Genomic DNA, 56629 nt, shown 5'->3' with positions numbered 1-56629 from the left:
TTCTCCGGCAGGCTTGAGATCTTCAGGACGGTCGGATCACCCCACACGGCCGGGTCCTGCTTGCGCGCCTGGGCTTCCGGTGACAGCAGGAAGTTCGCCAGGACCTTGGCGCCTTCCTTGGCCGAGCTGTTGAAGGGAATGGCGACGAAATGGGTGTTGCCGATGGTTCCGCCGGTAAGAACGAAGCTGCGCACCGTATCGGGAAGTTCGCCGTTGGCGATGGCGCTGGAGGCATCGCCCGGGTTGAAGGTGAAGGCGATATCCAGTTCGCCGTCCGCAAGCAGCCGGCGCATCTCCGCCGCATTGGCCGGGAAGGCCTCCGCCTTGCGCCAGAGGTCGGGATGGATCTTGTCGAGATAGGCAAACAGCGGTGCGACATCTTGCTGGAACCGGTCCGGATCGACCGGCTTTTCCAGCTTGCTGCGGTCGTCGATCTTCGAAATCAGGATCTGCTTCAGGAAGGTCGAGCCGTAGAAGTTCGGTGGCTGCGGATAGGTCACCCGGCCCGGATGCTCGGCGGCGTAGGCTGCCAGCGCGTCAAGGCTGCGCGGCGGTTCGGCAAGCCTTGCGCTGTCATACATGAAGACCAGCTTCGCCATGCCCCAGGGGCTTTCCTGACCATCGGTCGGAACGGTGAAATCGGAAAGAACCGTCGGCTTTCCCTCAACGTCCACATATTTCCAGTTCGGCAGTGTCTGCGCCCAGCCCGGATCGGCAAGCAGGCCTTGGGATTTCAGCGTGTTGAAATTCTCGCCGTTGATCCAGACCAGGTCGACCGCACCGCCCGTCGTCCGGCCGGCGGTCTTTTCCGCCACGATCTGGGTCACCGTGCCGGCCGTGTCGGCGACCTTCACATGCTTGACCGTGACGCCGTAGCGGTCTTTGACCTCGCCGGCCGCCCAGTCGATATAGGCGTTGATCCGCGGTTCCCCGCCCCAGGCGTGGAAGTAGACCGTCTGCCCGCGCGCCGCCGCGGTGATGTCGTCCCAGGATGCATCCCTGGCGGACTGGGCCTGCGCCATGGAGGCCGTCAGGGCCAGAGCTGCGGCAATCGGCATGAGACGTTTCAAGGACATCGGCTAACCCCCTGTTTCTTCTTATGCCTTCTGTCGCCCATTGGGCACGGCGCGGTCAAGACAAGGCTTTGTGAGTTTTGCGCGATATCGGTCCTCCGGCTCAGATCGGCAGCACGTGGGTTTCCTTGATTTCCTCCATCACCGCGTAGGTATGGGTCTCGCGGACGCCGGGCAGAGCCAGAACCACATCGGACAGGAACTGCCGGTAGTGTTCCATGTCGGCCACCCGGCTCTTGATGAGATAGTCGAATCCACCAGCGACCATGTGGCACTCCAGGATGTCCGGCGCGCGCTCCACCGCGATCCTGAAGGCATCGAAGATTTCCGGCAGCGTTCGCTCCAGCTTGACCTCGACAAAGACCAGCAGCCCGCGGCCGACCTTGTTCGGCGCCAGATGGGCGGAAAAATGGTCGATATAGCCGTCCCGCATGAGCCGCTTCATCCGTTCCGCCGTCGCGGTCGGCGACAGGTGGACCCGGTCCGCAAGCTCGGTATTCGTGATCCTGCCGTCGGTCTGCAGCACCTTGAGGATTTTGCGGTCAGTCCTGTCCAGGCCTGTGATTTTCTCCATAAAAAGCCCCTTGAGAAAATGAAAACGCCAGAAAATAGGAAAAAATTAGCGAGAAAGAAAAGAAAAATGCGCATATTATTGAGAATATAAGGCGCATGGCTGTCTGCGCCGGATTTTTCAAGGGAGATGTGGCCGTGCCAGTACAAGCAAGCGCCCCCGCATTGGTTTTGGAATCCATGGATTTGCCGCCCTTCCGTGCCGCCTATGCGCCGGACGATGAAAAGCTGGTCCGCGGCCTTCTCGCCGAGACCGCGTTTTCGCCCGAGCTGGAAGCCCGTATCGACGAACGGACCACGACCTATATTCAGGACATCCGTTCCACGCCGGTCGGCCTCGGCGGCGTGGAAGACTTCATGCGCGAATTCGGCCTGACGACGCGCGAAGGTCTGGCCATGATGGTGCTGGCCGAAGCCCTGCTCAGGGTGCCGGACGCGGCCACCGCCGACAAGCTGATCGAGGACAAGCTCGCCGCCGCCCGGTTCGACGATCCGAGTGTCGCGAAATCCGACACCTGGCTCATTTCGGCGTCTTCCTGGGCGCTGGGCATCACCTCCCGCCTGCTGCATCCGGGCGATACGCCGCAGACGATCCTGTCGGCCCTCGTCAAACGCCTCGGCATGCCCGCGGTGCGCACCGCAACCCGAAAGGCGATGCGCCTGCTTGGCCACCAGTTCGTCCTGGGTGAGACCATTCACAAGGCGCTCGACCGGGCAAAGGCGCAGGAAGCCAAGGGCTACCGCTATTCCTATGACATGCTCGGCGAAGGCGCGCGCACCATGGCGGATGCGGACCGCTACTTCCGCTCCTATGCGGATGCCATCGAGGCCATCGGCAAATCGGCCGGCTCGAAAAAGCTGCCCGACCGTCCGGGCATATCCGTCAAGCTGTCGGCACTCCACCCCCGCTACGAGGCGGTCAAGGGCGAGCGCACCCGCGACGAACTGGTGCCACGCCTGCTGGACCTTGTTCGTCTCGCCCGTAAATACGAGCTCAACCTGACCGTGGATGCCGAAGAGGCGGACCGTCTGGAAATCTCGCTCGACGTGATCGCGGCGGTTCTGGCCGATTCGGTGACGGACGGCTGGGACGGGTTCGGCCTTGCGGTGCAGGCCTACCAGAAGCGGGCGATCCACGTTATCGACTGGCTGGTCTCTGCCGCGCGTGCGCGCAACCGCAAGCTCATGGTGCGCCTGGTCAAGGGCGCCTATTGGGATACCGAAATCAAGCGCGCCCAGGAGCGCGGCCTGAAGGGTTATCCGGTCTTCACCCGCAAGGCGGCCTCCGATCTTTCCTATCTGGCCTGCGCCAAGCGGATGCTCGAGGCCCGGGACGTGCTCTACCCGCAGTTCGCCACCCACAACGCCCTGTCGGTCGCCCAGATCGCCGAACTTGCCGGCGACAGCGAAGGTTACGAGTTCCAGCGCCTCCACGGCATGGGCGAAAGCCTGTTCAGGTCCGTAACCGAGCGCGACGGTTATCCGTGCCGGATCTATGCGCCGGTCGGCGGTCACAAGGACCTGCTTGCCTATCTGGTGCGCCGGCTTCTGGAAAACGGCGCCAACTCGTCCTTCGTCACCATTGTCGGCGACAGCTCCGTTTCCGTGGCCAGGCTCCTGAAGCGGCCGGCCGAAATCCTGGAAAGCGGGGCGCACGCCGTCAACCACTCCATTCCGATGCCGGACGGCCTTTACGGCGACAGCCGGAAGAATTCCGCCGGTCTGGAATTCGGCTACGGCGAAGAGCGCCTGAAGCTCACCGAAGGCCTGTCGCAAACGGCCTTTCCGGCGGTCCAGGCCCGGCCGCTCATTCCGGGCATCAAACCGTCGGGGGCTGCCGAAAATGTCGTCTCGCCTGTCGATGGCAGGACCGTTGCCGGAACCGTTGTCCAGGCGGATGCCGAAATGGTGAAGGCGGCGATGAAGGCTGCTGCAAAGGGCTTCGAAAGCTGGTCGCGCCGGCCGGTGGAAGACCGCGCCGCCGCGCTCGACAAAATGGCGGATCTCCTGGAAGAAAACCGTGACCGGCTCATGGCCATCCTGTGCGTGGAAGGGGGCAAGACCCTGCCGGACGGCCTGGCTGAAATCCGCGAGGCGGTCGACTTCTGCCGCTATTACGCCGCCGAGGCGCGGACCCTGTTCGGTGCCGGCCAGCTGATGCCCGGACCGACCGGTGAGGAAAACCGCTACCGTTATCGCGGCCGCGGGGTCTTCGTCTGCATCTCGCCCTGGAACTTCCCGCTGGCGATCTTCTTAGGACAGGTGACCGCCGCGCTTGTCGCCGGTAACGCGGTGGTGGCAAAGCCCGCCGAACAGACGCCGCTGATTGCATTCGAGGCGGCAAAGCTGCTGCATGAAGCGGGCGTGCCGGATGATGCCTTCCTGCTGGTGCCGGGAGACGGCGCGGTGGGGGCGGCCCTGACGTCGGATCCGCTCGTCGGTGGTGTCGCCTTTACCGGCTCCACCGAAACCGCCTGGGCGATTAACCGGACATTGGCGGAAAAACGGGGGCCCATCGTTCCCCTGATTGCGGAAACCGGCGGTATCAATGCCATGCTGGTCGATGCGACGGCATTGCCCGAACAGGTGTGCGACGACGTCATGATGTCGGCCTTCCGCTCTGCCGGTCAGCGCTGCTCTGCGCTGCGGCTGCTCTACGTCCAGTCCGATGTCGCCGACGGCCTTCTGGAGATGCTGGAGGGCGCGGCGAAGGAACTGACCCTCGGCGATCCGAAGCTGCCGTCCACCGACATCGGTCCGGTCATCGACGCGGAAGCCCGCGACGGGATCCTCGACCATGTCGACGACATGAAGATCACGCAGAAACTGCGTTATGCCGGCCCGGCAGCCCCCGAAGGGCTGGGGTCGGGAACCTGGGTGGCGCCGCATATCATCGAACTGGACCGGGCGGAGGCCCTGACCCGCGAGGTCTTCGGTCCCGTGCTCCACGTGGTGCGCTACAGCGCGAAGGATCTCGACAAGGTGCTCGATTCCATCGCCGCGACCGGCTACGGCCTGACGCTCGGCGTTCACAGCCGCATCGACGCCATGGTCAAGAAGGTCGTCGACCGGCTGTCCGTCGGCAACGTCTACGTCAACCGCAATACCATCGGCGCGGTCGTCGGCACGCAACCCTTCGGCGGCTCGGGCCTTTCCGGCACCGGCCCCAAGGCAGGCGGCCCGGGCTACCTCCATCGCTACGCGCTGGAGCAGGTCGTCTCGATCAACACGGCGGCTGCCGGCGGCAACGCAAGCCTGGTCGCGGCGTCGGACGAGTAGGGGATATTTATGCCCCCGGTTGTCATCCCGGCCGGAGCGTAAGCGGAGAGCCGGGATCCAGTAATCCGTGAGGCCGGCTGATTGAACTCAGAGGACACGGCGTACTGGGTCCCCGGTCGCGCTCCGCTTGCCGGGGATGACAATCGTGGGTGGGGCGTTGCTCCAAGATATCGTCTATCGTACTCCGGGCAATTCTCCACGACGGAAGAGCATCAATGCAGTCAGATATGATTGCGTAACGTTGCTGGTGCGCTCGACCCCGAATGCCCCCTCATGTGCCCCTCGGCTTGGCCCTGCGGGTCGCCTCGGCCGAGGTCGGATCGTCCGGCCAGGGGTGCTTCGGATAGCGGCCCTTCATCTCCGCCTTCACATCGGCCCAGGATCCGGCCCAGAAGCCGGGGAGGTCCCGCGTGATCTGGATCGGGCGCTGGGCGGGGGACAGAAGCTCCAGCGTCAGCGGAATCCGGCCGTTGCAGACTGAAGGGTGGCGGTCGAGGCCGAAGAGTTCCTGCACACGGATGGATATCGCGGGTCCGGTTTCGCCGCCATAGTCGATCGGCACCTTGCTGCCCGTCGGCGCGGTGAAATGGGACGGCGCCAGCCGGTCGAGCCGGGAGGCGGCATCGAACGGAAGCAGGGCCGCCAGCGCATCGCCGAGACAGGCGGCATCAATGGCCGAAACGCTGGTCTTGCCGGCGAGAAACGGACCGAGCCAGTCGTCGAGCGTATTTGCCAGCGCGTCGTCAGACAGATCCGGCAGATCACTCTCGCCGTTGGCGCGCAGGTAGCCGATACGGGCGCGCAGGCGCAGCTGGTCCTTGGTCCAGGGCAGGCGGCTAACCCCGCGCCGGAGTACCTCACCGAGCAGGGCACGGGTAACCGCTTCCGGGTCGGGGGTGCTGATCTGCCTGGTCTCGAGCTCGACGGCCCCGTAGCGACGCACGCGCCGGGCCCTCAGAGCGCCTTCCTTCTCGATGCGGACCTCGTCTTCCTCGACGATGTCCTCGGTAAACAGCTCTTCGATCTCTGCCTTCGTGATCGGCGCGCACAGCATGATCCGGCCGCTGGCGGCCTTCCCCTGGATATCGGCGATAGTCAGGAACGGTTCGCCCGCCAGCGGATGCTCTTCCGGCAGTTCCGCTCCGCGGCCGTTTGCAAGCCGGAACCGGCCGCGCTGGCCGCGCGCCTGGGCGACCCGGTCGGGATAGGCGTTGGCAAGCAGAACGCCGGCGTCCTCCGGTTCTATTCGTTTGTCCGATCCGCCGGCCAGCTTGTGCCAGCGTTCCGCCAGCAGACGGGTATCCCGCGCACGCGGGCTTTTGTCGTCCCTGAGGCGCCGCAGCCGGACCCTGAGATCTGGATCCGGTCCGCCAAGTCCGGGCTCGGAGAGGAGTGCTGCAATCATTGCCGCGGTCAGGCCCTCGCCCCGGGATGCGGCGCGGTCGAGCATATGGGCCAGCCGCGGCTGCAGGGGCAGCCGGGCGAGCGCCTTGCCCTGGTCGGTCAGGTGCCCGTTGTCGTCGAGTGCATGGAGCGCCTTGAGCAGTTGCGTAGCCTCGGACCAGGCTGCGGCCGGAGGCGGATCGAGGAATTTAAGCTGCCCCGGATCCATCGTTCCCCAGGCTGCCAGATCGAGCGCAAGGCCCGACAGATCGGCCTCGAGGATTTCCGGTGCTTCCGATGCGGCAAGGGAGACGGTCTGCGCCTCGTCCCAGAGCCGGTAACAGACGCCGGGTTCGGTTCGTCCGGCACGGCCGCGCCGCTGGTCGGCGGAAGCACGCGACACACGCACGGTCTCCAGCCTCGTCAGCCCGGTCTGGGGCTCGTATCTGGGCACTCGGGACAGGCCGCTGTCGATGACGACACGCACGCCCTCGATGGTGAGAGATGTCTGGGCGATGGCGCTGGCCAACACGATCTTGCGCGTGCCGGCCGGGGCAGGGCGGATCGCCAGATCCTGCGCCTTTGCATCGAGCGCGCCGTAAAGCGGCGCCAACAGGCAGCCTGCGGGCAGCTTGTCGCCGAGCATCTCCGCGGTGCGGCGGATCTCTCCCTGGCCGGGCAGGAACACCAGGATCGAACCGGTCTCCTCGCCGAGGGCCTGGCGCACGGCGCGGGCGACCTGCGGTTCGATCCGCTCTTCCGCCTTGCGGCCGAGATAGCGGGTTTCTACCGGAAAACTCCGGCCCTTGCTTTCGATGACCGGGGCATCGCCCAGAAGGCCTGCGACGGCCGCCGCATCGAGGGTTGCCGACATGGGCAGCAGCCTCAGGTGCTCGCGCAGCGCGCCTTGCACATCGAGCGCCAGCGCCAGCCCCAGGTAGCCATCAAGAGACCGTTCGTGGAATTCGTCGAAAAGAACTGCGGCAACGCCGGACAGTTCCGGGTCATCGAGGATCAGGCGGGTGAACACCCCTTCGGTGATGACCTCGATCCGTGTCCTGGCGCTGACCTTCGTTTCCATGCGCACCCGGTAGCCGACGGTTTCGCCGACCGACTCTCCGAGTTCCGAAGCCATCCGCCGGGCGGCCGCGCGCGCGGCAAGCCGGCGCGGCTCCAGCACAAGGATCTTGCCGTCACCCCGCCACGGGGCATCGAGAAGGGCAAGCGGAACGCGCGTTGTCTTGCCGGCGCCGGGTTCGGCGACGAGGACGGCATTCGGACTTTCCTCCAATGCGTCGAGCAATTGCGGCAGGACGCCGTCGACGGGCAGGGGCGTGGCGAAGGATCTGGTTTTAGCCATCGGTGAGTGTCAGGCGGAGGCCTGCGCTTTTGCACGCCAGCGCCGCCCGCCCATGTCGACGGCGAAGCGATGCGGCGTGCGGGCAAAGGCGGCCAGCCCTTCGAGCGCCGGATTGGCATGACGGACGATGAAGGTCGGGATCGATCCGACCAGAGCCTCATGCGGCGCCTTGGCTTCGAATGACGTCCTGAAGGCGCCGCTGGTGAGAAACCGCGCGATATAGGGCGTGACGCCGCCGGTAATATAGACACCGCCCCGGGCCAGCAGCGACAGGGCAAAGTCGCCGGCCACGCGGCCGAGGCCGCTTGCAAAGACTTCCAGCGTCTTCACTGCGACAGTGTCTCCGGCATCGGCGGCTTCGGTGATATCGGCGGCTGAGGCGAAGTCCCGTTCCATGGACATGGACGCGGCGACCGCCCTGGCCAGCCGGGGCAGGCCGGTACCGCTCAGGGCCTGCTCGGCGCCGATCCGCCCGCCAAGGCGCTCGATATGGGGCCAGATCAGGTAGTCTTCGGCACTCACCGGGCCCAGTTCCACATGTCCGCCCTCGCCGGGGACCGGGATCCAGGTGTCGGCGGCATGAATCATGGCGGCCGCCCCCAGACCGGTACCCGGTCCGAGCACGAATTTCGTGGTGTTCGGCCGCGCCGTGCCGCTGCCGATCTGTTCCAGGGCATCGTCTGTCAGTCCCGGCAGGGCGAGCGCCTGCGCCTCGAAATCATTCAGGATGATGACATCGTCGAGCCCAAGCTCGGCAATCATCTTCAGCGGTTCGATGACCCAGTCCGCGTTCGTCAGCGGGATCCGGTTGCCGGTCACCGGACCTGCGACCGCAACGATGGCTGTCCGCGGCGCCGCCTTGGAGGTCTTTGAAAGCGCGGCCTTGATCGCCGAAGCGATATCGGGATGGTCCGCGGTGGCCGCCGATGCGAGCAGGTCCGTTTCCGCTTGCGCGTGGTCGACCAGGGCAAAGCGCGCATTCGTGCCGCCGATATCGGCGACGAGAACGGGAAAGGCAAAGGACGTGGCGGACGGCAGGGACATTTTCATGAACGGAAAAGATCGATCTCGGGCGTTGTTGAGGTTGTTTTTAGACCGGTCAGGCGGGCGGAACGAAGCAGAATTTCCGCCGTCGACAAATTGAGCGCCATGGGCAAGTCGTAGACAAGCGCAAGCCGCATCAGCGCCTTGACATCCACGTCGTGGGGCATGGGCGTCAGCGGGTCGACGAAAAAGATCAGGCCGTGAAGGTTGCCGTCGGCAATCATTGCCCCGATCTGCTGGTCGCCTCCGAGCGGCCCGCTCTTGAACGGGGTAATGTCGAGTTCCGGGCAGGCTTCGGCGATCCGGCCGCCGGTGGTGCCGGTCGCCACGAGGCGGAAGTCGGCCAGCTTGTCCCGATTGCGTCTGGCGAATTCCACCATCGCATCCTTCTTGGCGTCATGGGCCACGAGAGCCAGGATGGGTCGATTAGCCATGATTACGTCTCCGGACATCGGCGTTTTGAATGCAACAGATGTACCGTTATGGCGGGAGGAGCGCAAAGGAAGCAGGAAAAGACCTGTTGGAAGGTCTGAGGATGGGCTGCAGGAAACGGCTTCCGCACCACGCTGCAGGTCGTGGCGGACAGGGAATTTGCGACGATGACCTGCGGATGCCTGGCAGAGGCACAAGCCATCGCATTCGCTTGTCAGCGCAAGGAACCTTCCAGCGAGGTTCGTTCGGCCGAGGGCGCGTGCCCTGACCTTTCAGGCGAAACCCTTTAGTCGAACAGGCCGCAGCGGATCGGTTCGCGCCCGGCAACCCGTTTCACAAGCGGATCTCCGAACGTGGCCCCGGCAACTTCCATCACCAGCTTCATACGGATGGCGTCCGCGAAGCCTTCCTTGGAACGTACCGGAATGGCGAAGGAACCCGGGCCGCCGATCACGCAGTCTTCGTAATAGTGATCGAGCTGAAGCATGGCCTGCCAGGAATTCTGGTTCGCCTTCATCATCAACGGCAGGCCGTTGATTGTGACACCCGTTGCCACTGTCTGATCGCGCACTTCCGTAACTGAACCGCCCTGGTTGTTCGGTCCGTCACCGGAAATGTCGATCACCTGACGCAGACCTGAATACGCATTGGTCTGAACCATTTCGACGGACTTGTGCAATGCCGAGGCAATGGATGTCCGTTGAACCTGGCGCAGGGGGGCTTCGGCGATCATGGTGGCAAAGGCTGCTGCGCTTTGCTGATCCTGGATAACCGTCCAGTCGGCTACGACAAAGTGCTCGTCAACGCCGCCCCATTCCAGATAGGTGACCGCGATCCGCCCGATGGGGCCGATCTTGATCGCTTCCAGAAAATCGGCGGACGTCAGCGCGGCGACATAGCCTGCCCGCTGGACCTCCTGCTCGTCAGTGTCCATGGATTGAGAAATATCGACGGCCAGGACCAGTTCGACATCGACTTCCTTGTTAGGGTCGTACGCCTCGAACTGAAAAGCGCCTTTTGGCGCATTTGCGGTGCCTGCAATCGCGCAGGTGGCCGTCATGAATGCCGCCAGGAAGAAACTTCCGGCAGACGCGATGGGGTTTTTGCACATTCTGAGAGGCATAGATTTTCTCCTTTTTACCTCACGCTGTTTCCAATGGATCTCCCTAGTCGGTTCAATGGATTTGTTTTTCGTGCGTCGATCATCGTGAAAATCGCGGATATCCGCGAGAATCACTTAGCTGTCGAACCAGATAAACGGTGCAATAGCTGTGCCAAGGCTGCCGGATTCTGATTTAACTGGCAAAATTAAAAGTGCACAAAGTGCGCATTACCCACAGGTAAGCATCATTTGCCTACAAACAAGGAAAAAATTGCCGGGTTTGGCTTCGCCGCTGCGTAAGGTGGGCAAAAATTGCCTATCTTGGAACAATTGCCTTCCGACTAGATTTTGTGATGAAAAAAACGGCATTTGCTCAAAATATTTACGATTTCTTAGCTTGACGCAGGCGCGTTCCACAGGCAGTCTTGAAGAAATTCGCATTGAGTGAATAATTTTTCACTCGGCCTTTTTGAGGCAGGCGGCAATCCGGTTCCTTTCGGGCTGCCTGATGACGCGAGGGGGCCTGATTGCGAGATAGGGCCTGATTACCAGATAGGGACAGGGGGGCGATCTTCAAATGCAGGCGCGCGAGGACGATTGGACGGACTACCTGGCGATCCGGGCAGCCTGGTTGTCCTTTGTCGGCGGCCGCACGCAGGGGGAAATCGCCAAGCAGCTGGGCATGTCCCCGGCGAAGGTGCACCGCCTGATCGCCCATGCCCAGAAGGCCGGGTTCGTGAAGTTCCAGATCGAAGGCCGTCCGCTCGAATGCCTTGAACTGGAAGAACGCATTGCAGGCGAATTCAATCTGAACAGCTGCACCATTGCGCCCGATCTCGGCAGCGGTGACATGGAAGGCGCGATCCGCGCGGTTGCGGTTTCAGCGGCCCATGTGCTGTCCGATGTCGTCTCGTCGAATACGGTCCGCCGCATCGGTGTCGGCATGGGCCGGACCATAAAGGCGGCCGTGGAGGCCATGCCCAAGGTCAACCGGCCCGACCTCGAGATTATCTCCATCTCCGGCTCCCTGACCCGCACGCTTGCGGCCAACCCGTTCGACGTGGTCCAGCGCATGCAGGAGCGTACCGGCGGCGAAGGCTACTACCTGCCGGTTCCCTATTTTGCCGAAAGCCGCGACGAGAAGGACATGTTCCTCGGCCAGCGCAGTGTCCAGAACCTGATGGACCGTGCGCGCGGGTCCGACGTCTTCATCGTCGGCATCGGATCGGTCGAGAACGAAGGTCATCTGATCCAGCGCGGCATGATTTCGAAGGAAGAACAGGCCGATCTCATGGACAGCGGCGCCGTCAGCGATCTGATGGGCCGGTTCCTGACGATCGATGGAAAGATTGCTCCCGTCTCTCTCGGCGACTGCGCGGTCGGTCTCCATTTCAACGAGGTGAAGGGGGCGCGGCTTATTGCGCTGGCAGGCGGCGAGAGCAAGGTGGATGCGGCCCTTGCGGCCCTGCGTGCCGGTGTGATTACCGATCTGGTTGCCGACGAGACCCTGGCAAGGGCCTTGAGCGACAAGATCGGACTGCAGCTGGCCCGCTCCGCATGACGCGGTCCGGGCCGAGAGGGGAAGTCAACGAAGGGTCCGCCGAAGGGGCGGTCCGGAATGTCGGAGGACATGTAAAGTGAAAAAGCTCCTGACGATTACAGCCGCACTGGCTGGTATGGCGTTTTCATCCGCTGTCATGGCGGCGGATATCAAGCCGGCCGTCCTGTACGACCTCGGCGGAAAGTTCGACAAGTCGTTCAACGAAGGCGCCTTCAACGGCGCCGAGAAGTTCAAGGCGGACACGGGCGTCGAATACCGCGATTTCGAAATCCAGAACGATGCCCAGCGTGAGCAGGCGCTGCGGAATTTCGCAAAGCGCGGCCAGAGCCCGATCGTCGCGATCGGCTTCTCGCAGGCCAACGCCATCGAAAAGGTCGCCAAGGAATTCCCGGACACACAGTTTGCCATCGTCGACATGGTCGTCGATCTGCCGAACGTGCGCTCCATCGTGTTCAAGGAGCAGGAAGGTTCCTACATCGTCGGCATGCTGGCGGCCGAAGCCTCCAAGACCGGCAAGGTCGGCTTCGTCGGCGGCATGGACATTCCGCTGATCCGCAGGTTTGCCTGCGGCTACAAGCAGGGTGTGCTCGCTGCCAATCCGGACGCGGAAGTCTTTGAAAACATGACCGGCACCACCGGCGCGGCCTGGAACGACCCGGTCAAGGGCGGCGAACTCGCCAAGTCCCAGTTCGACCGCGGCGCCGACGTCGTCTATCACGCCGCCGGCGGCACCGGGATCGGTGTCCTTCAGGCAGCCGCAGACGCCGGCAAGCTCGGCATCGGTGTGGACAGCAACCAGAACGGCCTGCATCCGGGCTCCGTGCTGACCTCCATGCTGAAGCGCGTCGACGTGGCCGTCTACAAGGCCTTCGAAGACGCCAAGAACGACGCCTGGACCTCCGGCGTCCAGGTGCTGGGTCTTGCCGAAGGCGGCATCGGCTGGGCGCTCGACGAAAACAACGAGAAGCTTATCACCCCGGAAATGAAGGCATCGGTCGACAAGGCCACCGCCGATATCATCGCCGGCACGATCCAGGTCCATGATTACATGGCCGACCAGAACTGCCCGTTCTGATCCCCGCATTTCCGCCGCATCCGAATTGACCCGGATGCGGCGGTCATCGTTTATTGAAAATATCAACAATCGATGCGCCGGGAGCGGGAGCTTTTTCATGAAAAATCTGTTTGCGAAGACACTGGCCGGTTTCGGCGCCCTGATCCTTGCCGGCACTGCCGCCGTCGCGGATCCGGCGATCGTCTATTCGGTCGGCGGAAAATTCGACGGATCTTTCAACGAAAGCGCCTATGCGGGCGTTCAGCGGTTCGAGAACGACTTCAAGACCAAGGTCCGCGAGTTCGAGCTGGAACGGGATGCGCAAAGTCTCCAGGCTCTGCGCAATTTCGCCAGCCGCGGCAATGAGCCGGTCGTGGCCATCGGTTTCAACCAGGCCTCGTCCGTCACCCAGGCCGCGAAGGAATTTCCCGACACGTCCTTTGCCATCGTCGACATGGTCGTCGATGCGCCGAACGTGGCCTCCTACGTCTTCAAGGAAAACGAGGGCGCCTATATCGCCGGCCTTCTGGCGGCGATGGCCAGCAAGACAGGCACGGTCGGCTTTGTCGGCGGCATGGATATCCCGATCATCCGCCGTTTCCTGTGCGGCTATCAGCTCGGCGCGCACTCGGTCGATCCGGACATCAAGGTTCTCTACAACATGGCCGGCACGACGCCGGCGGCCTTTGCCGATCCGGCCCGGGGCGCGGAACTGGCCCGCAGCCAGATCGGCCGCGGAGCCGACGTCATCATCCAGGCGGCGGGCGGCACCGGCATCGGGGTTCTGCAGGCCGTGGCGGATGCAGGCGTGCTGGGGATCGGCACCGACTCCAACCAGAACGGCCTGCACCCGGGCCATGTGCTGACCTCGATCCGCAAGCGGGTCGACAATGCCGTCTACGACAGTTTCAAGACCGCCCGTGACGGCGACTTCAAGCCCGGTGTCCGTGTCCTCGGCTTGGCCGACGGCGGCATGGACTGGGTTCTGGACGACAACAACAAGAGCCTGGTGACGCAGGAAATGATCGCCGCCGCCGATGCCGCGGTTACCGGGATTTCGACGGGCAAGATCAAGGTGCACGACATTCTGACAGACGGGGCATGCCCGCAGCCGTAAGGCTGCCAAACCGGATTGGGCGAAATGACAAGAACACGAGCTATAAAGCGCTGCCGGAGCCGGGCATGAGCGACACGCCCGCAATCGAACTTCGCAACATCAACAAGAGCTTCGGCCCTGTCCATGCGAACCGGGACATCGACCTTGTCGTCAAGAAAGGCTCGATCCACGGCATCGTCGGCGAAAACGGCGCCGGCAAGTCGACGCTCATGTCGATCCTCTACGGCTTCTACCAGGCCGACAAGGGCGACGTTCTGGTCGACGGCAGGAAAGCCCATATCGGCGATTCCAAGACCGCGATTTCGTTAGGGATCGGCATGGTCCACCAGCACTTCATGCTGGTCGACAATTTCACCGTTCTGGAAAACGTGATCCTTGGAGCCGAAGGCGGCCCGCTGCTTGCCGGCGGTGTGTCCAAGGCGCGCCAGGAGCTGAAGCGCCTGGAAGACGATTACGGCCTCAAGGTCGGGGTGGACGAGCTGATCGAGGATCTTCCGGTCGGTCTGCAGCAGCGGGTGGAAATCCTGAAGGCCCTGTTCCGCGGCGCCGAAATCCTCATTCTCGACGAGCCGACCGGGGTGCTGACACCGGCGGAGGCCGATCACCTGTTCAGGATCCTGCAGGTGCTCAAAGACGAGGGCAAGACCGTCCTCCTGATCACCCACAAGCTCAGGGAAATCATGGCGGTCACTGACACGGTCTCCGTCATGCGCAGGGGCGAGATGGTGGCGACGCGCAAGACGTCGGAGACTTCCATGGCGGAACTGGCCGAACTCATGGTCGGCCGCAGCGTGCTGCTCAGGGTCGACAAGAAGCCGGCCCACCCGAAGGAAACGGTTCTGGACGTTTCTCATCTGACCGTCACCGACAGCCGCGGCGTACAGGTCGTCAAGGACGTCTCCTTCAACGTCCGCGCCGGCGAGATCGTCGGCATTGCCGGGGTCTCCGGCAACGGCCAGTCGGAACTCCTGGAAACGCTGGCCGGGATCCGCAAGGCGACCTCGGGCAAGGTCACGATCGAAGGCGCGACGATCGATCTCGCCGAAACCCACGTCGATCCGGCCATGATGCGCGACTGGAACCTCGGCCATGTGCCGGAGGACCGGCACCGCATGGGTCTGGTGACCGGTTTTGCCGAATATGAAAACGCCATCCTCGGCTACCACAACGACCCGACTTATTCGAAAGGCTTCCTGCTCGACATCCCGAAGATCCGGGATGCGGCCCGCGAGGAGATCGAGAAATACGACATCCGCCCGCCGGACTGTCTTCTGAAGACCGCCAATTTCTCCGGCGGCAATCAGCAGAAGATCGTGCTTGCACGCGAGATGGAGCGCGATCCGACCGTGCTTCTGGTCGGCCAGCCGACCCGCGGTGTCGATATCGGCGCCATCGAGTTCATTCACAAGCGCCTGATCGAGATGCGCGATGCGGGCAAGGGCGTCCTGCTGGTGTCGGTGGAACTCGACGAGATCCGCGGTCTTGCCGACCGGGTGCTGGTCATGTTCGACGGTAAGATCGTCGGCGAACGCTCTCCCGAAACGGATGAAAGCGAGCTTGGCCTCCTGATGGCCGGCGCACACGGAGAAAACGCATGAGCTCGGGACAGTTGCCACGCTGGGTCGACTTCGGCCTGATCCCGGTCCTGAACCTGATCGCCGCCTTCCTGGTGTCGGGGCTGGTGGTGCTGCTGATCGGCGAAAACCCGCTCGAAGCCGTCAGGATCCTGCTCTGGGGCTCGCTCGGCTTCGGTGAGGGGGTCGGCTTCACCCTTTTTTACGCTACCAATTTCATCTTCACCGGCCTTGCCGTGGCCGTGGCCTTTCATGCCGGCCTGTTCAATATCGGCGGCGAGGGACAGGCCTATATCGGCGGGCTGGGCGTCGCCTGGGCCTGCCTGGCGCTGGACCATTACGTGCCCTGGTGGGTGACCATGCCCTTTGCCCTTGCAGGTGCTGCAATCATGGGCGCGGCCTGGGCCTTCATTCCGGCCTGGCTGCAGGCGAAACGCGGCAGCCATGTGGTCATCACCACGATCATGTTCAATTTCATCGCCGCCGCGCTGATGAACTATCTGCTGGTCAACATCATGGTGAAGCCCGGCTCCATGCAGCCGGAAACGCGCACCTTCGAGGCGGGCGGCAAGCTGCCCTTCCTGAAGGAATTCGTGCCCGGCATCGATTTCGGCACCGCGCCCGTGAACCTCGCCCTGATCATTGCACTGCTGGCATCGGTCGCCGTCTGGCTGATCGTCTGGCGCACGCGCCTTGGCTACGAGATCCGCGCCTTCGGGGCAAATGCGACCGCCGCTGTCTATGCGGGGATTTCGCCGGTCCGGGTCATCGTCATTACCATGCTGATTTCCGGCGGCCTGGCCGGAATGATGGCCATCAACGAGATCATGGGATCGCAGCACCGGCTGCTCCTGGAATTCGTCACCGGCTACGGTTTCGTCGGTATTGCCGTCGCGCTGATGGGTCGGGCCCATCCGGTCGGCATCGTGCTCGCCGCCATCCTGTTCGGCATGCTCTATCAGGGCGGCGCGGAGCTCTCGTTTGAAAAACCGGCGATCACCCGCGACATGATCATCGTGATCCAGGGGCTGGTGATCCTGTTCGCCGGCGCCCTGGAGCACATGTTCCGCCCGGCGCTGATCCAGTTCTTCACCTACAGCCGGTCTCCGGCAGAGCAGGCAGGGTAGGAGACCACCATGTTCGACGCCCTGATCCTCATTCTGGACTCCACCGTCCGCCTGTCCACGCCGCTACTGCTGGCCTGTCTGGCAGGGCTTTATTCGGAGCGCTCCGGCGTGGTCGACATCGGTCTGGAAGGCAAGATGCTCGGCGCGGCCTTCGGCGCCGGCGCGGTCGGCTATGTGACCGGCAACGCCTGGCTCGGGTTGCTGGCCGGGATCGCGGTCGCCATCGCCCTGGCACTGGTGCACGGCTTTGCCTCCATCACAAACCGGGGCAACCAGATCGTTTCCGGCGTGGCCATCAACTTCCTGGCCGCCGGCCTGACGGCCCTTCTCGGCCAGACCTGGTTCCGCCAGGGCGGACGCACACCGCCGCTGCCGCAAGGCGGCCGGTTCGGCGATATCACGCTGCCTTACGCCGAACAGGCCCGGGACATTCCGGTGGTGGGCGAGATCTACTACGAGCTTCTGTCCGGCCACAACATTCTGGTCTATGTCGCCTTCCTCGCCGTTCCCGTGACCTGGTGGATCCTGTTCCGCACCCGCTTCGGCCTGCGTCTGAGAGCCGTTGGCGAAAATCCGGCGGCGGTCGACACGGCAGGTATATCGGTCGTCTGGCTGCGCTACCGGGCGGTGATCGCCTGCGGTATCCTGACCGGTATCGCCGGCAGCTACCTGTCGATCGCCCAGTCTTCCGGCTTCATCAAGGACATGACCGCGGGCAAGGGCTTCATTGCGCTCGCGGCCCTGATCTTTGCCAAGTGGCGTCCGGCAAACGCCATGTTCGCCTGCCTGCTGTTCGGCTTCCTCGACGCGGTGGCGATCCGTCTGCAGGGGCAGAAGATTCCCGGGATCGGTGAAGTTCCGGTCCAGTTCTTCCAGGCTCTGCCCTATATCCTGACCGTGATCCTGCTTGCGGGCTTCATCGGCAAGGCGATCCCGCCGAAGGCGTCGGGCATTCCCTATCTGAAGGAGCGCACATGAGCGGGCTCGAAGACTTGTTCGAAGCGGCGAAGGCGGCCCGCGAGAACGCCTATGCGCCTTATTCGAATTTCAAGGTGGGCGCCGCGATCCGAGCGGCACGCGGCCGGGTCTTTACCGGCTGCAACGTGGAAAACGCCGCCTATCCGGAAGGAACCTGTGCCGAGGCCGGCGCCATCGCCGCCATGGTTCTGGCAGGCGAGACGCGCATCGGCGAAGTGGTGGTGATCGGCGACGCGGCCCTTTGCACGCCCTGCGGCGGGTGCCGTCAGAAGCTGAAGGAATTTTCCGCTCCGGATGTGAGCGTTCACATCGCCGGGCTCGACGGCATTAAGCAGAGTTTTACCGTGGCGGAGTTACTGCCGGCCGGTTTCGAGCTCCACGGCAATCGCGATTGAACTTGCAGAAAGGGATTGATCCGTCATGAGCGGATTTGGTCATGAATGCGCGGAGATCGTCCGCGCCGCCCGTCCGGGCTCCTATCGCATCGGCATGATCCTCGGCTCGGGCCTGGGCTCGCTTGCCGAAGAGGTGGAGGATGCCGTTCGCATTCCCTATTCCCACCTGACCGAGTTTCCGGTGTCGACCGTCACGTCCCATTCCAGCGAACTGGTGGCCGGCACCCTGTCCGGCGTTCCGGTCGTGATCCTGTCCGGTCGCGCCCATTACTATGAAAGCGGCGATCCGACGGTGATGCGCACGCCGGTGGAAACGCTCAAGGACCTCGGCTGCGACATTCTGCTGGCGACCAATGCGGCCGGGTCCCTGCGCGAGGACGTGGCGCCCGGAAACCCGATGCTGATTTCCGATCACATCAACTGGTCGGGCAAGAACCCGCTGATTGGCGAAGAGGACGAGAAACGGTTCCTCGACATGAGTACGGCCTACGATCCGGAGCTGCGCGGCGTCATGAAAAAGGTGGCACAGGAAACCGGCGCTCCGCTGGCGGAAGGCGTCTACATGTGGTTCTCCGGTCCGTCCTTCGAGACGCCCGCCGAAATCCGCATGGCGAAGATGCTGGGCGCGGACGCAGTGGGCATGTCCACCGTTCCGGAAGTGATCCTGGCCCGATTTCTGGGGATGCGGGTTGCCGCCCTGTCGATCATCACCAACTACGGTGCAGGCCTTCAGGCGCAGGCGCTGTCCCACGACCAGACGAAGAGTGTCGCGCAGACGGGCATGGCGCGTATGAAGGAACTCGTCAGAGCTTTTGTGAAGGAGATTGGACATGGCTGACCTTTCGGCCACTGATAATGCAAGACGGGCCCTGGGCCTTCTCGATCTGACGAACCTGAATGACGATTGCACGGCAGCCGACATTTTCGCGCTCACCCAGCGCGCCGTGACGGAATACGGCTCGGTCGCAGCGGTCTGCATCTGGCCGAAATTCGTTGCCCAGGCCGTTGGCGAACTGAAAGGCACCGGCGTCAAGGTCGCCACCGTCGTCAACTTCCCGGAAGGCGGGACCGACACCGAGGCCGTCGTCGCGGAAACGGAAAAGGCCATTGCCGACGGCGCAGACGAGATCGATATGGTCATACCGTACCGCTCGTTCATGGACGGCCGCAAGGGCTTTACCGAAGAGCAGATTATCCGCGTCCGCGCCGCCGTGCCCGAGCCCGCGCTCCTGAAGGTCATCCTGGAAACCGGCGAGCTTGCCGATCCCCTGCTGATCCACCTGGCATCGGAAATCGCCATCGGCGCCGGGGCCGATTTCATCAAGACATCGACGGGCAAGGTGCCGGTCAATGCCACCCTGGAAGCAGCCGAGGTCATGCTGACGGCGATCGAGGAGGCCCGGCGCGACCACGAAAGGACCGTCGGCTTCAAGGCCGCGGGCGGGATCCGCAGCCTGGAGGACGCCGTCGGATATCTGGCGCTGGCCGACCGGATCATGGGCCCGAACTGGGTCTCGGCCTCCACCTTCCGCTTCGGTGCAAGCGGTCTTCTGGACGCCCTGATCGCCACCCTCGAGGGCGGCGAGATCGAGGCGAACGACGGGTACTGATCATGCTGGCGCAGGAACTGATCCGAAAGAAGCGCGATGGCGGCACACTGGACGATGCGGAAATCCGGTTCTTCGTCGAAGGCCTTGCCGATGGCTCCGTCACCGAGGGCCAGGTCGCGTCGCTTGCCATGGCGGTGTTCTTCAAGGGCCTGGCGGTCAATGAACGGATCGCGCTGACGCTCGCCATGCGCGACAGCGGCAATGTGCTGGACTGGTCGGAGATCGATAAGCCGATCCTGGACAAGCATTCCACCGGCGGCGTCGGCGACAATGTCTCGCTGATGCTCGCACCCGCCCTTGCCGCCTGCGGCGCAGCCGTACCGATGATCTCCGGCCGGGGCCTTGGCCACACCGGCGGAACGCTGGACAAGTTCGACGCCATTCCCGGTTACAAGACCCAACCGGACAACGCCCTGTTCAAGAAGGTGGTCCGCGAGGTCGGCTGTGCCGTCATCGGCCAGACCGGCAATCTGGCGCCCGCCGACAAGCGCTTTTACGCGATCCGAGATGTGACCGCGACGGTGGAAAGCCTCGACCTGATTACCGCCTCGATCCTGTCGAAGAAGCTTGCCGCCGGTCTGCAGGGCCTGGTGCTCGACGTCAAATGGGGAACCGGCGCCTTCATGGCGGGCCTCGATGACGCGCGTGCGCTGGCCGAGAGCCTGGTTCTGGTCGCCAACGGCGCCGGGCTGAAGACGACCGCCCTGATCACCGATATGAACGAGCCGCTGGCGTCCGCCGCCGGCAATGCGGTCGAAGTCCAGAACGCCGTCGATTTTCTCAAGGGCGATGCCATCGACAATCGTCTCTGGGACGTCACCGTGGCCCAGGGCGGGGAACTTCTGGCGACCGGCGGACTGGCTGCCAGCGCGGAAGCCGGTGCCGACAGGATGCGCCACGCGTTTGAAAGCGGTCAGGCTGCGGAAGTCTTCGGCAAAATGGTCAGCGCCCTTGGCGGCCCGGCCGATTTCATGGAAAAGCCGGAACTCTATCTGGCCAGGGCGCCGGTGGAAGCGCCGGTCTATGCCGAGCATGAGGGAGTTGTGACTGCGATCGATGCCCGCGCCGTCGGCATCGCCGTCGTCGAACTGGGCGGCGGGCGGCGGACGGCTGCCGATGTCATCGATCCGTCCGTCGGACTGACGAGCCTTGCCGGGATCGGCAACCGGGTCGACGCGGATGCGCCGATCGCCATTGTCCATGCGAAGAGCGAGGCCGACGCCGAACGGGCGGCGATTGCCTTGCGCCGCGCCTACCGGATCGGTGAAGCGCTCGATGTGGAAGACCGGCCGACCGTGGTGGAGCGCATCGCGCCGTAACGAATTGCGAAACGGCCGGGAACAGGCCGCCGCGAAGAACCGGCAGTCGATGCCGGCAATAACAAAGGAAACGAAAATGCCTCGTGCAATTCTGTGCGTTCTGGACAGTTTCGGAATTGGCGGTGCGGAGGACGCCGAACGTTTCGGCGATGCGGGCTCCGATACGCTCGGTCACATCGCCGAGGCCTGCGCGGTCGGCAAGGGCGACAGGAAAGGTCTGCGCTCCGGCCTGTTGAAGCTGCCGAATATGGACCGTCTGGGTCTCGGGGCCGCGTCGCTGCTCTCCAACGGTACTGCGGCGCCGGGACTGGATTTTTCAGGCGACCCGGAAGGCCTGTGGGGCTACGCAGCGGAAACCTCCAACGGCAAGGACACGCCCTCCGGCCACTGGGAAATCGCCGGCGTGCCGGTGCGTTTCGACTGGGGCTATTTTCCCGATACGGTGCCGAGCTTCCCGGACGAGCTGATTGCAGCCGTGCTGGAGCAATCCGACATTCCCGGCATTCTCGGCAATAGCCATGCTTCGGGCACGGTGATCATCGAGGAACTGGGCGAGGAGCATATCCGCACCGGCAAGCCGATCTTCTACACATCGGCCGATTCCGTCATCCAGATAGCAGCCCATGAGACCCATTTCGGCCTGGACCGTCTCTACCGGCTGTGCGAGATCACCCGAGGGATTGCCGACGCCTACAACATCGGCCGGGTTATCGCCCGGCCCTTCATTGGCGAAAGCGCGGCCGATTTCACACGCACCGCCAATCGGCGCGATTATTCCGTCCTGCCTCCCGAGCCGACCCTGTTAGACCGGCTGAGCAAGGAGGGGCGGACGGTGTTCGGAATCGGCAAGATCTCCGATATTTTCGCCCATCAGGGGGTTTCGAAAGTCCTGAAAGGGGCGGGCAACGACGAGCTTTTCGACAGGACGCTCGAGGCCATGGATCTGGCCGCCGACGGCGATCTCGTCTTTGCCAATTTCATCGACTTCGATTCCCTTTACGGCCACCGCCGGGATGTTCCGGGCTATGCCGCGGCGCTGGAAAGTTTCGACAAGAGGCTGCCGGAAATGGTAAGGCGCATGCGTGACGGCGACCTTTTGATCCTGACGGCCGATCACGGCTGCGACCCCACCTGGCGGGGGACGGATCATACGCGCGAACATATACCCGTCATCGGGACCGGTCCGGGCATTGCCGGGCGGGGTATCGGCGGACGCCGGACCTATGCGGATATCGGCGAAACGCTCGCAAAACATTTGCACATAGCGCCGGGGAAACACGGCACCAGTTTTATTTGAAGCGGTTTTTTCGAAACTATTGGAGGACATCATGCAGGCACGCAGCTTCGAGGCAACCGAAGACGGTCACCTGACGCAGGAAATGAAGGAGGCCTACGCACAGGACGGCTTTCTGATCCTGCGTGGCTACAAGACCGCGGGCGAATGCGATGCCCTGAGGGAGCGCATGACCGCACTCATCGACGCCTTCGATCCGGAGGACATTGCGTCGGTGTTCGAGACCGGGGCGCAGAGCCATGCCCGGGATTCCTACTTTCGCGAAAGCGGCGACAAGGTCCGCTTCTTCTTCGAACAGGAAGCCTTCGATGCGGACGGCAAGCTTGTCAGGGACAAGCACGAGGCGCTGAACAAGGTCGGTCACGCGCTGCATGACGAGGACCCGGTCTTCGAAGCCTTCACCCGCGATGAAAAGATGGAACGGACCGCCAGGGATCTGGGGCTGGCGTCACCGCTGCTGGCCCAGTCCATGTATATCTTCAAGCCGCCCCATATCGGCGGCGAGGTGAACTGCCATCAGGACAGCACCTTCCTCCATACCGAGCCCCTGACCTGCACCGGCTTCTGGTTCGCGCTCGAGGATGCGGACGAAACCAACGGGGGGCTATACGGCGTCCCCGGCGGGCATCTCGGCCCGCTGCGCTCGCGCTTCCATTATGACGGCGACGGCCTTGTCATGGAAAAGCTGGACGACACCCCGTTCGAGGACGAGGACCGCCATGCGCCCCTGATCGCGCCCAAGGGAACCCTGGTGATCCTGCACGGCAAGGTCCCGCATAAATCCGCCCCCAACCGCTCGCCGCGCTCGCGTCACGCCTACGCGGTGCACATGGTGGATGGCGAAGCCGTGTGGTCGGCGGACAACTGGCTGATGCGCGCGCCGGACAAACCGATGCGGGGTTTCTGATCCCGCTTGTCGAAGCCGGTCACACTCCTGTAAGACCCTTGGTAGATTCACCGGAAGCAAAACCCGAGATGGCCGGCTACAGCGCATGACATCCTATCAGACCGTGCCGAAGGCCGAACTTCACTGCCACATCGAGGGGGCCGCAACGCCGTCTCTGGTGCGCCGACTGGCGGAGCAGAAGGGCATCGACGTTTCGCCGATCATCGACCAGAACGGCAAATACATCTGGTCCGACTTCACGACCTTTCTGAAGGCCTATGATCTGGCGAGCTCGGTGTTCAAGACGCCCGCCGACTACAGCCTTTTGACCGAGACTTACTTTCGTATGCTCGCCGCCGAGGGCGCCATCTACGGCGAGGTTTTCATTTCGCCCGATCATGCCCAGGCCGCTGGTCTCTCCTACCGCTCCTATGTCGAGGGCCTTGCAGCCGGCATCGAGCGGGCGAAGGCCGACACCGGCATCGAGGGCCGCATGATCGCCATCGGCGTCCGTCATTTCGGCTCCGCCTCGGTCGAGAGGGTGGTCCGCGAGGTCATCGGAAATCCGCATCCGCTCGTCACCGGGTTCGGGCTGGCGGGCGACGAGCGCGAGGGCCATCCGGCGAATTTCGCCAAGGCGTTCCGAATGGCTGCCGAAGCCGGTCTCGGGATCACCGCCCATGCAGGCGAATTCGGCGGTCCGGACAGCGTGATTGCCGCCCTGGAATTCCTGCGGGTCAAGCGGATCGGCCACGGGGTACGGGCGATCGAGGACGAGAACCTGGTCAGGCGTCTCGCCGATGAGCGGGTGGTCCTGGAAGTCTGTCCCGGATCGAACATGGCCCTCGGGGTCTATTCCGTCCTGCGCTTCCACCCGGTCAATCTGCTGCGCCGGGCAGGGGTCCGCCTGACGCTCAATTCCGACGATCCGCCGTTTTTCAACACCACGCTCGGCAAGGAATATACCTCCGTCGCCAAGACCTTCGGCTGGAGCCTCGAGGATCAGCTCGACATCACCCGCACGGCCATCGAGGCGGCGTTTTGCGACGACGGCACGCGCCAGCGCCTGCTCGTCCGCCTGGAAAGCGCCAAACACGCATAACCGGCGGTTCGGTTAGTCGTCAGTCTTGTCCAGCGGTGAGACGTCTTCCTCCTCGAATTCCTCCGGCTCCGCGCGCGGGTCGAGGGCGACCGATTCCGGCGTGCTGTAACGCCCGGTCGCGATCACAGGTACGAATTCGGTCTTGTCCTCCGTATCCATCGGCGCGCGCTGCCAGATGCGCCAGATGGCGAACAGGACCATGAGCAGGTGCGCGCTGGCGGTGACCTGGAACAGGGCACCAGGATGGGTCGCACTCATGAGAGCCGCGGCAAGCAATGGACCGGCCATGGTCCCGGTGCCGAAAATCAGCAAGAGCCCGCCGCTAGTTTTCAGGAAATCGCCCGGGTCCGCATGGTCGCTCGCATGAGCGACGATCACCGGATACATGGAATAGACCGTGCCGCCGAACAGGGTGATAAGGGCGATCGTCAGGACAGGGTTGCCCCCGCCGAAAAAGGACAGGCTGGTGCCGAAACCCATGGCCATGATCGCCATGGCAACGAGCACCTTGCGCCGGTCCATGCGGTCTGATGCATAACCGACCGGGATCTGAATGAGCGCGCCGGCAAGAAGCGCCAGGGACATCATGACCGCGATATTGGACACCTCCATGCCGATCCGACGGCCGTAGACCGCGCCGAGCGTGCCGAAGGCGCCGTTGGAAATCCCGACCAGAAAAACCGCGACCACGGCGATCGGCGAATTCCGCCACAGCAGTTTCGGGTCCAGCTTCGCCTGGGTCAGCGGCGTCGGGCTTGCCGCGGTTGAAAGCGCCGTCGGCAGGAGGGCGAGCGAATAGATGATCGAGCCGACGACGAAGAAGACGAAGCCGTTCGGGTTGCCAAGGGTGAGCAGCATCTGCCCGGCGGTGGTCGCCCCCAGGTTGATCATCGTGTAGATGCCGAAGATCCGGCCCCGGGTCTCGTTCGAGGCCCGTTCGTTGAGCCAGCTTTCCACGATCATGGCCGCGCCCGCGAAGCAGAAACCGGAAATGGCGCGCAGGACGATCCAGGTGATCGGCTCCATGAACAGGAGGTTCAGAAGCATCGTGATAGCGCCGAGCGAGGACAGCGCGCCGAAGGTGCGGATGTGGCCGACCCGTTTCACGATGACCGGAACGGTGATGCAGCCGGCCATGTAGCCGAGCGCCCATCCGGCGCCGAGCATACCGAGATCGCCGTCGGTAAATCCTTCCGCCAGCCCCCGGACGGGAAGCAGCAGACCGTGAAGCCCGCCGGCCAGAAGCAACAGGGCGGAGCCGGCGAGAAGGGCGGCGATTGAGATGACCGTTGACATGGTTTCCTTTGCCGGATGCGGAGGCCTGTGAAATAAGGTCGATCAGAACTGTCAAATTACAAACAGATGTGGCGCAATCTGCAACCGCCTGCGTGCCCATCAACCACCGTTTTCCCGCCTCAGTTCGAGATCCGGCGGCGCATTGTATCGGAGCGAACGTGACCGCATCTTCAAACTCTTCCAAGGCTGACAGGCTCCTGACAGCGCGCGCGGTGCGGGAGCGGGCGGAAGCTGTTTTCGAAGCCGCGCAGGCCGGAAGCCTTGCCCATGTCGCTGTCGATCTTGGGAAACTGCCCGAGGTGGTCGCGCGGACGGTTGCCGCCATCGAGACCGGCTATCCCGATTTCCAGATCCCGCCCTTCGGCTGCTGGCGCGCGTTCGAAGCCGGCGGTCATGACCGCTGGTCGGCGCTTGCCGGCGCGCGCGGCTTCGACACGCCGGAAGCGTTTCTGCGTGCGGCCGCCGATCTGGCGATCCTCAGCCATGTCCTGTCCGTTCCCGTCCGTGACGGCTGGGCGCTGAACGATGCCATGACTGGTGAAACGTTTTCAGGCCGTGAGGGGCTGGCAGTCGGTGTCCTGTCCATGTTCGCGGCCGGCTCCTTTTCCGCCGATCCGGCCGATCCGTTGCGGGCCGATGCCCATGCCCTGATCCGTCTGGAAGAAGACGAGATCGCCTGGGGCCTGCAACTGGACAGGAACCGGGACGGCGAGATGATCCTTTCGGTAACGGAGCTCTTGAGACGGCTGGGGGAGGCGACAGGTCTCAGGCCGGACCTGTTCGAGGTCGATGGGGCAACCCGCCCGGGGTATGTCGTCGACCGGTTCTTTGCCGACAGCGCAAACGCGCCTGTCGAACTGACCGCGCTGCTGGAGGCCCTCCTCGACGGACTGTCTCCCATGTGGCAGGGCGGCGCCCAGTTGGATGACGTCACCCTCGGCGATGCCTGGCATCATTCGACCCTTCTGCAGGATCTGGATGCCCCCGGCATCGTTCCCTTCCACTTGCCGGCCCAGGAAATGGCCTATGCGCTGGTGGAGCCTTTCGCCTGGGTCGGCGTCGAGGTCGCCGGGCTCGACGGCCTCACGGGCCTGGCAAATCTGGAGCACGCGGCCCTGTTTCTGGACACCGGCGTCCTGACGTTCAAGGGCGCGCCGGATGCGGAGCCGGACGGACCCGCAGCCCTCGACCTGGCCATTGAACTCAGGGCCCTGACCATTGCTCTCATCGACCGGCTGGCCACGACCTTGCGTCAGGAACTCGATGCGCCTGAGGGCGCGCTACCGCTGACCTGTATCATGGAGGGCGGAACCATCCCTGCAGGGCGGGAAGTCCTGCTTAAAAACGGGGAATTCTACCGAAAAATCGCCCGAATCCTGGCCGCCGGGGGTGTCAATTGGCTGCCATTCGGTGCATAGCTCGAATGAATTCTGAAAACGAGATTTCCCGGTTTCCGGGTCGAAAAAGAAAGAGACCGATATGTCCAAAGCCCATGTCGTCGATCACCCGCTGGTCCAGCACAAACTCTCCATCATGCGCGACAAGGGCACATCGACACAGGGCTTCCGCAGGCTGTTGCGGGAAATCTCGGTCCTGCTCTGCTACGAGGTGACGCGCGACCTGCCGCTGGTCATGCAGACCATCGAGACGCCGCTTGCCGAAATGCAGGCGCCCACACTTGCCGGCAAGAAACTCGTCTTCGCCTCCATCCTGCGCGCCGGCAACGGCCTGCTGGAAGGCATGCTGGAACTGGTGCCGTCCGCACGCGTCGCCCACATCGGCCTCTACCGCGATCCCGAAACCCTCAAGCCTGTCGAATATTATTTCAAGGCGCCGGAAGATCTCGACGCCCGCCTCGTGATCGTCGTCGACCCGATGCTGGCGACCGCCAATTCGGCGATAGCCGCGGTTCAGCGGCTGAAGGACCGGGGCGCCAACAACCTGCGCTTCGTCTGTCTGCTGGCGGCTCCGGAAGGGGTCGCGAAATTCATCGAGGCGCATCCGGATGTGCCGATCTATACGGCGGCCATCGACGAGCGCCTGAACAGCCACGGCTATATCGTGCCGGGTCTGGGTGACGCCGGCGACCGGATGTACGGCACCAAATAGGCCGAGATGCTTCGGTGATCACGTCCTTCGGCTCCATCAACCTCGATTTCGTCGTCGCCCTGCCGCGGCTGCCGCGGCCGGGGGAAACGGTCAGCGGGCCGGATCACCAGACCTTTCCCGGCGGCAAGGGCGCCAACCAGGCGCTTGCCGCCCGCCGGGCCGGCGCGGAGGTGCGGATGATCGGCGCCGTCGGCCGCGATCCCTTCGCAGACCTGGCGCTTGCCAATCTTCGCGCCGCGGGTGTCGACCTGAGCGGTGTGCGGGCGCTCGACGGAACCACAGGCCTTGCCTTCATCGGCGTGGATCCGTCGGGCCAGAACCAGATCATGGTGGCAAGCGGCACCAACAAGCGGGTGAGCGCCTCGTGGCTTAAGGACGCGCTTCATCCGGGCGAAATCCTGATGATGCAGGGCGAGGTTCCCGGACCCGAAGTCACGATAGCGATCGAAGCCGCGCACGCCGCGGGCGCACGTATCTTCTTGAACCCGGCCCCGATCCCGGACAAGGCCTATGCCGGACTTGCGCGCGAGGTCGACGTGCTGGTTGTCAATGAAGGCGAGGCGGAGGCCATCGGCGCCTTTCTGGATTTGCCCGGCGAACCGGCCGGTTTCGTGGAGGCCCTGGCAACGGGTGACCGCCTTGTTGCAGTAACGCTGGGTTCGGACGGCGTGCTCGCCGGACGGGGAGACGAACTTTTCCGGATCCGGCCGCCGAAGGTCGAGGTGAGGGACACCACCGGCGCGGGCGATGCCTTTTGCGGTGCGCTGGCCGCGGCGCTCGACCGGAACGCGCCCCTGGGACGCGCACTCTGCGAGGCGATTGCCGCGGGAAGCCTTGCCTGCGCGGCGACCGGCGCCCAGTCGAGCGCGCCCGAAGCCCGGGAAATTGCGATGCTTGCCGATACGCTGAAAGCTCAATAGAGCCCTTCACCGGATGATAAGAACAATTCGCTAGGATCTCCGCCGCCGGATGAAACCGGCTCCGGAAACCTGGTGAGATCCCATGTGGCGTTACGTCTTGTTCGTTCTGTTTTTGCTGGCCGTCGTCCCGCTGGCGCCGAAGCTCATGGAAAACTGGCGCGCCGGACAGTCCGAGCCGGAACAGGTAGCGGAAGTAGCCCTTGGCGAAGATGCCGACACCGGATCGAGGACATTCGAAATTCCCATGGCCCGCAACGGTCAGTATGTCACCGAGGCACGTCTGAACGGCCGGGATGTCACCATGCTGGTCGATACCGGCGCCTCCGCCATTGCCCTGCCTGAAGGCATTGCCCGGGACATTGGCATATTTCTGCAACCTTCCGATTATAAGAAGCCGGTGAAAACCGCGAACGGGATTGCCAAGGCGGCGGCCGCAACCCTACGCGAACTGCGCCTCGGTCCGATCCGGTTGAAGGATGTCGACGTGATGGTTCTTGAAGACGGACTGCTTACAACGCCCTTGCTGGGAATGTCGGCTTTAGGCAGACTGGAGCGGTTTCATATTTCCAATGATACCCTTATCCTTGAGCAGTAGGGTAGGGAGCCTAACCTGCTGAATCCGGACACATTCATTTTCTATCCAACCATTGCACAGCCGATTGCCCACCGAGACAATTGCCCCTGAGAGAGGTTCATTCCATGTTGCCCAAGCCCGTGGCTTTGCTGAAGCCGAATACGTACGAGTATGAATCCCGCCCGATGGTGAAGCCGACCGGTTTCCGCGAATACGATGCCCGCTGGTTGTTCGAGAAGGAAATCAACCTGATGGGCATGCAGGCGCTCGGCATGGGCATCGGCACCCTGATGCATGAGCGCGGCGTCCGGCCGGACATCGTCGTCGGCCATGACTTCCGCAGCTATTCCGCATCCATCAAGATGGCCGTCATCAACGGTCTGCTGGCCGCCGGCATCAATGTGCATGACATCGGCCTCGCCCTGTCGCCGATGGCCTATTTCGCCCAGTTCGCGCTCGACGTGCCGGCCGTTGCCATGATCACCGCCTCGCACAACGACAACGGCTGGACCGGCGTCAAGATGGGCATCAACCGCCCGCTGACCTTCGGTCCGGACGAAATGGGCCGGTTGAAGGAGATCGTGCTCGAGGCCGCCTTCGACCTGAAGGGCGGCGGCAGCTACCGCTTCGTGGAAAATTTCCCGGAGGTCTATTTCAACGACCTGACCGACCGGCCGAAACTGAAACGCCCGATCAAGGTCGTGGCCGCCTGCGGCAACGGCACCGCCGGCGCCTTCGCGCCGCGCATCCTGGAAGCGCTCGGCGCCGATGTGATCCCGCTCGATACGGAACTCGACTTCACCTTCCCGCGCTACAATCCGAACCCGGAGGACATGAAGATGCTTCATGCCCTGCGCGACAAGGTTCTGGAAACCGGTGCGGAAGTCGGCCTCGGCTTCGACGGCGACGGCGACCGCTGCGGCGTCGTCGACAACGAGGGCGAGGAGATCTTCGCCGACAAGGTCGGCGTCATGCTCGCCCGGGATATTTCGGCCCTTCATCCGAACAGCAAGTTCGTCGTCGACGTCAAGTCGACCGGGCTGTTCAACACCGATCCGGTGCTCAAGGCCAACGGTGCGACGACCGACTACTTCAAGACCGGGCATTCCTACATCAAGCGCCGGGTCACCGAACTGGGCGCCATCGTCGGCTTCGAGAAATCCGGCCACTATTTCTTCAACGCGCCGATCGGCCGGGGCTATGACGACGGTCTCGTCTCGGCAATCGCGATCCTCGACATGCTCGACCGCAACCCGGACAAGACCATGGCGGACCTGCGCCGCGACCTGCCCAAGACCTGGGGCTCTCCCACCATGTCGCCCCATTGCGACGACGAGATCAAATACGACGTCGTCGACCGCGTCGTCGCCCGGTTCAAGGACATGAAGGAAAAAGGCGAAACCATCGCCGGCCGTCCGATCACCGACCTGATCACCGTCAACGGCGTGCGCGTCGTCACCGACGACGGCACCTGGGGCCTGGTGCGCGCCTCGTCCAACAAGCCGGAACTGGTGGTCGTGATCGAAAGTCCGGCGTCGGAAGAACGCCTGCACGCCATGTTCAAGGCGGTCGACACTGTCCTGCGCGAAAACCCGGAAGTCGGCGAATACAATCAGACGCTTTGAGGTTTCGAACTCTGAATTGAAAAAAGGGGCACGAGAAACTCTTGTGCCCCTGAGCATGATGACAAACCCCGATTTCGTCATCCCGGGCGAACGTTAGTGAGACCCGGGACCGGAGAGCCGGGGTCTTCGTCATGTCTGGTTCGCTGAATTTGATAGGTTTCTGCCTCGCCGGCCCCGGCTCGCGCTGACGCTTGGCCGGGGTGACTATCGAGGGTAAAGGCTATGTCAGAACTCTTGTGCCCCTTTCTTTTTAATTTCACACCGGTTCCTCCAATGTCCGAACAAAGAAGGTCGAACGCATGATCCGCGAATTCGGGACCCTGGCCGACGGTACGGTTGTTCAGGAAATCACGCTGAAGAAAGGCCCGCTCGAGGCCGCCGTGCTGACCTATGGCGCCATCATCCGGGACCTGAAATTCAACGGCCGCTCCGTCGTGCTCGGCTTCGACGATCTTGAAAGCTATGTCGCCCATTCGCCCTATTTCGGCGCCGTGCCCGGCCGCTGCGCCAACCGGATTTCCAATGCGGCCGTGACCATCGACGGCACGAAGTACCAGCTTGGCGCCAACGAAAACGGTAACCAGCTTCATGGCGGCAAGTCCGGCTTCGCCAACCGGGTCTGGAGCCTTGAGCAGCACGACAAGGGCAGCGTGCTTCTGAAATACGTGTCGGAAGACGGCGAGGAAGGCTATCCGGGCCGCGTCGAGGCGCTGGTGCGCTATACCCTGACCGGGACCGGAGCCTTGCGGGTGAAGTTTTCGGCTACCACCGACAAGCCGACCATCGTCAACCTGACCCAGCACAGCTATTTCAATCTCGACGGCAGCCCGGACATTCTCGACCATTCCGTTGAGATCGTCGCCGACAGCTACCTGCCCGTCGACGATCAGGCATTGCCGACCGGCGAGATCCGCCAGGTCGCGTGGACGCCCTATGACTTCCGCGAAGGCCGCAAGCTGCACCGCAAGCCCGGCGAGGAAGGCGTGATCTTCGATCACAATTTCTGCCTTGCCGATGCGCCGCGCGACGAAGTGGAATTCGCCGCCGCCGTGGAAGATGCCTCGGGCAATTGCCGCATGGAGCTGTGGACGACGGAACCCGGCCTGCAGCTTTATGACGGCTACAAGGTCGATGTCCCGTTTCCCGGGCTGGAGGGCCGGACCTACGGACCCAATGCGGGTCTGTGCCTGGAGCCGCAGCGCTGGCCGGACAGCGCCAACCACGACAATTTCACGAATGTCTTGTTGCGGCCGGGAGAAACCTATACGCACGTATCGGAATTCAGATTTACGTCAGAGGCCTGACATCGGTCCCTATTGAAGAGGGCCGTGTGAACGGCGCGCGGCAGGGGTGTTTGCTTGAAAACCGTCTTTTCTTCCCTTCAGCTTGATCATGACCCCAAACAGGAAATTTCCGACGGCGAGCTGAAGCCGGCGGTCGAGATCCCGGAACGTGCCAGGATCGTCCTGCGAACCGTTGAGGATCGCGGGCTTGGTGAGATCGTCGCGCCTGAGGATTTCGGCTTGCGGCCGCTGCAGCGGGTCCATGCTCCAGACTATCTGGACTTCATGGAAAGTTTCTGGAGCCGCTGGACGGCCGCCGGCCGCAGCAGGGAAGCCTTTCCCTTCGTCTGGCCGGTGCGCACGTTGAGAGCGGATGTCGCACCAGATCATATCGACGGGCTGCTCGGCCGTTATTCCATGGATGCCGGCACGCCGCTCGGCGAACAGACATTCGCCGCGGCGAAGGCATCCGCGAACACGGCCCTGACGGCGGCGAAGCTGGTGAAGGAAGGCGAGAAAGCCGCCTTCGGCCTGTGCCGCCCGCCCGGTCACCACAGCGGCCGTGACTTCTTCGGCGGCTACTGCTTCCTGAACAACGCCGCTATCGCCGCCCAGTGGCTGCGCGACAATGGCACCGATCGGGTCGCCATCCTCGATGTGGACTACCATCACGGCAACGGGACGCAGTCGATCTTCTACGACCGTTCCGATGTCCTGTTCCTGTCGATCCATGCGGACCCGATGCAGGAATATCCCTATTTCCTCGGCCATGCGGATGAGACAGGAGAGAATGCCGGAAGCGGGTTTACTCAGAACTGGCCACTGCCGCTCGGCACGGATTGGGAGGGATATGCGCCCGCGCTCGAGGACGCCTGCCGCTGGCTACAGGTGTTCAAGCCGAATATCCTGATCGTGTCGCTCGGGATGGACTGTTACGAGAACGACCCGATCTCCGGGTTCAAGTTCAAGAGCGACGACTTCACCAGGCTTGGCCAGCGCCTGTCAGCGCTCGATATTCCGACCGCCTTCCTGATGGAAGGCGGCTACGCGGTCGATGCGCTTGGAACGAACTGCGTCAACGTCCTCAAAGGGTTTGAAGCCGGCTGACCGCCGGGACAAAGTGGAGACGCAAAGCAGTCCCGCCCACTCCCGTCTCCCCCCTTGGGGAGATGTCGGCGTGCCGACAAAGGGGGTGAGACGGTGCCGCACATTCTGAAATGCCGAATTTTCCGAGAGGCTTATACCCCCCTCTGTCTCCTGACGGAGACATCTCCCCCTCAAGGGGGGAGACGAAAACAAGAAGATAATCCGGGGTTTCGACGCAGTCGGCGTTAAACCGGACACCAGTGAATTCAGATCTCGAAGCCGAGACTTTCCAGATCGGCGCGCAGCTGATCCGCTCCGGTGAAATGGATCGCCTCAAGCCCCGCCGCCCGCGCGCCTTCCACATTCTTCATCGAGTCGTCGATGAAGACGCAAGACGAGGCCGCAAGACCGTTGCGGGTCAGCAGCGTTTCGAAGATGCGCCGGTCCGGCTTCAAAAGCCCTTCTTCGGCGGAGACGACGATGTCACGGAAGGCCGAGGTCAGGAAGGGAAAGCGGGCCTTGGCCTCGTCGAATTTTTCCGTCGAGAAATTGGTGATCGCATAGAGCGGAACGCCGGCGGTCTTCAGGTCGTTCAGGATCGCGACGCTGCCGGGCACCTCACCCGGAACCATGTCGTGCCAGCGCTCCGAATAGGCGGCGATCAGATCCTTGTGGTCCGGATGAAGAGCGGCAAGTTCACTGACCGCCTCTTCCCACGACCGCCCCAGGTCCTGCTGGAGGTTCCAGTCCATGGTGCAGACCTCGTGCAAAAAGCGATGGCGTTCGTCCGGGTCCGGAATAAGGTGCCTGTAGAGGTTCTCCGGGTCCCACTCGATCAGAACGTTTCCGATGTCGAAAATCACCGTATCGACGGATTTGGGCATGAAGTCTCCTGGAAGGATGGCATCCGGAAATCGGGGGGAAGAATCGGATAGAATTCAGAAAACCACCGGCTGATGGTATTCGTGTGAACATGAGAAAATTTGCAGCCATGATGCTGGCGTGCCTGCTTCCGTTAGCAGGTGCGGCGGCTGCAGAAAAGGAAAAACCGGATCCGCTCCCGAGGCTTCGGCTGGGCGTTGCCGTCGGGACCGACGAGACAATCCGGGAGCGTCTGGAACCCTTTCGGCGGGAACTGGAAGCTGCCCTCGATCTGCCGGTTGACCTGTTCCTCATGGACACGCTCGGCAATGTGGTCGACGCGCTGGCGGCCGGTGATATCGACTATGCGCGTCTGTCGTCGTCCGCCTATGCGGCGACCTATTCCCTGTGCGAATGCGTGGAGCCGCTTGCAACGGCGCGACCCGATGCCTTTCCTGCCCGCTATTACGCCCTGATCGTCGGCCGGGCGACCGAGCGGCCCCTGACCCTGGAGGATCTCGCCGGCGGCCGGCTCGGCGTGCAGGCGCCGGACTCGGTGACCGGTTACCGCGTGCCGCTGGCAAACCTGGCGGCCGAGGGAACCGATCCGCGGGCCTTTTTTCGCAATCTCGTGCGCATGAGGGATCCGGTCGATGGCCTGCAGGCGGTTCTCGACGGCAGGGTGGATGCGGCAACGGCGTGGTCGACGCTCGCCGGCAGCGTCGCGTCCGGCTATACCGCCGGCACCCTGAACGAGTTCTATGTTTCCGGCGCGCCTGGCCTCGATCGGCTGAAGGTGATCTGGCAGTCGCCGCCCATCCCCTATGATGCCCACACCGTTCGCCTGTCCCTGCCCGACGAGTTCAAGCGAAAATTGCGCGCGGCCCTCCTCGATATGAAGGGCCAGGCGCCGGACGCCTATTTCGCGGTCGAACCGGACATGCCCGGCGGATTCGAGCCCACGGTTCACGCGGACTACCGCGCGGTGCTGCGGACCTATGAGCCGAAGTATCAGGCCGTACTGGAAGGGGCCGGAAGGCCTTAGCCGGACACTGTTTCGAGCAGCTCCAGGGTGTGCCGGCGGATCATCTCCTCCTCATTCGTCGGGACGGCCATGATCCTCACCCTTGAAGTGTCGCAGGCGATGTCGGATGCGTTCGATGCGTTTTTTTGCCTGTCGATCTTCATGCCGAGCCAGTCCTGATCCTCGCAGACCCGCTGACGCACGAGGGCGGAATGTTCTCCGATCCCGCCGGTGAAAACGAGCGTGTCGAGCCCGCGCAGGATCGCCGCCATCGCGCCGAGTTCCCGCCGGATCCGGAACACGAAATAGTCGATCGCTTCCGCCGCCGCCGGGTCCGTGCTCTCGCTCAGAAGGCGCATGTCCTGGCTGAGGCCGGAAAGACCTTTCAGGCCGGAATCCTTGTAGAGCAGGTCGGTAATCTCGTCGGCGCTCATGCCCTTGGTGGTCAGCAGATAGAGCACGACACCGGGATCGAGCTGGCCGCATCTGGTGCCCATGGGCAGGCCGTCGAGCGCGGTAAAGCCCATTGTGGAGCCGATGCTTTTGCCGTTCTCAATGGCGCACATGGAGGCGCCGTTGCCCAGGTGGGCGACCACCAGCTTGCCGCCGAAGGCCTCCACGTGGTGGTCCTTCAGATACGAGCAGATGTATTCGTAGGACAGGCCGTGAAAGCCGTAACGCCGGATGCCTTCGTCATAATAGCTGCGGGGCAGGGCGAAGGTATCGTTCACCCAGGGATGGTGCCGGTGAAAGGCCGTATCGAAACAGGCGACCTGCAGCGCCTCTGGGAATGCGGCACGCGAGGCGCGGATGCCGGCGAGGTTGTGCGGCTGGTGCAGGGGCGCCAGCGGATTGAGCCGTGCCAGTTCCTCAAGCCTGGCATCGTTCAGAACAAGCGGAGCGGCATAGTCGACGCCACCATGCACCACCCGGTGGCCGATGGCCTCCACCGAGATCCGGCCCGTTTCCCGCTCCAGGATCTGAAGCAGGGCCGCCAGGGCGGCTTCATGGTTGGCGCCGTCTTGCGCGCTGAGGTCCTGGTTGACGTCGGCGGCCTTGCCGTGAAGATGCAGGTTGATGTGGGGCTGGGCGCCGAGGCCGGAAATCTGGCCGGATATGAGCTCCCGTTCGCCTTCGTAGAGGTTGAACTTGATCGACGAGGATCCGCTGTTCAGAACCAGGATGTCCGGCTGATCCGCCATGATCAGTCTTCTCCGCTTTTCAGGAGTGCGACGGGGGCGCCGTTGACAAGCCAGTAATGGTACAGCAGCGCCAGGGCGCAGGAGGCGAGCCTTGCCCTGACATCGTCGGCGCGGCTTGTCAGCATGATCGGAACCTTGGCGCCGATCACCAGCCCGGCGGCTTCAGCATGGGCGATGAAGGTGAGTTCCTTGGCAAGCATGTTGCCCGATTCCAGATTGGGCACGATCAGCACTTCCGCGTGACCGGCAACGAGCGAGGTGATGCCCTTCGTCCTGGCCGCCTGCACGTCGATCGCATTGTCCATGGCGAGCGGACCGTCGACGATGCCGCCCTTGATCTGGCCGCGTTCGGCCATCTTGGAAAGAACCGCTGCGTCGAGGCTGGAGGGAATGGCCGGATTGACGGTTTCAATGGCCGAAAGGATACCGACCTTCGGGCTTTCCAGACCAAGCGCCAGCGCGCAGTCGATTGCATTCTGGGTGATGTCGACCTTGGTGTTGAGGTCGGGAACGATGTTGATCGCCGCGTCGGAAATCAGGACCGGCGTGTCGCGCCCGGGAATGTCCATGACGAAGACGTGGCTGATCCGCCTCTTGGTGCGCAGCCCGCCGTCGCTCTTGACCACATGATGCAACAGCTCGTCCGTATGCAGATGCCCCTTCATGAGCGCACGGACCTTGCCTTCGTGGACCATGGCAACGCCGCGTGCCGCGGCTTCGGATTCGTTCTCGATGTCGATCAATTCGAAGCCGGAGATATCTTCCTTCAGGGCCTCCGCCGCCCTTTGTATGCGCTCGCCCGCTCCGATCAGGACCGGTTTGATCAACCCTTCCCGTGCAGCCTTCAGGGCGCCTTCCAGGGAATTGGGATCATCCGGCGCAATCACAGCCGTCGGCAGAGGAGGGAGCGTTCTGGCCAGTTCGAGCAGCCGGTTGAAATGACGGTGCCGTTCCACCAGCAGGGACGGCAGGTGGGAGGCGTCGAATTCAATGGGCCGTGTCGGCGCGAGCACGTCGGCGATGCCGTCCGCGACGAGTGTTCCCTCGCCCTTGGTGACCCTGACATCGAGTTCCACCACGCCGTCCGGCTTCTTGGCGGCGACTTCGAGCCGCACCGTCACGGTTTCGCCGACGGCGACCCGGTTGCGGAAGTTGAAGGTCTGGCTCCTGTAGACCGTCCCCGGCCCGGGAAGGATGTTTCCCAGAACCGCGGAGACCAGTGCGCCGATCCACATGGACGGGGCGACCGGTTTGTCGATCTTCCCGTCGCCGGTCCAGTCCGTATCCGGAAGGTGCAGCGGATTGTGATTGCCGGAGGCGTGGGCGAAGACCAGGAGGTCGTTCGCGGTGCAGACCCTGGAGATTTCAGCCGTATCTCCGACGGATATCTGTTCGTAGGTGCGATTTGTCGGCATGCCGTCCCCTTGTCGAACGCGGCGGGAGTGGGCTTGAGGCTGGTCCCGCAGTGCAGCAATTGTGTGGCGAGGGTAACCGTCTTCCGCGTCGGAACAAATACGCGCAATTGGGTATGTTCAGCCGCCGGTGAGCGTAACGGTCGTCGTCAGGCGGGGCTTCAGAAAATAGGTGTCGCCGAGGGCGATCGAGGTCGCGCGCGGAAAGATGTTCTGCAGCATCGACGCGAACAACGGCACGTAGGTATAGGTGGATTTGCCCACGATAAGGGAGCTTCCCGCAACCGCGATCGACTCGGGAATATCGATCGGCGGCGCGGACCCGGCCGTCCAGGGGGCGGTGCCGGCTTTGTTTCTGCTCCAGTCGACTTCCGGATCCCCGTCCTCGTTGAAGGTCACGCTGGCGATGATCACATCCAGCGGCGTATCCGAATAAGGCAACATGATCTGCTCGGCGGCGAGCATGATGTCGGCGATTTCGCTGGTGCTGATCGTTTCGGCCTGTGCCACAAGGTCTGCTGCGGAACTGGCAACCTGGCTGACCTTGCGGTCGGTATTCAGGGCGGTCACCGTTTCCGACATGCCGATCAGGAGGATCAGCAGGAACGGTAAGAGCAGGGCGAATTCCACCGCTGCAATGCCGCGCCTGTCGGCTCTCAGCCGCTGGACGGCGTCACGAAAGAAAGTGCCGGCTGCATTAGGCATTACGAACAGCTCCACGGAAAGGGTTCGTTCCGGAAGACCGCGGTCGAATAAAGAAGGCGTTCGGCACTGCCCGTGTCACCGCTGTCGAACTGCAGCAGCGCGGTGAACATGGGCCATCGGTAAACGACGCGGGCGACGACGATGGAATTCGAGCAGCCGATATTGAAATTGAAACTGTCTTTCAGATCGCCGTTTTCGTCGAACAGCGAGTCCATCGAATTCAGGCCCGAGAAGTTGGTGTAGGTGGTCACATCGACGATGAACTTGTCCTTGTTGCACAGGAAGCTCGGCAGGTTGGTGCAGATCTCGTCCTTGAAATCGTCTGCGCTGAAACTCGACTTCTGCGCCTGCCCGGTGCGCACGATGCGGGCGGATTCAAGCACGGCGTTGTCGACGAGACGATTGACGAAGAAGGCCAGCCCCATTTCCACGATACCGAGAACGATCATCAGGAAGGGAATTCCGACGATGGCGAACTCGATTGCCGTCACCCCCCGGCGGTCGTCCGAATAGCGCGCGCCGATCCGGGCGGCTGTCCGGACCAGCCGGCCGGCCATGCGCGGAAGGGAAAATGCTGAGGCGCGCGGGCTAGTCATTACCTTCTTTCCTATTTAAGGGCACCGGCTGCCTTTTCGGCAAGATCGTTGCGCGTGGTTGCCTGCTGGGCATAGGTGTCGAAGGCCGCCTGGGAATCGCCCATCCTCAACGTCGGTTCGCACACCGGCGAGCAGGTATAGGTCTGGCGCAGCGCATTGCGCATGACGGAGACCACGTTCTCGTCGGAAGCGCGGACGACGATGACTTCATCGATGATCGGCTCGCCCTTGTTGTCGAGGATGACCAGGTTGGTGCTTCCATAGCTCTTTCCTGTGACAACAACGGTGAAACGGTCGTGCATGGAGACATCGGCAATGAAAGGGTTGCCGACGATGACGGTGCTTGCGGGTTCCTGGATGCGAAAGACCTTCGCACGGTCAACGGTGACGGTGACCGGATCCTCGCTGGCATATGCATGGCCGGTGGTCAGGACGAACAGTGCCATGACAGCCAGATTTCTTAGCAGAGTGAGCCTCACACTCATGGCGTACTCCAGATTCAACCGTGTTTTCGACTATTAGTCGGTAACAAGGTGAAGGAAGCCCTAACGTGCGGTCCGAAGAAGAGTGAATACGGTCTAAGAGATTGTATGTGCGCAAGAAATACACGCTATGGCGGCAATTTCAGGTATTTCCGGAATGGCCGTCGCAAGAGCCATGATTTTCCGGCGGACGCAGGTACAGGGAAAATTGCCCTGTATTTCCATCATGATGGAGGACTTGTGAGAAAAGTTGTCTCCCGGGGATTTAATCTATTGCGTAATGTAGTATAATATACGTATTATGGCTGAGAAGACATGATGGATATTTAAAAGAATTTGAAGAGAAATTGTATAAATAACGTATTGTTAAGTATGTAATCTGTTAACCATAGGTAGTTTTGTTAGGAATACATCAGAAGTTAGTGGTAAATTTAACCGCTTGGAAACTGCTACGACGTAAGCTCCCTCCATGCCTCGGAAGGGCCGAACAACAGGCTCAATGGGCAAAACAAAAGAAGCTGTCAATACAAGTGGAATTTGGAGCAAACACATGAAGAACATTTTCGCACGTTTCGCCAAGGACGAGTCTGGCGCAACCGCAATCGAATACGGCCTGATCGCTGGCCTCGTGTCCGTCGTCATCATCGGCGTTCTCGGCACCATGTCCGACAGCCTGAAGAACATCTTCTCCGACATCAGCTCGGCTCTGACGACTGCAGACGCTCAGTAAGCGGTCTGTCGGTCTTTCCGAAAGGCCACTGCGCATTTCGGGATCCGGTTTCGAAAAGCGGGCGAGCAATCGCCCGCTTTTTCTTTTCTTAAATTTTTAAAGGCTAGGCTGTTTTCAGGTACAGGCGCCCCGCGCCCTGGCACAGGTATCGAGTCATGATTGAAAACATCCAGCTGATCGTATTTCCCATTCTGGTCGCCTTTGCCGGCGCATCCGATCTGTTCACGATGAAGATCCCGAACCGTGTTTCAATCCTGCTGGTGGCCGGCTTTGTCATCCTGGCCATTGCGCTGGGATTGTCGCCCGAACAATGGGGCTGGCACCTCGCCGGTGGCGGAATCGTCTTTGTCGCCTGCTTCGCGATGTTCTTTCTCGGCTGGATGGGCGGCGGCGATGCAAAACTCGCCAGCGCGATCGCCCTGTGGTTCGGGTTCAACGAAACCCTGCTGGTGTTCCTGACGATGGTTGCCATCTACGGCATGTTTCTGACGGTCGGGCTGTTGGCCTTCCGGACCTTGCCGGTTCTGCCCGGTCCGCTGTTCCGCCAGGACTGGATCGCCCGTCTCCATGACCGCAAGACGGGTATTCCCTATGGAATAGCGATTGCCGCGGCAGGTCTTCAGGTCTATCCGTCGACCTTCTGGTTCCCCGCGCTCCACTAATTTTCAAGCTGTTGGTTCTGTGTTGTGGGTCTCTACACGGCCTTATGGTTAATGATTGGTAATAATACTGCAATTTGCAAGGTATTCATAAATCATTCAATAAGGTTAAAAGTTCTTAACGATATTTTCTCATATCCAATTAACCATGTTTTGACGAATTGGACCCCAAGATGATGGTCAGCTGCGCAGAACGTTGCGCGTCATTTTGTGAGTTCAGTGATGAAGTACGCACGACTTTTGGTTCTTGGTGTTGCGCTCGGGGCAGGTTTGCTGGCCGCGCGCATGGTTATGACCAGCCAATCGCCGGCGCCGAAAAAGGTGATGACGGAAGCGCCCGCCAAGTCTGAAAAAGCAAAGGTTCTGGTCGCGGCCAAGGATATCGGCCTGGGTCAGAAACTGGCTGCAAAGAGCCTTTCCTGGGCCGACTGGCCGAGCGACGCGGTGCCGCCCGGCGCGATCACGCACGAGAAAGAGCCGAAAGCCGGCGAGACCTATGTCGGCCATATTGCCAAGGCGCCCATCTATCAGGGCGAGCCGATCCGCTCGCAGCGTCTCATCAACACCGACAAGGGCTTCATGGCGTCCATTTTGCCGAAAGGAAAGCGCGCGATCGCGGTTGGCGTTGAAGCGGAAACCACCGCCGGCGGCTTCATCCTGCCCGGCGACAAGGTCGACCTGATCCTGACGCGGCAGAATGAGGATCGTTCGGTTCTGAGCGAAACCTTCCTTGAAAACATTCGTGTCCTTGCAATCGACACGACCACCGCCGGCGAAAAGGATGAAAAGTCCCTTTCGCCGAAACGGACGGCAACGCTGGAACTGACCCCGGAACAGGCAGAGATCGTCGCCCAGTCCCAGCAGCTCGGCACCATTTCCCTGGCCTTGCGAAGTGCCCAGGACTCCTCGGACGACGACAACGAACCGATCCGTCGCCGGGGGGGAGTCAATTTTGTGAAATACGGCGTTTCAAGTCAGGCGGGCACGCAATGACGAAGTTTCTCGATGCAACAAACCGAAAAGCGGGCGGACGCGGCGCAGGCATAATGCGGTCTGCGGTTCTGATCCTGGCCCTGTTCGCCGCCTGCCTGTTGTCGCCTGACAGCGCGCGGGCGGAAGACAGCTTTCCCAAACAGGTGCATGTTGCCGCCGGCGAACGGGTCTCCGAGCGTCTGCTTCGCGTCGGCATCGGGCGGTCCGTGGTGATCGACCTTGCCGAGGAAGTCGCCGACGTTCTGGTCTCCAATCCCGAAATTGCCGACGCGGTGGTTCGCACGCAGCATCGGGTCTTCGTTCTCGGCAACAAGACCGGTCAGGCAAATCTGGTTCTGTTCAGCCGGAGCGGCCGGGAACTTGCGACATTCAACCTGCGGGTCGAACCGGATACGTCCGACCTGACCAGGCTGATCCGCCGCGCCGTTCCCAAGTCGAACATCACGGCCGATTCGGTGAGCGGCAATATCATCCTGTCGGGAACGGCCCGCAATACCGCAGACGCCCAGCGGGCTGCCGATATCGCGGCCCGTTTCGCCGGCAACGGCGTGAAGGCGTCCGATGTTCTCAACATGATCTCCGTGGAGGGCGAGGACCAGGTCTATCTGAAGGTCACCGTCGCCGAGGTCGAACGGTCGATCGTCAAGCAGCTCGGCGTCAACCTGAGCGGGACCATCGGCGTCGGCAATTACTCCGGCAGCTTCAACAATTCCGCCACCTTCCCGGTGAACTCGTCGATCGTGTCCCAGGCGTCCGCGGGCGGGAATTTCGTGGCCGGCGGTACGAGCCTGTCGGCCAGTGTCGAGGCCTTGCAGCGTGACGGCGTGATCCGCACCCTGGCGGAACCGACATTGACGGCAATCTCCGGCGAGAACGCGAGCTTCCTGGCAGGTGGCGAGTTCCCGATCCCGGTCGCGCAAACCGACAACAACATCTCGATCGAATTCAAGAAATTCGGTGTCGGCCTCGACTTTACCCCTGTTGTCCTGTCCGCCGGACGGGTCAGCCTGAGGGTCAAGACCGAGGTCAGCGAGCTGTCCAGCGACGGCGCGATCACAACCGGCGGCATCACGGTTTCGGCCCTGAAGGTCCGCCGGGCGGAATCCACGATCGAACTGCCCTCCGGCGGAACGCTGGTAATGGCGGGTCTGCTGCAGGAATCCTACAAGCAGTCGATCAACGGGATACCGGGTCTGATGCAGTTGCCGGTCCTGGGTGCCTTGTTCAAGAGCCGGGATTTCCTGCGCCAGCAGACGGAACTCGTGGTCTTCGTGACCCCCTATACGGTCAATCCGGTGGCTGCCAGCAAGCTGGTCCGGCCGGATCAGAACCTGATGCCGGCCAGCGATTCCGAAACGGTGTTCCTGAACCGGCTTAACAAAATTTTCCGCCGCCCGGGTGAGCCGGAGACCGGGACCTACCAGGGTCAGGTCGGATTTATTTACAAGTGAGGTACGGCAGATGAAGGCATATACGAAAAAGCTGTCCTCGTTTGTGATCCGGGCCGGTTTCACGGGCGCGGCGGTTGTCTTCCTGGCCGGCTGTCAGTCGCAGACCCAGAGCTCCGACACGAGCCTCCTGGCCGCCAATGACTACAGGGTCCGCCATCCGATCGTCGTCACCGAGCAGCCGGAAACACTGGACCTGCCGATCGGCTACAACACCCGCAATCTGAACGCGCCCCTGTCGGAGACCATCACGGCCTTCGCGGAAAGTTCCCGCAGAAACGGCAACGGCCGGGTCGAGATCCTCGTGCCTGCCGGCGCCGGCAACGAAGCGGCCGTTCACGCGGTGGTTCCCCATATTCGCGGGGCGCTGAACCGCGGCGGCGTTGGCGGAAACCGGATAACCACCCGCAGCTACTCCGTCGAAGACGGCTCCGCCGATGCGCCGATCCGCCTGTCCTATCCGAGGGTCATGGCAACGGCAGGGCCTTGCGGAGAATGGCCGAGAAGTGTCGGCGGCGAGTTCAACCGGAACATCGACTACGAGAACTTCGGTTGCGCCTCCCAGGCCAATCTCGCCGCGATCGTGTCCAACCCGGCCGATCTGATCACGCCGCGGGCGGTCCAGCCGGCGGATCAGCAGCGCCGTGCCGTGGTGTTCGAAAATTACCGGACCGGCAAGAAAACCGCATCCGAATACAAAGAAGGCGTAGGCGCCCAGGTGTCGCAGTAAGGAAGGGTCATGAGCATCGACATGGATATGGCTAATTATGCTGCGGACTTGGGCCACGAGGGCATGCCGGAGACCACGCAACAGCGTCCGGAGGAAGGGTTCGAGATCCATCCCATTCCGCGCATTTCCGTTCAGGGGTTCTGCCTGACCGACGGAACGACGCGAACCATCGAGGCCGCGGCGGAAGACCGCCGGATGACCAAGGCCCATGTGAAGGTCCACATGGGCGGGATCCCGGCCGCGATCGAACATTACACGCAGGCGCCGACGCCCAATCTCATCATTGTCGAGACCAGCGGCAATCAGGGCGAAATCCTCACCGAACTCGATCAGCTCGCCGAATATTGCGATGCCGGCACCAAGGTCATCGTCATCGGCGATGTGAACGACGTGACGCTCTACCGCGAGCTCATGCACCGGGGCGTCAGCGAATATCTCATTACCCCGCTCGACATCTATCAGTTGATACGGGCGATCGGCGACCTTTACGGCGATCCCCAGTCCGAACCGCTGGGACGCACGGTTGCGTTTTTCGGAGTGAAGGGGGGATGCGGAGCATCGACCGTCGCCCATAACGCAGCCTGGGCGCTGGCACGGGAATATCAGAACGAGACCGTTGTCGCCGACCTGGACCTGGCCTTCGGGACAGCAGGGCTCGATTACAATCAGGACCCGCTGCAGGGCGTCTACGAAGCGATCTCGGCACCCGAACGCCTGGACGAGACCCTTCTCGACCGCATCCTGTCGAAGTGCTCCGAACACCTGAGCCTACTTGCGGCACCGGCGTCCCTCGAACGCACCTACGACTACGGCGAGCATTCGTTCGAGCTTCTGATGGACACCATGCGCGCCAGCACGCCGACGATCGTGCTCGATGTTCCCCATGCCTGGAACGCCTGGGTCAAGAATGTCCTCGTCAGCGCCGACGAAGTGGTCATGGTGGCCGAGCCTGACCTTGCGAACCTGCGCAATGCCAAGAACGTTGTCGACACGCTCAAGCAGCTGCGGCCGAACGACCGTCTGCCGCTCCTGGTCATGAACCGGGTGAACGTGCCGAAGCGGCCGGAGATCAAGCCGGAGGACTTCGCGACCGCGCTCGGAATGACATCGCTGCTCTCGATACCTTTCGAGCCGCAGCTTTTCGGAACGGCTGCGAATAACGGCCAGATGATTGCGGAACTGGAAGCCAAGAACCCGGTTGCCGGTGTGTTCACCGAAATCGCCCATGTGGTTTCCGGAAAATCCAATCCGGGCAAGATCAAGAAGGCGGGTATTTCATCGCTCTTGTCGAAACTGACCGGCCGATAGTGCGCAAGGATGTGTAACGGAGAAATTTGCCGCCATGTTCGGTAGACGCGGTTCAACGCCAAACGGAGCAGCGACTGTACGGCCGGTCACGCCGGTGCAGCCCAAAACTGCGCCCGCGCCGGAGCCGTCTGCCGTCGACGTGCCGCAGGCGCAGGAGGCATCGGTGGATGTCGCCGCGCCGCCGCCCGAAATGCCGGTCGTGGAACCGCCGCCGCAGGCGCCGGCGCCGAAACAGGAAGGCAAGCGCCGCAAGTCGGGCGAATATTACGAAACCAAGGCGCAGATCTTCAACGCCCTGGTCGAGGCGATCGATCTTTCGCAGCTCAGCCGTCTCGGTCCGGAAGATGCGCGCGACGAAATCCGCGATGTCGTCAATGACATCATCGCGCTGAAGAATGTCGTCCTGTCCATCGCCGAGCAGGAAGACCTGCTGGAGGATATCTGCAACGACGTTCTGGGCTACGGTCCGCTGGAGCCGTTGCTTGCGCGCGACGACATCGCCGACATCATGGTCAACGGCGCCGATACGGTCTACATCGAAACCGAAGGCAAGATGCAGCAGACGGGCGTTTCGTTCCGCGACAACGCGCAGCTCATGAACATCTGCCAGCGGATCGTGAGCCAGGTCGGCCGCCGGGTCGATGATTCAAGCCCGATCTGTGACGCCCGCCTTCCCGACGGCTCTCGTGTCAACGTCATCGCACCGCCGCTGGCGATCGACGGCCCCGCACTCACCATCCGTAAGTTCAAGCGCGACAAGCTGACCCTAGACCAGCTTGTCAAATACGGTTCGATCACGCCGGAGGGGGCGACGATCCTCCAGATCATCGGCCGCTCGCGCTGCAACGTCCTGATCTCGGGGGGAACCGGTTCCGGTAAGACGACGCTTCTGAACTGCCTGACGGCCTACATCGAAGCCAGCGAGCGCATTATCACCTGTGAGGACTCCGCGGAACTTCAGCTGCAGCAGCCCCATGTGGTCCGCCTCGAAACCCGCCCGCCGAACCTGGAAGGCGAAGGCGAGATCACCATGCGCGATCTGGTGAAGAACTGCCTGCGTATGCGTCCGGAACGGATCATCGTCGGTGAGGTGCGCGGACCGGAAGCCTTCGACCTGCTTCAGGCGATGAACACCGGTCACGACGGCTCCATGGGCACCCTGCACGCCAACTCGCCGCGCGAGGCCCTGTCGCGTCTGGAATCCATGATCACCATGGGCGGCTTTTCACTGCCGTCGCGAACCTTGAGGGAAATGATCGTCTCCTCCATCGATGTCGTGGTTCAGGCAGCTCGCCTGCGCGACGGATCGCGCCGGATCACCCATGTCACCGAGGTGATGGGCATGGAAGGCGACGTGATCATCACCCAGGACGTTTTTGTCTACGACATGATCGGTGAGGATCCGAGCGGACGCATCATCGGCCGCCACCGGTCCACCGGGATCGGGCGTCCCCGGTTCTGGGAGCGCGCGCGGTACTTCGGCGAGGAAAACCGCCTGGCCCAGGCGCTGGACGCTTCTGAAATGCCCGAATACGCAGATGACTGAGGCACTCTGAATGGAAGCCTTCGAGCCATTTCTGACACCCGGTGTTACCGGCATCGCCGTCGCGGTCCTCGTGGCCCTGAGCATCGGCGGCGTTATCTATGCCTTGTTTCAGCCGCTTCTGTCGGGGAACCGGCGCAGGGACAAGCGTCTCAGCGGCATCGCCGCCAGGCCGCAATCCGCAGAACTCAGAAAGAAGGTCGGCGACGGCGACCGCCGGCGCAAGTCCGTGCAGGACCAGTTGAAGGACTTCGAGGACCGGCAGAAGGCGAAGCTGCAAAAGCAGAACAAGGCCTCCCTGGCCGTCCGCCTGGAACAGGCGGGGCTTGCATGGGAACGCAAGCATTTCATTTATCTCAGCATCGCATCCGCCGTCGTCGGCGCGCTGATCGGACTGATTGTCAGCCACAATATACTGATTGCCCTCGGCGTCGGCTTCGTGGGCGGCTTCGGTTTTCCGCGCTGGTTCGTCAACTTCAAGCGCAAGCGCCGGTTCAATGCCTTTCTGGACGAGCTGCCGAATGCGGTCGACATCATCGTGCGCGGCGTGAAGGCCGGCCTGCCGCTTGGCGACTGCATCAAGATCGTCGCCAAGGAAGCCCGGGAACCTGTTGCCGGCGAATTCCGCAAGATCGTCGAAACCCAGGTCATGGGCATCTCGCTGACGGATGCGGTCGGGCGCATGCCCGATCGGGTGCCGCTGGCGGAGGCCAATTTCTTCGCCATCGTCGTTGCGATCCAGCAAAAGGCCGGCGGCGGGCTGTCCGAGGCGCTCGGCAACCTGTCCAAGGTGCTTAGAAGCCGCAAGGCCCTGCAGCGCAAGATCAAGGCCCTCAGCGCGGAGGCCAAGTCCTCCGCCGCCATCATCGGCTCGCTGCCCTTCGTCGTCTCGACCATCATCTATGTGGTCGCCCCGGACTATATCTCGATGCTGTTCACGCGAACGGCCGGTCACCTGATCATCGCAGGCGGTCTCTTCTGGATGTTCGTGGGCATCATGGTCATGCGCAAGATGATCAACTTCGATTTCTAGAGCGAGGTGCATTTAAATTGACCCATATGATGGCGAAAAGCGGATCACTCGGCAAGGCGCGTCGTGAAGCGCGATGCGGCGCATCGGGCAAGCGGCGCAACGCTGCCGATGGGCCGCTTTTCGCCACCCGAAGGGCCGGGCGATTTTGCCCGCTGACTGTGTTGGCTCGCGCTTGTGGTGGACCCACACCACGGCGCGCAATCCGCCTTGTCAGCAGACAAAATCACCTCGGTCAAATGGGTCAATTTAAGTGCACCTCGCTCTAGGAGGATCTGATGTTCGATCTCACAAGCATAGCCAACAGCAACTTCCTGGTCGCCTTCCTGACCCTGGTCGCCGTGGCCGGAACCCTGTTTACCGTGGTCATGCCGATCTTCGAGCGGGACACGCTGAAGTCGCGGATGAAGTCGGTCGCCCTGGAACGCGACAAGCTGCGCGCGAAGGAGCGGGCCAGGCTTGCTACGGAAAAGACGGATGCCCGTGCCTCCCTGCGCTCGACGCAGCCGAAGGAGCAGGTCAAGAACCTCGTCGACCGGCTGAACCTGAAGACCATGCTCGCGGACGCATCGACCCAGGACAAGCTGCGCATGGCCGGCTACCGCGGCACGGGCCCGCTTTATACCTTCCTGTTCGCGCGTATCGCCATTCCCGGGGTGCTGTTCCTGCTGGCCCTTGTCTATGCCTTCGTGGTGCTGCCGTCTGACACGCCCGCGATCACCAAGATTTCCGCCTGTCTCTTCGTCGGCGGTATCGGTGTCTTCGCGCCCAACCTCTACATCCAGAACGCGATTTCAAAGCGGCAGCTGTCGATCCGCCGGGCGTGGCCCGATGCGCTCGATCTGATGCTGATCTGCGTGGAGTCCGGCATGTCCATCGAAGAGGCGTTCCGGCGGGTGGCGGAGGAAATCGGCACCCAGTCGATCCCGCTTGCGGAGGAACTCACCCTCACCAACGCCGAACTCTCCTACCTGGGCGAGCGCCGGCAGGCGTATGAGAACCTGGCCAAGCGGACCGGTGTCGACGGCGTGAAGAACGTGATGATGGCCCTGATCCAGGCCGAGCGCTACGGCACGCCGGTCGGTCACGCCATTCGCGTCATGTCGGACGACAACCGCGAGCAGCGCATGCAGGAAGCCGAAAAGAAGGCCGCGTCCCTGCCGCCGAAGCTGACCGTTCCGATGATCGTATTCTTCCTGCCGGTCCTGTTCTTCGTCATCATGGGACCCGCCGTCATGCAGGCCATGGACTCCTTCAAGTAAGGCGCCCCGGCAAGTAAGGCGCTTCCCGGCAGCAAGGCAGACACAAAAGCGGGGCGCACGAAGGATCGCGCGCCCGCCGGTTCAACAATTCTCACCATTTTTGTTTAAGGCTGATCAGCCGCGCGATTGCGCGATCATGTCGCGCAGGTAGGCGATGTTGGCTTCCGCCTGTCTTGGATCGAGTTCGGAGCGTGCGACCTGTTCGGCCTCGGCGAACTTGCCCTGGACGCCGAGCGCCAGCGCCAGGTTCTGGCGCACACGGCTGTCGGCACCGGGCAGGGCTGCCGCCTTGCGCAGGTTATATTCGGCTTCCGGCAGCTCGTTGGACAGGAGATAGGACAGGCCGAGGTTGTTGAGCAGCGTCGGCTCGTTCGGCGCGATCTTGAGCGCCTGATGATAAAGCCCGCGCGCGCGCTCGTGATTGCCCATCTGGTCGTAGATGGCAGCCTGGGCGGACATCAGCTTCCAGTCCGGCATCTGCGGCGTCTGGGCGCGTTGAAGAACGTTCAGAGCCTCGTCGAAGCGGCCGTTCATGGCGAGCACCTTGCCGTAGGCCGAGGCGATTTCGCGGTCGTTCGGATGGGAGATGACCGCGGCGCGCAGGACCGCCATGGCCTGCTCGATCTGCTCGTTCTGCTGCAGCGCGTTGGCATAGCCGAGGATCGCCGCCCGGTCCTTGTTGTCCTTCTCGTATTTGCTTCCCCAGGACGACACCGCCCGCATGGCGGCACTCGAGCCGGGTTTCGCATAGGTCAGGCTGCTGCTCGGGGAATGGGTGCCGACGCTGTTGTTCCTGGAGGACGCGCAGCCGGCCAAAAGAACGGCCGCGGTCATCGCGGCCGCAAGCGGCAGGTAGCGGGCGCGCCGCCGGGTTTCACCTTGAACTGTTTGGGTCATTTCTGACACCTCGACACATGAGCTTCACTGAACGTTCCGTCTCCCAAATCAGTAGTTTATTAACCCTAATGGATGGTTAAACGGGCCAGTCGGCATCATGTGGGATATTGCCAAGCCGGCCCGGGATGCGTACCTGTGAGGCATGAAATCGAACCAGTCGGGAGCCCGCCGTGCGTGAAGCCTTGATCCGCGAAAATGAAGCCCAGCAGCCGACACCGGTCATTGCCGTCAGGCAGGACGACCTGGAAGCCGTCCTCGTCGGGCTTGGACAGCCGGCAGCGGACTGGGCGAAGCGCAACGGTTTTCGGGCGGACCCCGGAAGCAGCCTGCTCGTACCTGCCGCGAACGACGCCGGCTCGGCGCTGCTGGTCGCGGTCGGAGAGGACGGGCTTTCTCATCCGTTCGCCCTTGGCGGTCTGGTCGCAGCCCTTCCGGCCGGAGACTATGCGCTTGCCGACGGCTTTCCCGATCCCGAATTCGCGGTTCTCGGATTTGCCCTGTCCTCCTACCGGTTCGAGAAATACCGCAAGAACGGCGCTGTCCGGGCGCGGCTCGTGGCGCCCGCCGACGTCGACCTGGCGCGGATCGATGCGATCCTCAAGGGCGTCCAGATCGCCCGCGACCTGATCAACACCCCGGCCAACGATCTGGGCCCTCAGGAACTCGCGGCCGAGATCCGGTCGCTCTTTGTCGAAAACGGCGGGTCCGGCGAGATCATCACCGGCGACGAACTTTTGGACCGGGGCTTTCCGATGGTCCATGCGGTCGGCCGCGCCTCAAGCCGCGAACCGCGTCTTGCGGATTTCACCTGGGGCCCGGAAGACGCGCCGAAAGTCACGCTGGTCGGCAAGGGCGTCATCTTCGATACCGGCGGTCTCGACATCAAGCCGTCGAGCGCCATGCTCCTGATGAAGAAGGACATGGGCGGCGCTGCCAATGTGCTCGGCCTTGCGGCCATGATCATGGCGGCCGAACTGCCCGTGCGCCTGCGCGTCATCGTGCCTTGCGTGGAAAACGCGATCTCCGGCTCCGCCTTCCGTCCCGGCGATATCCTGCCGAGCCGCAAGGGCCTGACCGTCGAGATCGGCAATACCGATGCCGAAGGCCGGCTTGTGCTGGCCGATGCGCTCGCATTGGCAGACGAGGAAGAGCCGGATCTTCTGGTCGACATGGCGACCCTGACCGGAGCGGCCCGCGTCGCGCTTGGGCCCGACCTGCCGCCGTTCTTCACCGATGACGAGGATCTGGCGGAGGAGATCGGGCTGGTATCGGAGGCAAGTGCCGATCCGCTGTGGCGCCTGCCGCTGTGGCAGCCCTATATGAAATACCTCGAAAGCAAGATCGCCGATATCAATCACATCAACACCACCGGTGCGGGATTTGCCGGCTCGATCACGGCAGCGCTGTTCCTGTCCCGCTTCGTCGACAAGGCGCAGTCCTGGGTGCATTTCGACATCTACGGCTGGACGCCCATGGACAAGCCCGGCAAACCGGCCGGCGGCGAGGCGCAGGGCATCCGTTGCCTGTTCGATCTGGTCAGCGAGCGCTATTCGGATAAAAAATAACGGCTCCGAAACAATTTCCTGTTCTGTTAGTCTTGAAATCGAATGGAACAGGAAGTTGCCGCCTATGCCGGTCGAGCTGCGCGCATCGCAGGCGTTGAAACTGATGCATGACGTCAATCTGGCGCTTGTCCGCGACAGCGAACAGGACCTGTCCGCGCGCCAGCTGACCATCCTGCTGACGGTTTACCTGGAGCCGCCGCCCCATACGGTGCGCGGACTGGCCGCAAAGCTGAACGTGACCAAGCCCGCGATCACCCGGGCGCTCGATACGCTGGGCGGCATGCGGCTCCTGTCGCGCAAGCGGGACGAGGCCGACAAGCGCAACGTCATCATCACCCGGACCGTCGACGGCGCCCTTTATCTGGAGCATCTCGGCGATCTGGTTTCCGAAAAGGCGCGCGAGCTGCCGAGATAAAGCATGTCTCCCAAAAGTGGGTACCGGTTTTGGGATAAAGACATGCGGCAAAACAATTCAGGAGAGCAGGGGGCGTGAATGCGAATGAACGCGACATGCTATACGCTTGCCGTTCCAGGATCAGGACATGTCTGAAAATTTCGACCGCCGTCTACACCCCGTCAGGCCGGATCTTGCCGCCCGCGCCTACGAGGGGCGCGTTCAGGCCGACCGCTTCGTCGACGGGACGATAGCGCAGGTCACCGCAGACCGGCTCGCCATGCGCGCCGAGCCCAGGAGCGACAAGCCGATCGACACCGAACTTCTGTTCGGTGAGACCGTTACGGTCTTTGAGGAAACGATGGAAGGCTGGGCCTGGGGACAGCTGGAGACCGACGGTTATATCGGCTGGTTTTCCTCCGACGGTGTCGGCGTTCCCGAAGCCCCAACCCATATCGTGCGGGCGCTGCGTACCTACCGCTATCCCGGTCCGGACCTCAAATTTCCGCCGCTCGGCCTGATCTCCATGGGATCGAAGGTCACCGTCATGGGAAGCGCGACGACCCGTGGCCTGGATTACGCGCTTTTGAGCGACGGTTCCGCCGTCGTCGCCCGCCATCTCGCCGGTCTGGATCGGTTTGAGCAGGATTGGGTCGCCGTCGCCGAGGAATTTCTCGGCACCCCCTATCTCTGGGGCGGGCGCACAAGCCTGGGTCTCGATTGCTCGGCCCTCGTCCAGCTCGCCGCACAGGCCGGCGGTCATGATGTCCCGCGCGACAGCGACATGCAGGCAGCGGGAGCAGGGGAACCGGTCGAAGCGTCGGATCTCGATGCGCTCCAACGTGGCGATCTCGTTTTCTGGAAAGGCCATGTCGGCATCGTCCAGGGCCCGAACCGCCTGCTTCACGCCAACGGCCACACCATGACCGTTGCCAGCGAACCATTGGACCGGGCGGTTGCGCGGATTGCGGAAAACGAATTCGGAAATGTGACCGGGATCAGAAGGCTTTCAGCCGAATAAGCCAGGTTCTAACCCTGCAGCGACAGGTTCGGACGGGGCAGGTCTTCTTTCTTGTCCGTCTCCGGAAGCTCGCCCAGTTCCAGGTCCTCGATCTTCTGGCCGCGCTTGGTGATCTTGTCTGTCGAGATCAGGATCTGGTCGATGTCCTTGTTGGCCTGACCGAAATGGGTCTGCAACTTGACGACCCGGTCGTTCAGCCGGCCGACGTCGTCCATCAGGTGGGCGACTTCCGCCTGGATGAGATGGGCCTGTTCGCGCATCTTGGCGTCGCGCAGCACGGCCTGGATCACCTGGATCGACAACAGGAGCAGCGACGGTGAGACGATCACCACCCGGGCGCGGTGCGACTTCTGCACCAGGTCCTCGAAGTTCTCGTTGAGTTCCGCGAACACGCTTTCCGACGGCACGAACAGGAACGCCGTGTCCTGGGTTTCCCCTGGGACCAGGTATTTTTCGCGGATGTCCTGGATGTGCTTGGTGAAATCCCTGCGGAACTGGGTGTTCGCGTACTTGAGATCCTCGTCCGACTTGGCGTTGCGGATGAGGTTGAACGCCTCCAGCGGAAACTTGGCGTCGATGGCCAGCGACGGCGCGCCGTTGGGCATATGCACCAGGCAGTCCGGCCGCACGCCGCTGGAAAGGGTCGCCTGGAAATCATAGGCCGTTGGCGGAAGCTGGTCCTGGATGATCGCTTCCATACGCCCCTGGCCGAAGGCGCCGCGGGTCTGCTTGTTGGACAGGATCGCCTGAAGTTCCACCACCTGGCCCGACAGGTCGGTGATGGTTTTCTGAGCCCGGTCGATCACCGCCAGCCGTTCGTGCAGCTGGCGCAGTCCCTCGTGGGTGCGCTTGGTCGTGTCGGCCATGGACAGGCCGAGCTTGTGCCCCATGCCGTCGAGCCGCTCGTTGACGGCCCGCATCATGTCAGACTGCCGGGAGCCGAACACCTCGGCCATGGTCTGCATCCGGCCGGTCATTTCCCCTTGCGACTTCAGGAGCTGCGACAGATGGCTTTCCAGCTCGTGGATGCGCTCTGCCGATGCGGTATCGGCCTCGGCACGGATCCGAACCTGACGCCGGATACCCCAGATCAGCCAGACGATAAGGACGAGCAGGAAGAAACCGCCGGCGATTCCGACCTCAAGCACCGTGAACGGACGGCCGCCGAATACAAAGAGAACATGCTGCATGAAACAAACATAGAACGATTCGGTCGCAAATGCAGCGTTTGCCTGCATTTACGAACCGTTGCAAAATACCGCTCCGGCCGGGCTTTCGCATTGACCGGCGGCCGGTCATTCACTATTTGGAACCCATGACGAAACGAGACATTATCATCATCCCCGATCCGGTCCTGCGCGAGGTCTGCGAGCCGGTCGCCAAGGTGGACGACGCCGTGCGCGCCCTGGCCGACGACATGCTGGAGACCATGTACGAGGCACCGGGCATCGGCCTTGCCGCCAGCCAGATCGGTATCCTGCAGCGTCTTTTCGTGCTGGATGTGGCCAAGGAAGACGAGCCGAAGAACCCGATTGTCTTCATTAATCCGAAGATCGTCTGGTCGAGCGAGGAAACCTCCGTCTACCAGGAAGGCTGCCTGTCGATCCCCGAATATTACGAGGATGTCGAACGGCCGGCCCGGGTGAAGGTCCAGTTCCAGAACCGGGAAGGGTCCGAGCAGGAAATGGATGCGGACAGCCTGCTGGCCACCTGTATCCAGCACGAACTCGACCACCTGAACGGCAAGCTCTTCATCGACTACCTGTCGAAGCTGAAGCGCGACCGGGTGATGAAGAAATTCGCCAAGCAGGCGAAGCAGTCCGCGAAAGCCTGACAACAGCGGCTCGGGGGCGCGCTGCATGGATCTTGCCTATTTTCTGAAGATGTTCGCAGCGCTGTTCGCAATCATGAGCCCGATTGCGAACCTGCCGGTTTTCCTGTCGCTGACCTCCGACCGGGATCCCGCCTCCCAGCGCAGCGTGGCGATTACGGTGATCATCGGCCTCGTGGTCGGCGGCGCGATCGTTGCCCTGTCCGGCACCGCCATCCTGAAGATCTTCGGTATCAGCCTCGATGCCTTCCGCCTTGCCGGCGGGTTTCTGATCCTGCTGATCGCGCTCAATCTCCTGTCCGGCGAACAGAGTTCCACCCATCGCGGCACCGAAAAGGAACAGGCCCATCACGCGGAGCAGGACAATCCGGCCATCTATCCGCTGACCGTACCGATCCTGCTCGGGCCGGGTACGATTTCCACTTTGATCATCTTCCGGGGTCAGGCGGAACAGCTCACCCAGGAGATCGCCTATGTGGCTGCTCTGGGCGGAGCGATCGCCCTGCTGGGCGCAACCTTCATCGCAGCGCCCCTTCTGAACAAGGTGCTCGGCCAGACCGCGACCAGCGTGATGAGCCGGATCATGGGCATGATCCTCGCCGCCATCGCCATGGAAATGATGGTCGGCAGCCTGAAAGCCCTGTTGCCCGGACTGGCCTAAATACGCAATAAGGGCGCTGATTATTTAAAGCACCAGCCCGGGGCATCATGTCATTACGCGTCGTATTTATGGGAACCCCGGACTTCTCCGTCCCCACGCTGATGGAAATCGTCGGCCAGGGATACGAGGTCGTTGCCTGCTATTCCCAACCGCCGCGCAAGGCGGGCCGGGGAATGGAGGTGAAGAAATCTCCGGTGCATGAGGCCGCCGAAACCTTCGGTATCCCGGTCTTCACCCCTGTTTCGCTCAAGGACGGGCAGGAACAGGAACGGTTCGCCGTCCTGGACGCCGATGTGGCCGTGGTTGTGGCCTACGGTCTGCTCCTGCCGAAAGCGATCCTGGAAGCCCCGCGTGAAGGCTGCCTCAACCTGCATGCCTCGCTCCTGCCGCGCTGGCGCGGCGCTGCCCCGATCAACCGGGCCATCATGGCAGGCGACACGGAAACCGCCGTTCAGGTCATGCGCATGGAAGCGGGCCTCGATACCGGCCCGGTCTGCATGTCGGAGACGGTCGAGATCGGGCCGGACATGACCGCCGGCGAACTCCACGACCGCTTGTCCGGTCTCGGTGGCGACCTGATGGTGCGCGCGCTTGCCGCCCTGTCGCGCGGCGCCTTGACCGAAACGCCCCAGGCGGAAGACGGCGTGACCTACGCGTCCAAATTGTCGAAAGAGGAAACCCGGATCGACTGGACGGCTCCGGCAAAGACCGTGCATGATCATATCCGCGGCCTGTCGCCCTTTCCCGGCGCCTGGTGCGAGATGGCGCTTTCCGGCAAGGCGGAACGGGTCAAGATCCTGCGCAGTGCTTTGGTCGATGTGAATGGAGATCCCGGTAAAGTCGCAAGTGTCGACGGGTCCCCGGTTATTGCCTGCGGCGACGGCGGCATCCGGCTGGTGCAGGTCCAGCGGGCCGGCAAGAAGCCGATGACGGGCGAGGAATTTCAGCGCGGCGCCAAGCTGACGATTGGCGATACGCTGGCATGACCGGGGTCCGGACGAAACGGGAGCTGATTGGATGAACGCTGCAATTGATGCTTCGGCTCTGGAAATCCGGCCGGTGGTGCCTGCCGACGAAGCCGTGGTGAAGGCCCTTGTCACCGCCGCGTTCAACCAGGAAACC

Annotated in this window: 53 protein-coding genes (2 of these 53 only partly in view); 38 read left to right on the top strand and 15 right to left on the bottom strand. The window is 62.6% G+C overall.

Annotated features, from left to right (window positions below):
* On the bottom strand, positions 1-1076 hold the 5' portion of the coding sequence (locus tag HK439_RS00835; RefSeq protein ID WP_419247566.1) for an ABC transporter substrate-binding protein. 142 nt of this gene lie to the left of the window's left edge; only the first 1076 of its 1218 coding nucleotides appear in the window; its start codon is at positions 1074-1076; its stop codon lies off the left edge, out of view.
* A 100-nt stretch (positions 1077-1176) separates the two neighbouring features.
* Positions 1177-1647: an Lrp/AsnC ligand binding domain-containing protein gene (locus tag HK439_RS00830; protein WP_190289461.1), complete on the bottom strand. Its 471-nt coding sequence runs from the start codon at positions 1645-1647 to the stop codon at positions 1177-1179.
* A gap of 176 nt (positions 1648-1823) precedes the next feature.
* Here HK439_RS00830 and putA point away from each other — a divergent pair, with 176 nt between their 5' ends.
* Positions 1824-4922 (top strand): bifunctional proline dehydrogenase/L-glutamate gamma-semialdehyde dehydrogenase PutA, encoded by a 3099-nt coding sequence (gene putA / locus HK439_RS00825; protein ID WP_209011487.1) that lies wholly within the window; start codon positions 1824-1826, stop codon positions 4920-4922.
* A 271-nt stretch (positions 4923-5193) separates the two neighbouring features.
* Here putA and hrpB read toward each other — a convergent pair whose 3' ends face one another.
* The 4 genes from hrpB to HK439_RS00805 form a co-directional block, all read right to left on the bottom strand.
* Positions 5194-7665, bottom strand: a complete 2472-nt coding sequence (gene hrpB, locus HK439_RS00820) for an ATP-dependent helicase HrpB (RefSeq protein ID WP_190289459.1) — start codon at positions 7663-7665, stop codon at positions 5194-5196.
* A 9-nt stretch (positions 7666-7674) separates the two neighbouring features.
* Positions 7675-8715: a glucokinase gene (gene glk / locus HK439_RS00815; protein WP_419247565.1), complete on the bottom strand. Its 1041-nt coding sequence runs from the start codon at positions 8713-8715 to the stop codon at positions 7675-7677.
* Entirely contained in the window at positions 8712-9143 is a 432-nt protein-coding gene (locus HK439_RS00810; protein ID WP_190289458.1) for a methylglyoxal synthase, read from the bottom strand. Before HK439_RS00810 ends, glk begins: the two co-directional genes overlap by 4 nt.
* Positions 9144-9427: 284 nt before the next feature.
* Positions 9428-10201 carry a DUF1194 domain-containing protein gene (locus HK439_RS00805; RefSeq protein ID WP_209011478.1) on the bottom strand — a complete coding sequence of 258 codons (774 nt, stop codon included), beginning with the start codon at positions 10199-10201 and terminating at the stop codon, positions 9428-9430.
* A 619-nt stretch (positions 10202-10820) separates the two neighbouring features.
* Here HK439_RS00805 and HK439_RS00800 point away from each other — a divergent pair.
* The 13 genes from HK439_RS00800 to HK439_RS00740 all read left to right on the top strand — a co-directional run bounded on the left by HK439_RS00800 (position 10821) and on the right by HK439_RS00740 (position 24260).
* Positions 10821-11804, top strand: a complete 984-nt coding sequence (locus tag HK439_RS00800) for a sugar-binding transcriptional regulator (RefSeq protein ID WP_190289457.1) — start codon at positions 10821-10823, stop codon at positions 11802-11804.
* A 76-nt stretch (positions 11805-11880) separates the two neighbouring features.
* Positions 11881-12879 (top strand): BMP family ABC transporter substrate-binding protein, encoded by a 999-nt coding sequence (locus tag HK439_RS00795; RefSeq protein ID WP_328804057.1) that lies wholly within the window; start codon positions 11881-11883, stop codon positions 12877-12879.
* A 97-nt stretch (positions 12880-12976) separates the two neighbouring features.
* Entirely contained in the window at positions 12977-13975 is a 999-nt protein-coding gene (locus HK439_RS00790; protein ID WP_190289456.1) for a BMP family lipoprotein, read from the top strand.
* Between the two features lie 65 nt (positions 13976-14040).
* A complete protein-coding gene (locus tag HK439_RS00785; protein WP_190289455.1) occupies positions 14041-15573 on the top strand; it encodes an ABC transporter ATP-binding protein in 1533 nt (510 codons plus the stop codon).
* The gene (locus tag HK439_RS00780; RefSeq protein WP_190289454.1) at positions 15570-16676 is read left to right on the top strand and encodes an ABC transporter permease; all 1107 of its coding nucleotides are present in this window, start codon (positions 15570-15572) and stop codon (positions 16674-16676) included. Before HK439_RS00785 ends, HK439_RS00780 begins: the two co-directional genes overlap by 4 nt.
* Before the next feature lie 9 nt (positions 16677-16685).
* A complete protein-coding gene (locus HK439_RS00775; protein ID WP_190289453.1) occupies positions 16686-17654 on the top strand; it encodes an ABC transporter permease in 969 nt (322 codons plus the stop codon).
* Positions 17651-18049 (top strand): cytidine deaminase, encoded by a 399-nt coding sequence (gene cdd, locus HK439_RS00770; RefSeq protein ID WP_190289452.1) that lies wholly within the window; start codon positions 17651-17653, stop codon positions 18047-18049. Before HK439_RS00775 ends, cdd begins: the two co-directional genes overlap by 4 nt.
* Positions 18050-18074: 25 nt before the next feature.
* Positions 18075-18887 (top strand): purine-nucleoside phosphorylase, encoded by an 813-nt coding sequence (locus HK439_RS00765; RefSeq protein ID WP_190289451.1) that lies wholly within the window; start codon positions 18075-18077, stop codon positions 18885-18887.
* The gene (gene deoC / locus HK439_RS00760) at positions 18880-19659 is read left to right on the top strand and encodes a deoxyribose-phosphate aldolase (RefSeq protein WP_190289450.1); all 780 of its coding nucleotides are present in this window, start codon (positions 18880-18882) and stop codon (positions 19657-19659) included. The genes HK439_RS00765 and deoC overlap by 8 nt, the downstream gene beginning before the upstream one ends.
* Positions 19660-19661: 2 nt before the next feature.
* Complete coding sequence (gene deoA / locus HK439_RS00755) at positions 19662-20978, top strand: thymidine phosphorylase (protein ID WP_190289449.1); 1317 nt, start codon at positions 19662-19664, stop codon at positions 20976-20978.
* Positions 20979-21054: 76 nt separating this feature from the next.
* Positions 21055-22275 carry a phosphopentomutase gene (locus HK439_RS00750; RefSeq protein WP_190289448.1) on the top strand — a complete coding sequence of 407 codons (1221 nt, stop codon included), beginning with the start codon at positions 21055-21057 and terminating at the stop codon, positions 22273-22275.
* Between the two features lie 31 nt (positions 22276-22306).
* Entirely contained in the window at positions 22307-23179 is an 873-nt protein-coding gene (locus tag HK439_RS00745; protein ID WP_190289447.1) for a phytanoyl-CoA dioxygenase family protein, read from the top strand.
* Positions 23180-23264: 85 nt separating this feature from the next.
* The gene (locus tag HK439_RS00740) at positions 23265-24260 is read left to right on the top strand and encodes an adenosine deaminase (protein WP_190289446.1); all 996 of its coding nucleotides are present in this window, start codon (positions 23265-23267) and stop codon (positions 24258-24260) included.
* Positions 24261-24272: 12 nt separating this feature from the next.
* Here HK439_RS00740 and HK439_RS00735 read toward each other — a convergent pair whose 3' ends face one another.
* Positions 24273-25556, bottom strand: coding sequence for an MFS transporter (locus tag HK439_RS00735; protein ID WP_190289445.1), 1284 nt, complete (start codon positions 25554-25556; stop codon positions 24273-24275).
* Positions 25557-25714: 158 nt separating this feature from the next.
* Between HK439_RS00735 and HK439_RS00730 the strand changes: the two genes are divergently transcribed.
* The 7 genes from HK439_RS00730 (at position 25715) to HK439_RS00700 (ending at position 33174) form a co-directional block, all read left to right on the top strand.
* Entirely contained in the window at positions 25715-26974 is a 1260-nt protein-coding gene (locus HK439_RS00730) for a DUF1688 family protein (RefSeq protein ID WP_190289444.1), read from the top strand.
* A 61-nt stretch (positions 26975-27035) separates the two neighbouring features.
* Entirely contained in the window at positions 27036-27665 is a 630-nt protein-coding gene (gene upp / locus HK439_RS00725; protein WP_190289443.1) for a uracil phosphoribosyltransferase, read from the top strand.
* A 14-nt stretch (positions 27666-27679) separates the two neighbouring features.
* The gene (locus HK439_RS00720; RefSeq protein WP_190289442.1) at positions 27680-28585 is read left to right on the top strand and encodes a ribokinase; all 906 of its coding nucleotides are present in this window, start codon (positions 27680-27682) and stop codon (positions 28583-28585) included.
* An 82-nt stretch (positions 28586-28667) separates the two neighbouring features.
* Positions 28668-29180, top strand: coding sequence for a retropepsin-like aspartic protease family protein (locus HK439_RS00715; RefSeq protein ID WP_190289441.1), 513 nt, complete (start codon positions 28668-28670; stop codon positions 29178-29180).
* A gap of 104 nt (positions 29181-29284) precedes the next feature.
* Complete coding sequence (locus HK439_RS00710; protein ID WP_190289440.1) at positions 29285-30784, top strand: phosphomannomutase/phosphoglucomutase; 1500 nt, start codon at positions 29285-29287, stop codon at positions 30782-30784.
* A gap of 299 nt (positions 30785-31083) precedes the next feature.
* Entirely contained in the window at positions 31084-32088 is a 1005-nt protein-coding gene (locus HK439_RS00705) for an aldose epimerase family protein (RefSeq protein ID WP_190289439.1), read from the top strand.
* Between the two features lie 54 nt (positions 32089-32142).
* Positions 32143-33174 carry a histone deacetylase family protein gene (locus HK439_RS00700; protein ID WP_190289438.1) on the top strand — a complete coding sequence of 344 codons (1032 nt, stop codon included), beginning with the start codon at positions 32143-32145 and terminating at the stop codon, positions 33172-33174.
* Positions 33175-33419: 245 nt separating this feature from the next.
* On the opposite strand, the gene HK439_RS00695 is transcribed toward HK439_RS00700, so the two are convergent.
* Positions 33420-34037 carry an HAD family hydrolase gene (locus HK439_RS00695; protein WP_190289437.1) on the bottom strand — a complete coding sequence of 206 codons (618 nt, stop codon included), beginning with the start codon at positions 34035-34037 and terminating at the stop codon, positions 33420-33422.
* 89 nt (positions 34038-34126) lie between these two features.
* Here HK439_RS00695 and HK439_RS00690 point away from each other — a divergent pair, with 89 nt between their 5' ends.
* Positions 34127-35059 (top strand): phosphate/phosphite/phosphonate ABC transporter substrate-binding protein, encoded by a 933-nt coding sequence (locus tag HK439_RS00690; protein WP_190289436.1) that lies wholly within the window; start codon positions 34127-34129, stop codon positions 35057-35059.
* Here HK439_RS00690 and HK439_RS00685 read toward each other — a convergent pair.
* The 5 genes from HK439_RS00685 to HK439_RS00665 all read right to left on the bottom strand — a co-directional run bounded on the left by HK439_RS00685 (position 35056) and on the right by HK439_RS00665 (position 39399).
* Positions 35056-36240, bottom strand: a complete 1185-nt coding sequence (locus tag HK439_RS00685; RefSeq protein WP_190289435.1) for an acetate/propionate family kinase — start codon at positions 36238-36240, stop codon at positions 35056-35058. The two genes, HK439_RS00690 and HK439_RS00685, sit on opposite strands and share 4 nt — an antisense overlap.
* Before the next feature lie 2 nt (positions 36241-36242).
* Positions 36243-37655 carry a bifunctional enoyl-CoA hydratase/phosphate acetyltransferase gene (locus HK439_RS00680; RefSeq protein WP_190289434.1) on the bottom strand — a complete coding sequence of 471 codons (1413 nt, stop codon included), beginning with the start codon at positions 37653-37655 and terminating at the stop codon, positions 36243-36245.
* Positions 37656-37772: 117 nt separating this feature from the next.
* Positions 37773-38357, bottom strand: coding sequence for a TadE/TadG family type IV pilus assembly protein (locus HK439_RS00675; protein ID WP_209011477.1), 585 nt, complete (start codon positions 38355-38357; stop codon positions 37773-37775).
* Positions 38357-38953 carry a TadE/TadG family type IV pilus assembly protein gene (locus tag HK439_RS00670; RefSeq protein ID WP_209011476.1) on the bottom strand — a complete coding sequence of 199 codons (597 nt, stop codon included), beginning with the start codon at positions 38951-38953 and terminating at the stop codon, positions 38357-38359. The genes HK439_RS00675 and HK439_RS00670 overlap by 1 nt, the downstream gene beginning before the upstream one ends.
* Positions 38954-38964: 11 nt before the next feature.
* Positions 38965-39399 (bottom strand): pilus assembly protein N-terminal domain-containing protein, encoded by a 435-nt coding sequence (locus HK439_RS00665; RefSeq protein ID WP_209011475.1) that lies wholly within the window; start codon positions 39397-39399, stop codon positions 38965-38967.
* Positions 39400-39985: 586 nt separating this feature from the next.
* Here HK439_RS00665 and HK439_RS00660 point away from each other — a divergent pair.
* From HK439_RS00660 to HK439_RS00620, 9 genes are all read left to right on the top strand, one after another.
* Positions 39986-40165 (top strand): Flp family type IVb pilin, encoded by a 180-nt coding sequence (locus HK439_RS00660; RefSeq protein WP_190289432.1) that lies wholly within the window; start codon positions 39986-39988, stop codon positions 40163-40165.
* 155 nt (positions 40166-40320) lie between these two features.
* A complete protein-coding gene (locus tag HK439_RS00655) occupies positions 40321-40827 on the top strand; it encodes an A24 family peptidase (RefSeq protein ID WP_190289431.1) in 507 nt (168 codons plus the stop codon).
* A gap of 219 nt (positions 40828-41046) precedes the next feature.
* On the top strand, positions 41047-41817 hold the full coding sequence (gene cpaB, locus HK439_RS00650) for a Flp pilus assembly protein CpaB (protein ID WP_190289430.1): 771 nt from the start codon (positions 41047-41049) through the stop codon (positions 41815-41817).
* Between the two features lie 53 nt (positions 41818-41870).
* The gene (locus HK439_RS00645) at positions 41871-43268 is read left to right on the top strand and encodes a type II and III secretion system protein family protein (protein ID WP_209011474.1); all 1398 of its coding nucleotides are present in this window, start codon (positions 41871-41873) and stop codon (positions 43266-43268) included.
* 10 nt (positions 43269-43278) lie between these two features.
* Positions 43279-43995: a CpaD family pilus assembly protein gene (locus HK439_RS00640; RefSeq protein WP_190289428.1), complete on the top strand. Its 717-nt coding sequence runs from the start codon at positions 43279-43281 to the stop codon at positions 43993-43995.
* A gap of 21 nt (positions 43996-44016) precedes the next feature.
* Positions 44017-45303 carry an AAA family ATPase gene (locus HK439_RS00635; RefSeq protein ID WP_190289532.1) on the top strand — a complete coding sequence of 429 codons (1287 nt, stop codon included), beginning with the start codon at positions 44017-44019 and terminating at the stop codon, positions 45301-45303.
* 34 nt (positions 45304-45337) lie between these two features.
* The gene (locus HK439_RS00630) at positions 45338-46849 is read left to right on the top strand and encodes a CpaF family protein (protein WP_190289427.1); all 1512 of its coding nucleotides are present in this window, start codon (positions 45338-45340) and stop codon (positions 46847-46849) included.
* A gap of 10 nt (positions 46850-46859) precedes the next feature.
* Positions 46860-47879, top strand: coding sequence for a type II secretion system F family protein (locus HK439_RS00625; RefSeq protein WP_190289426.1), 1020 nt, complete (start codon positions 46860-46862; stop codon positions 47877-47879).
* A 275-nt stretch (positions 47880-48154) separates the two neighbouring features.
* The gene (locus tag HK439_RS00620) at positions 48155-49138 is read left to right on the top strand and encodes a type II secretion system F family protein (protein ID WP_190289425.1); all 984 of its coding nucleotides are present in this window, start codon (positions 48155-48157) and stop codon (positions 49136-49138) included.
* Between the two features lie 114 nt (positions 49139-49252).
* On the opposite strand, the gene HK439_RS00615 is transcribed toward HK439_RS00620, so the two are convergent.
* On the bottom strand, positions 49253-50035 hold the full coding sequence (locus tag HK439_RS00615) for a tetratricopeptide repeat protein (RefSeq protein ID WP_190289424.1): 783 nt from the start codon (positions 50033-50035) through the stop codon (positions 49253-49255).
* A 170-nt stretch (positions 50036-50205) separates the two neighbouring features.
* On the opposite strand from HK439_RS00615, the gene HK439_RS00610 reads away from it, so the two are divergent.
* The 3 genes from HK439_RS00610 (at position 50206) to HK439_RS00600 (ending at position 53015) form a co-directional block, all read left to right on the top strand.
* The gene (locus HK439_RS00610) at positions 50206-51600 is read left to right on the top strand and encodes a leucyl aminopeptidase family protein (protein ID WP_190289423.1); all 1395 of its coding nucleotides are present in this window, start codon (positions 50206-50208) and stop codon (positions 51598-51600) included.
* A 64-nt stretch (positions 51601-51664) separates the two neighbouring features.
* Positions 51665-52015: a MarR family transcriptional regulator gene (locus tag HK439_RS00605; protein WP_190289422.1), complete on the top strand. Its 351-nt coding sequence runs from the start codon at positions 51665-51667 to the stop codon at positions 52013-52015.
* Between the two features lie 127 nt (positions 52016-52142).
* Entirely contained in the window at positions 52143-53015 is an 873-nt protein-coding gene (locus HK439_RS00600) for an NlpC/P60 family protein (protein ID WP_190289421.1), read from the top strand.
* A gap of 8 nt (positions 53016-53023) precedes the next feature.
* Here HK439_RS00600 and HK439_RS00595 read toward each other — a convergent pair whose 3' ends face one another.
* The gene (locus HK439_RS00595; RefSeq protein ID WP_190289420.1) at positions 53024-54205 is read right to left on the bottom strand and encodes a DNA recombination protein RmuC; all 1182 of its coding nucleotides are present in this window, start codon (positions 54203-54205) and stop codon (positions 53024-53026) included.
* A 125-nt stretch (positions 54206-54330) separates the two neighbouring features.
* Between HK439_RS00595 and def the strand changes: the two genes are divergently transcribed.
* The 4 genes in view from def to HK439_RS00575 are tightly spaced (at most 47 nt apart) and all read left to right on the top strand, a layout consistent with a single transcriptional unit that may run on beyond the window.
* The gene (def, locus tag HK439_RS00590; protein ID WP_190289419.1) at positions 54331-54849 is read left to right on the top strand and encodes a peptide deformylase; all 519 of its coding nucleotides are present in this window, start codon (positions 54331-54333) and stop codon (positions 54847-54849) included.
* A 25-nt stretch (positions 54850-54874) separates the two neighbouring features.
* Positions 54875-55507, top strand: a complete 633-nt coding sequence (locus tag HK439_RS00585) for a MarC family protein (protein WP_190289418.1) — start codon at positions 54875-54877, stop codon at positions 55505-55507.
* Positions 55508-55554: 47 nt separating this feature from the next.
* Positions 55555-56493, top strand: a complete 939-nt coding sequence (gene fmt / locus HK439_RS00580; RefSeq protein WP_190289417.1) for a methionyl-tRNA formyltransferase — start codon at positions 55555-55557, stop codon at positions 56491-56493.
* 31 nt (positions 56494-56524) lie between these two features.
* Positions 56525-56629: the 5' end (the start) of a GNAT family N-acetyltransferase gene (locus tag HK439_RS00575; protein ID WP_190289416.1), read on the top strand. 435 nt of this gene lie beyond the right edge of the window; 105 of the gene's 540 nt are visible here — the first part of the coding sequence; the start codon lies at positions 56525-56527; the stop codon falls past the right edge of the window.

The sequence above is a fragment of the Roseibium aggregatum genome, assembly GCF_014692675.1.
GTDB classification, from domain to species: domain Bacteria; phylum Pseudomonadota; class Alphaproteobacteria; order Rhizobiales; family Stappiaceae; genus Roseibium; species Roseibium aggregatum_C.
The sequence above is the reverse complement of the archived record's forward strand: the minus strand, read 5'-3'. Positions and strand labels throughout refer to the sequence as shown.

What these genes read in the sequence shown, in the direction of transcription:
- HK439_RS00695 (WP_190289437.1), bottom strand. Translation starts at nt 34,037, where the DNA reads ATGCCCAAATCCGTCGATACGGTGATTTTCGACATCGGAAACGTTCTG.
- HK439_RS00785 (WP_190289455.1), top strand. Translation starts at nt 14,041, where the DNA reads ATGAGCGACACGCCCGCAATCGAACTTCGCAACATCAACAAGAGCTTC.
- HK439_RS00705 (WP_190289439.1), top strand. Translation starts at nt 31,084, where the DNA reads ATGATCCGCGAATTCGGGACCCTGGCCGACGGTACGGTTGTTCAGGAA.
- HK439_RS00765 (WP_190289451.1), top strand. Translation starts at nt 18,075, where the DNA reads ATGAGCGGATTTGGTCATGAATGCGCGGAGATCGTCCGCGCCGCCCGT.
- deoA (WP_190289449.1), top strand. Translation starts at nt 19,662, where the DNA reads ATGCTGGCGCAGGAACTGATCCGAAAGAAGCGCGATGGCGGCACACTG.
- HK439_RS00710 (WP_190289440.1), top strand. Translation starts at nt 29,285, where the DNA reads ATGTTGCCCAAGCCCGTGGCTTTGCTGAAGCCGAATACGTACGAGTAT.
- hrpB (WP_190289459.1), bottom strand. Translation starts at nt 7,665, where the DNA reads ATGGCTAAAACCAGATCCTTCGCCACGCCCCTGCCCGTCGACGGCGTC.
- cdd (WP_190289452.1), top strand. Translation starts at nt 17,651, where the DNA reads ATGAGCGGGCTCGAAGACTTGTTCGAAGCGGCGAAGGCGGCCCGCGAG.
- HK439_RS00675 (WP_209011477.1), bottom strand. Translation starts at nt 38,357, where the DNA reads ATGCCTAATGCAGCCGGCACTTTCTTTCGTGACGCCGTCCAGCGGCTG.
- cpaB (WP_190289430.1), top strand. Translation starts at nt 41,047, where the DNA reads ATGAAGTACGCACGACTTTTGGTTCTTGGTGTTGCGCTCGGGGCAGGT.
- HK439_RS00690 (WP_190289436.1), top strand. Translation starts at nt 34,127, where the DNA reads ATGAGAAAATTTGCAGCCATGATGCTGGCGTGCCTGCTTCCGTTAGCA.
- HK439_RS00745 (WP_190289447.1), top strand. Translation starts at nt 22,307, where the DNA reads ATGCAGGCACGCAGCTTCGAGGCAACCGAAGACGGTCACCTGACGCAG.
- HK439_RS00780 (WP_190289454.1), top strand. Translation starts at nt 15,570, where the DNA reads ATGAGCTCGGGACAGTTGCCACGCTGGGTCGACTTCGGCCTGATCCCG.
- HK439_RS00615 (WP_190289424.1), bottom strand. Translation starts at nt 50,035, where the DNA reads ATGACCCAAACAGTTCAAGGTGAAACCCGGCGGCGCGCCCGCTACCTG.
- HK439_RS00775 (WP_190289453.1), top strand. Translation starts at nt 16,686, where the DNA reads ATGTTCGACGCCCTGATCCTCATTCTGGACTCCACCGTCCGCCTGTCC.
- HK439_RS00585 (WP_190289418.1), top strand. Translation starts at nt 54,875, where the DNA reads ATGGATCTTGCCTATTTTCTGAAGATGTTCGCAGCGCTGTTCGCAATC.
- HK439_RS00670 (WP_209011476.1), bottom strand. Translation starts at nt 38,953, where the DNA reads ATGACTAGCCCGCGCGCCTCAGCATTTTCCCTTCCGCGCATGGCCGGC.
- HK439_RS00645 (WP_209011474.1), top strand. Translation starts at nt 41,871, where the DNA reads ATGCGGTCTGCGGTTCTGATCCTGGCCCTGTTCGCCGCCTGCCTGTTG.
- HK439_RS00800 (WP_190289457.1), top strand. Translation starts at nt 10,821, where the DNA reads ATGCAGGCGCGCGAGGACGATTGGACGGACTACCTGGCGATCCGGGCA.
- HK439_RS00630 (WP_190289427.1), top strand. Translation starts at nt 45,338, where the DNA reads ATGTTCGGTAGACGCGGTTCAACGCCAAACGGAGCAGCGACTGTACGG.
- HK439_RS00635 (WP_190289532.1), top strand. Translation starts at nt 44,017, where the DNA reads ATGGATATGGCTAATTATGCTGCGGACTTGGGCCACGAGGGCATGCCG.
- HK439_RS00600 (WP_190289421.1), top strand. Translation starts at nt 52,143, where the DNA reads ATGTCTGAAAATTTCGACCGCCGTCTACACCCCGTCAGGCCGGATCTT.
- upp (WP_190289443.1), top strand. Translation starts at nt 27,036, where the DNA reads ATGTCCAAAGCCCATGTCGTCGATCACCCGCTGGTCCAGCACAAACTC.
- HK439_RS00830 (WP_190289461.1), bottom strand. Translation starts at nt 1,647, where the DNA reads ATGGAGAAAATCACAGGCCTGGACAGGACTGACCGCAAAATCCTCAAG.
- HK439_RS00685 (WP_190289435.1), bottom strand. Translation starts at nt 36,240, where the DNA reads ATGGCGGATCAGCCGGACATCCTGGTTCTGAACAGCGGATCCTCGTCG.
- HK439_RS00655 (WP_190289431.1), top strand. Translation starts at nt 40,321, where the DNA reads ATGATTGAAAACATCCAGCTGATCGTATTTCCCATTCTGGTCGCCTTT.
- glk (WP_419247565.1), bottom strand. Translation starts at nt 8,715, where the DNA reads ATGAAAATGTCCCTGCCGTCCGCCACGTCCTTTGCCTTTCCCGTTCTC.
- HK439_RS00680 (WP_190289434.1), bottom strand. Translation starts at nt 37,655, where the DNA reads ATGCCGACAAATCGCACCTACGAACAGATATCCGTCGGAGATACGGCT.
- HK439_RS00595 (WP_190289420.1), bottom strand. Translation starts at nt 54,205, where the DNA reads ATGCAGCATGTTCTCTTTGTATTCGGCGGCCGTCCGTTCACGGTGCTT.
- HK439_RS00740 (WP_190289446.1), top strand. Translation starts at nt 23,265, where the DNA reads ATGACATCCTATCAGACCGTGCCGAAGGCCGAACTTCACTGCCACATC.
- HK439_RS00625 (WP_190289426.1), top strand. Translation starts at nt 46,860, where the DNA reads ATGGAAGCCTTCGAGCCATTTCTGACACCCGGTGTTACCGGCATCGCC.
- HK439_RS00665 (WP_209011475.1), bottom strand. Translation starts at nt 39,399, where the DNA reads ATGGCACTGTTCGTCCTGACCACCGGCCATGCATATGCCAGCGAGGAT.
- HK439_RS00715 (WP_190289441.1), top strand. Translation starts at nt 28,668, where the DNA reads ATGTGGCGTTACGTCTTGTTCGTTCTGTTTTTGCTGGCCGTCGTCCCG.
- HK439_RS00810 (WP_190289458.1), bottom strand. Translation starts at nt 9,143, where the DNA reads ATGGCTAATCGACCCATCCTGGCTCTCGTGGCCCATGACGCCAAGAAG.
- HK439_RS00790 (WP_190289456.1), top strand. Translation starts at nt 12,977, where the DNA reads ATGAAAAATCTGTTTGCGAAGACACTGGCCGGTTTCGGCGCCCTGATC.
- putA (WP_209011487.1), top strand. Translation starts at nt 1,824, where the DNA reads ATGGATTTGCCGCCCTTCCGTGCCGCCTATGCGCCGGACGATGAAAAG.
- HK439_RS00620 (WP_190289425.1), top strand. Translation starts at nt 48,155, where the DNA reads ATGTTCGATCTCACAAGCATAGCCAACAGCAACTTCCTGGTCGCCTTC.
- HK439_RS00605 (WP_190289422.1), top strand. Translation starts at nt 51,665, where the DNA reads ATGCCGGTCGAGCTGCGCGCATCGCAGGCGTTGAAACTGATGCATGAC.
- HK439_RS00640 (WP_190289428.1), top strand. Translation starts at nt 43,279, where the DNA reads ATGAAGGCATATACGAAAAAGCTGTCCTCGTTTGTGATCCGGGCCGGT.
- deoC (WP_190289450.1), top strand. Translation starts at nt 18,880, where the DNA reads ATGGCTGACCTTTCGGCCACTGATAATGCAAGACGGGCCCTGGGCCTT.
- fmt (WP_190289417.1), top strand. Translation starts at nt 55,555, where the DNA reads ATGTCATTACGCGTCGTATTTATGGGAACCCCGGACTTCTCCGTCCCC.
- HK439_RS00735 (WP_190289445.1), bottom strand. Translation starts at nt 25,556, where the DNA reads ATGTCAACGGTCATCTCAATCGCCGCCCTTCTCGCCGGCTCCGCCCTG.
- HK439_RS00805 (WP_209011478.1), bottom strand. Translation starts at nt 10,201, where the DNA reads ATGACGGCCACCTGCGCGATTGCAGGCACCGCAAATGCGCCAAAAGGC.
- def (WP_190289419.1), top strand. Translation starts at nt 54,331, where the DNA reads ATGACGAAACGAGACATTATCATCATCCCCGATCCGGTCCTGCGCGAG.
- HK439_RS00660 (WP_190289432.1), top strand. Translation starts at nt 39,986, where the DNA reads ATGAAGAACATTTTCGCACGTTTCGCCAAGGACGAGTCTGGCGCAACC.
- HK439_RS00750 (WP_190289448.1), top strand. Translation starts at nt 21,055, where the DNA reads ATGCCTCGTGCAATTCTGTGCGTTCTGGACAGTTTCGGAATTGGCGGT.